Source organism: Saccharicrinis aurantiacus (assembly GCF_001660705.2).
Lineage (GTDB): Bacteria > Bacteroidota > Bacteroidia > Bacteroidales > Marinilabiliaceae > Saccharicrinis > Saccharicrinis aurantiacus.
Map to the genome: position 1 here is coordinate 1 of NZ_LYBV02000032.1, position 57671 is coordinate 57671.

Sequence of the window (57671 nt, forward strand, 5' to 3'; positions counted from 1 at the left end):
AGTACATAGGGTAAGTTTTTTGAGGCAAGAGTACTAAGATAGGAACTAAATAGCGCTTTGTCAATGTTTTAAGTGATGAAAGTTTTTTGAATTATTTTAAACAACAGAGAAAACACTTTAGTCGCCATAGTGAATAGCACAATATAACCTGTGCTAAAAGTGAAATTGAATACCTCTTCCTAGATATAATGTTACTCTATTAATTAGACGGCATGTATCTAACAATAGTGCTAAGCACCGACGAAAGCGGAAAAGTAAGTTTCATTAAAAAAAGCATTCAATATTATACTCTATATAATAACAACACCCTAAATACGGCTAAATAACCATTCATCGTGTCCCTTTTATCGCTTGTCTAGTTTTTTATTATACACAAATGCACCTATGAGTAGTGATAGTTTAGTAAAATCATATCATATATTACACAAACACGCTTACTTTTGAAAAAACACAACTAAATAAAACTACAATGAAAAAGTACCTGCACACAATTACACTACTACTTGTTATAGTAATATGCACTAACCTAAATGCTATAAAAAAAGAAAAACATAAAGCTTCGGCATTTAATATTAACAAATGGGAAGTAATTGATATTGCATTTAAATCAGGCGAAAGCCAAACACCATTTGAAACAGAATTTTCAGCAATTTTTACAGCTCCTGATGGCAGCAAACAAAATATCCCTGGGTTTTACAATGGCAACAACACCTATGTTATTCGTTTTTCTGGTAAACAAAGTGGACTTTACACCTACAAAACCACCTCATCGCATGCTAAACTCAATAACAAAAAAGGTAAACTATTAATTTCAGAGCAAGCCCACAAAAACCACCATGGCGGCATTATTACTCATCCTGATAAGCCACAACATTTCTTTTACGAAGATGGCACACCCTATTTTTTAATGGGATTTGAAATGGATTGGCTCTTTGCCCTCGATTATGGCAAGCCTAAATTAGATACTGCCCAAGTTTTTATTAAGCGCGTAGCTCAAAATGGCTTTAACCACCTGGTAACAAATTTATTTGCTTACGATATAAAGTGGGAGCGCGACGCTAAAATAAAACCCGAACACGATTTTGGAAGTCCTGATTTCTTCCCCTTTGCCGGAAACAACACCAACCCCGACTTCAGCACACTCAATATAGATTTCTTCAATCACTTTGATAAAGTGGTTGAGCTTTTAGACGACAATGAAATTGTGGCCCACTTAATGATTTACGTTTGGAACAAAAAAGTAAACTGGCCTGCCATGAACACGCCTGAAGACGATCGCTTTTTCGATTATGTAATAAAACGCTACCAAGCATTCCCCAATGTAGTTTGGGATATTTCAAAGGAAGCATTAGCCTACGGAAGATGCACGCCCGAATATGTAAGCGAACGCATAGAGCGCGCCCGAAATTTAGATGCCTTCAAGCGTTTACTCACCGTTCACAGCTATCGATTCTGCAAAGACAATCCCGACTTGGTTGATTTTATGGCCACCCAAAACTGGCAAACCGAATTATATCAATTTACCCAACGCGAAACGCAAAAGCACCCCAACAAACCCATGTTTAATATCGAACACGGCGGATACGAACGCGGCCCTTACCATGTTTTTGCCGGCAACTACGATTCTCCAGAATCGTGCCTGCACCGCAACTACATTTGTGCCTTTGGCGGAGCCTACTCAACCTATTATTGGCAAGGATGCTCGTGGAGTATTATAGTTACCAACACCGATGCACTGCCCGCTCACGAACAACCAATGATGCACTACTACAAGCACTTTACACAGTTATTTCAAAAATATCCTTTTCACACATTTACCCCCACAAACAAAGCGCAAAGTGGCTTTTGCCTCACCAATAACAATGGCACCTACCTCTACCTTTGCCCCTCGGCCAACAGCAGCTTAACCATTAAACTGCCTAAAACCGACAAAAAAATTACAACACAATGGTTTAATCCCTTAACAGGCGAATACACCGCTCCCGTACAAATAAAATGGGAAAGTTACAGATGGTGTTATGTTCCGAAAACCGGACAAGATTGGATTCTGATTGCTGAAGTAGAGCAATAATATATATAACCGGAGTTCGATATAAAATTACATGCTCACATCGCATATTAAAGTGTGAGCAGTTTAATTTTAATCGAACTCAGTTTAATAGGGCGTGCCCCAAGGGTCAGGCTATCCGCTATATCTTTGTTTCGCCATAATGGGCTCACAAAGGATGTCGCTCCTATCCTTCACGCCAAGAACCGACAGCAAAAAGTAAAACCAACACCTTTTCACCTCATCATTCCAAAATCATCTTAATGCCCGTATCTAAAATACCGCATTGATATTGCTTTACACTTCGCGATTACAACATTGTGGCAACACAACTTGAAATGGATGATAAAAAGTCATTTCATTTTTTAAATAGCCTTACGGTTTTGGCACAAGACCGTTTTACTTTTAAAATAGCCCTGCGGCTTTAACGCAAGAATGTTTTATTTTTAAAATAGTCCTGCAGTTTTGACGCAAGACTGTTTTATTTTCAAAATAGCCCTGCGGTTATGGCGCAAGACTGTTTTACTTTCTAAATAGCCCTGCGGTTTTGGCGCAAGGCTGTTTTACTTTTAAAATGACTCTGGGGTTTTGGCGCAGATATTAAAATACTAAAACTGTTTTAAGTTTAGCAATTCATAATCCTTTAAAATCAACTCAAGCTTAGCGGCAATATTTGCAACACCGCCTTCAATATCCGATTCAATATTAATAGGAATCACCGGATCGTGTAAAGATAAGCGCAACAGAAACCATCCTTTTTCATCATCGCCCGTACATTTCACACGAATGCCCTCAAAGTTATCGGCAACCATTTCCCAGCTAGGCAAAAGCTTGCTTTCTAATTCGGCAATTACTTTCTGACCGTATGCTGCAAATTCCTCAGTATTTATAGTAACTCTAATTTCTTTACCTTCTTTTGGCTGAGGCAAATCAGCAATTAATTGCGATAAACCTTTACCCTCTACTCTTAAATCGGCCAACTTCACTAATAGTTTGGCCACCAAAAAGGCACCATCATCTAAAAAGAAATTCTCCTTTAAAGCCGCATGGCCACTTGTTTCAATGGCCAACCAACTCTCTTGGCCCGCATCGTTTAAACGAATAGACTCGTTAATCACATTTTTATACCCACGCTTAAACCTGTGGTGCTGTCCTTTTAACTTATCATTAATAAACCAAGCCAAACCATCCGAAGTAATCGAATCTGTAACAATGGTTGATCCCGGGTGCTCATCCAATATCACTGCCGATATTAAAGCAATTAATTTATTTCTATTAATAGGTTCACCATCCTCATCAACAATGGCAGAACGATCCACATCTGTATCAAAAATAATTCCCAAGTCGGCCTTTTCCTTTTTAACTGCGTCGCAAATAGATTGCATTGCTTCGGCATCCTCAGGATTTGGAACATGGTTAGGGAAATTACCATCCGGATCTAAAAACTGACTTCCGGCAACATCAGCCCCCAAAGGCTTTAATACTTTATCGGCAAAAAAGCCACCAGCTCCGTTACCCGCATCCACAATAATTTTCAAACCTTTTAAAGGCTCTAGTTTATCAACACCTTCGGCAACATTACTTCTAATTGACTCCACAAGTCCATCGGCATAAATAGAAATGTAATCGAGTGTATCAACAACTGCGGCAGTAGATGAAGATTCAAAACTATCGGCCTCAGCTAAATTTAAAATTTCGGTAATATCGGCTTTATTTAAACCACCTTCGCCAGTAAAAAACTTTAAACCATTGCGGTTAAATGGCAAGTGACTGGCCGTAAGCATTACCCCAGCATCAATTGAATAAGCTTTATCAACGGTAGTCATAAACATGGCAGGTGTAGAAGCAATACCACAATCATAAACCTTTGCCCCTACAGATGTTAAGCCACTAATAAATGCGGCGCTTAAGCTTTCGCCCGTTAAACGCGAATCGCGCCCAACAGCAACAGTAATATCAGTAATGGTTTGATTTTGTTTAACCCACTGTGCAAACGCTTTTCCTAACTGAGTGGCCACCTCAACTGTAAGGTTTACCTTTTCTCCGGCAACGCCATCCATGGCTACCCCTCTAATATCGGAACCGTTCTGAAGTTTCTTCCAATTCACTTGATTCATGCTTGTATTTTTTAGTTTGTGCAAAAGTACATATAGTTTGTTAGTATTTGGCCAGTAGCCTGAACGACATCTTAGCCCAACCAAAAATTATTTCATTTTTTTTCATCTAATAAGCCCCTCCAAACCTGTATTATACACATTTATGTTACTATATGCATTTTTTGTAAGCTCTTGTTTCACAACACAATCCCCTATACTTTTGTTATAAATTAATAACACAACGAAAATGTATAAAGGATTATTTGCAATTGTTATTGCACTACTGATTTCAACGCAAGGTTATTCACAAAAAACAGCTATTATGAATGAGAATAATGGAAATGCCAAAACCTACCCAAAAACATTCTCGCATATCGGAATTACGGTTCCTGATTTAGACGAGGCAGTTAAATTCTACACCGAAGTAATGGGTTTTTATGTAATTATGGAACCTACCGAGGTTATTGAAGAAAATGAAACAGCCATAGGTCAAATGTGTATTGATGTATTTGGCGAAGGATGGGGAACTTTTAGAATTGCACACTTATCAACAGGTGATAAAATTGGTTTTGAGCTTTTTGAGTTTAAAGAAAGTAAAGAGTTAAAACCTACTTTTGAACCTTTCAGAACGGGTTTATTTCACTTTTCAGTTCAAGATCCGGATGTAGAAGGATTGGTTGAGAAGATTGTGGCTGCCGGAGGAAAACAACGTATGCCTATTCGCGAATATTATCCGGGCGAAAAGCCATTTAGAATGTGCTACGTAGAAGATCCGTTCGGTACGGTATTCGAAATTTACTCTCATTCATACGAATTACACTACTCACCAGGCGCATACAAGTGATGATCGGCTGCAAAATCTTGTCCCCATGTATTCAATTGCAATATGATGGGGACTAATGATTTTCCGGCATCGGTTAATTCGTATTCTACCTTTGGTGGTGTAACCGGATGAATAGTCCGCTTTACTAAAGCATCCTTCTCGAGCCCACGAATGGCGTATGTAAACATCCGATTAGAAATATCAGTGATGCTTTTCTGCAATTCTCCCGAACGCATAGCGCCATCCTTAAGGTGATAAATAATTAAACTCTTATACTTATCGCCAATAAGGTGCAAGGTAAAAGCCAAAGAACAATTAAATTCCTTGTCGTTATATTGTATTTTATCTTTACTCATAGCTGCCAAATATAATTATTTTCACTACTTTTTTTTCCATTACTCTGCTGCTTCAATAAGTTTTTCAAACATAATGCCTCCTCTGAACATGCTCTTTAGTGTTGGGTGAATTTCTTTACCCATATCGCTTAAACTGTACACTACCTTTGGTGGCACTTGCGGAAATACGGTTCTAATAATTAAACCATCTTCTTCCAATTCCTTAAGCTGCTTGGTAAGCATACGCTCACTAATATCGGTTAATAACTTAACCAACTCGCCATAACGTTTATCACCTTGGAATAGATGTAAAATAATAGTTGCTTTTCGTTTTCCCTTTATCACATTAATAAAGGTATCTATGGGACAATAACTTTTTTCCATTTTTTTCTATTCTCAAAACATGCATCAACTCTAAATTCGGAACAAAATGTTCGTATGCGCACCTAATGTAAGCTCTTGTTTTACAACACAAATAGCTCGACCTTTGCTCAAAATAAGAAATTTTATAACGCAATAATAAGGCCATGGAAGCAAATACAACATTTAAAGCGCTAAGAATAGAAGAAAACGACGCTACTTTTAGTTCAAGCATAAAAGACATTTCTTTTTCAGCTTTAGCTGAGGATGAAGTATTAATAAAAGTAAAGTACAGCTCTTTAAACTATAAGGATGCCCTTTCGGCCTCGGGTAATAAGGGTGTAACACGCAACTTTCCGCATACACCGGGTATTGATGCTGTAGGTACCGTAGCCGAAAGTTCTAATGCTGCCTTTAAAGCAGGCGACTCAGTAATTGTAACAAGCTACGACTTGGGTATGAATACCGATGGTGGTTTAGCTGAGTTTGTTAAAGTTCCGGCTGCTTGGGTAGTTGCTTTACCTGAGAATTTAAGCATGCAAGAAGCCATGATTTATGGTACTGCAGGTTTAACTGCCGGCATGTCGGTACAACGATTAATTAAAGAAGTAAAACCTGAAGCTGGTAAAATAGCTGTTTCTGGAGCTACTGGTGGTGTTGGTGCAGTTAGTGTGGCTATTTTAGCTAAACTAGGTTATACTGTAGTAGCCATTACTGGTAAAGAATCGGAAAAAGATTACCTAACACAACTTGGTGCTAGCGAAATAATGCTACGCAGCGATATAGAAGCTTTAGATAAAAAACCATTATTAAAACCTCTTTTCGCTGGTGCGATAGATACCGTTGGTGGAGTTATTTTAGAAAACATTATTAAAACCACTAAACCGCTTGGCGCAGTAACCTGCTGTGGAAATGTGGCTAGCATTAAATTAGACTTAACGGTATTTCCGTTTATTTTACGCGGAGTTAGTTTAATTGGTATCGACTCGCAAAACTACCCAATGGATGCACGAACAAAGGTTTGGGAAAATTTAGCAACAGCTTGGAAACCTGCCGAACTTAATGCAGCATGTGATGAAATTTCACTGGATGAAGTACAAGCTAAGCTTGATTTGATGCTTAAGGGACAAGTAAAAAGAAGAACTGTTGTGAAAATAGGATAATTGAACTCAAGTTCATAAAAAACATATTTCAATTCTGTAAGATAAAAGTCTCACTGGAAAATTATTCCGTGAGACTTTTTCGTTTATACCAAAGTTTTTAAAAGTTCTAAACCATCTGGCCAAGCACCATAACCTGCAGCATCGTTAACATGGCCGGCTTCACCAATTTCAACTATACTACTCCCCCATTGTTTGGCAAAAAACAAAGCACGTTCCTTTGCACACCACACATCGTTGGTACTATAAGCCACTATACTTTTAAATGGTAATGCGTTTAATGGTAAGGGTAAAAAGGTATGTACCCCAAAATCTTCGTGCGGATTTTCGATATCAGGCGGAGCAACTATTAAGGCACCTTTTATTGTTCGTTTGTATTTAGCTATCCAATGCGCCAAGGTAATGCCACCTAGACTATGCGTTATTAAAATGGTATTGGATAAATCCTCGTGCTGAAGCACCTCTTCTATTCGAGTAAGCCAGTCCTCAAGAACGGGTTTATCCCAACTATCTTGTTCTATTCTATGGCAATTATCTAGTTTTTGCTCAAAGTAAGTCTGCCAATGCTCAGGGCCAGAGTTCCCATATCCCGGGAGGGTGAAATATTTTATCATAGTAATTTGCTTTACATTGTCTTAGTTGATAAAATAAAGCAAAATAATTCATTTTTGTTTACTGTAAATGCCTCCTCTTTAAGTGAAAAAAACATAAAATGACTCGAGATCTACATTAAACTACACGAGATCAGGTTCAAGTTACTCGAACTCTACTATATTTTGATCGTGTACTATTAATATTTACTCGAGGACTTGTATATATTACTCGTGCACTATTTAAAACTACTCGTTCATAGATACATTATACTCGGGGACTAGTAAAATCGGAGGTTTTAGTAATTAGCTATCGATATATTTAGCTCTTCTTTTATCGTTACGCCAAAAAATGAATCTTCCATATTCTCGTATCTCTCTTACCTTATTTAAAAGTAAGGTATAGGTTTTATCACGCAGAAGTTTAGCCATATTTTCAGAACCTTTATCGCCATTGGCTAATGCCAACAGGTCTCTAAGCGAATGCGAAGTATATTTGGCTACATCAAGCTTCGATAAATCAAAGCCAATTGTAATTAAAGGCTCTGGGTACTTTTTGCCTAAGGTTCCTAACTCCAATAAATTTTGAATCATATCAATATGTCCGGAGCTTTTGCGCATAGGCTGAAGTGCTTTAGTAATATTAGGACTTTTACGATAAGCAAAAGTAAAAAAATGAAGCAGTTCACTTTTTAGTTCATAACCTAATGGCTTGGCAGCATTCCATTTCTCCTGAGCTTCTTTTTTTGTTCTAAATTCGCCCATCCATCTTGCCTGACAATAACGTAAAGCTCCTGTCAGGGAAGGCAGCTCATCGAGCAATATAAGATCTAAACCCACATTTTTAAGAGATTCCCTATCTTTATTGGCCTCAACAGCTAAGGTTTCACATTTTGCCGCAAACACATCAACAGCTTCGCGAAGCTTGATAAGTTCATTATTTTGTACCGATTTAATTCTCTCTTCCCATATTTCATAGTCACGCTGAAAACTCATATTTTATCCGGGTTTAAAATTAAATTGCGCGAATTCCGTTGGCCTGCTCTTTCGTATTTGACCAAGCGACGGTTTATTTGCGCAACATTTTAGATTAAAACTAATAAAAATAATTTCGAGGGCTTATAGTTTTTACATTAAAACAACGCCACTAAACTATTCCTTATCCATTTCAATGACCCAAATACCTCTTAGCTCGTTTTCTTTATAAGCTATGGCTTTATCATTGGGGTAAAGGCTTTTTATTTTAGATAAAACTTCTGGTTTTATATCGGAATTAATAGTTCCGTGGCATTGCATACACATTTGATTTGTTACTATTGGATAGTAACCCACATGTTTATTATCTGAAGATATTAATTGAGGTTTTACTTTGCTTCCATTGGCTATGGCACGCTGCATTGTGGCAATCACCTTTAACTCATCAGAATTCGCAGCATTATTGGAATTTCGATTTTTATCGGATACTCGTTTCACTGTCGCATTTAATGCGATGGACATACTATCGGTAATTGGTATGGCTTTTATCGAGCAGAAAGACAAAGCTCCTAAAGTTCCTTTTTGTTTAATGGCACCCAATAGGTTTTTACCCAAAACACCTTTGGTATTCATAGCTATTTGTTGTCCTTGCTCTAAAGGCGATAATGCATTACTCTTAATGTGATTATTCATTTCTTTGGGATATTGCTTTGTAAACCAATCGGGATTTTCAATATCTGAATGATATAAATAGTTGCTTATTTTTGAAATCTGCTCATCAGTAAAACTCATCTTAGGCATCAGATTATACGCTTTGATGGCTTCGGGCATTTTGGAATTTTGCTCGCTTGGATTATTTAAAAAGGCACTAATATTATAAGCAAACTCTTTGTAAGATATACCTTCCTCCGCATAATGCTTTTTAATAGATGCCATAGATGGTGCCACTTTATTTTGTATTCCTGCATTTGGACTGTGGCACGAGAAACAATTGTTTTTCATCAGGTGAAAACCTTCGGATAATTCTTTTTTACTTTCTGCAAGAGATGCACTATCAGCTTTATTTTTTTTAGAACTATTACAAGCTAAAAACAGAAAGGGTATAACTGCGATGAAATAAAGGAACTTACTTTTCATATAACTAAAGTTTACATATCAACATAAATCATATTCACTTTTGTCAGATACTAACAAGCAGACCTTAATATAAGGATTTACTAATAATAACTTAGTTCTAAAGAATTAGCATTTCATTAAGGAACGGAAACCCAGATGCACCCAATATTAAATAAGGATGTGAATACCTTTTTAATAATTAGTTTTACTTTTGTGAGCATTAACAATTAGTACTATCTGTAATGATTTCGCAATATCAGAACCATCCTTTAATAGAGAAGTTAAATAAAAGTTTAAAACAACAGCATTTATTTCTGTCGGGAGCCACAGGTTCATACAAAAGTATGCTACTTGCCATGATGCATAATCAGGGTGCACACTTAGCAATACTAAACGATAAAGAAGAAGCAGCATATGTATATAATGATTTGTGCCAATTAATAGGCGAAGATCAGGTGTACTTTTTACCTTCTACATACAAGCGCTCGCCAGAGTATGGTAACTTAGAATCGAGCAACATTATATTACGTACCGAGGCATTAAATTATTTAGCCAACACATCTAAGCCATCAATTGTGCTTACCTATCCCTTGGCGATGTTTGAGAAGGTGCCTACCAATTCTGCTTTGCAGGATTCTACTTTAAATATTAACACCAACGAGCAGTTGGATATTGCTTTTGTAACCGAAGTATTAACTGAGTATGCTTTTGAGCGAGTAGATTTCGTGTATGAGCCTGGACAGTATTCAGTGCGTGGTAGTATTATTGATATTTATTCTTTTGCAAACGAAGATCCATATCGCATCGACTTTTTTGGCGATGAAGTGGATAGCATCCGAACATTCGATTTAGAAAATCAGCTTTCAAAAACGAAATTAGAGTCGGTGGCTATTATTCCTAATATGAATAGCGAAGAACAACAAAAGGAGTTTATTTCGCTGTTTGAATTTATAAATAAGGAAACACGTGTTTGGGCTTACGATTTTAGTTTTGCTTTTGGCAAAGTGCAAGAGGCTTACAGCAAAGTAAAACACCGCAACGAGAGTCGTAACGAGGAAGAAGATATTCCTAGCTTGAGCCTTTTTGAAAGTAGCGAAAACTTAAATAAACAAATTAGTGGCAGACAAACCATTGAATTTGGCAAACGAAGCATTTTTAAAGATGCTGAAGAAATTGCGTTTAAAACTTCGCCACAGCCAAGCTTTAATAAAAACTTTGATTTACTAGAGGAGAATTTACTTGCCAACGAAAATTCAGGATACACCAATTATATATTATCGGATAACGAGAAACAACACGAACGCCTTAAGGCAATATTTGAAGATAAGGATAGTAATATAAAATATACGCCCATCAATAAAACATTGCACGAAGGGTTTATCGATCATGATTTAATGTTGTGCTATTACACCGATCATCAAATTTTTGAACGTTACCACAAATTCAGTCTTAGAACTGATAAGGCACGTATTGCAAAACAAGCGATTTCACTTAAGGAACTCAGCCAGCTTAATCCGGGTGATTACGTAGTTCATGTGGATCATGGCATTGGTAAGTTCGGAGGATTGGTTACGTCTACACAAAATGGAGCCAAGCAAGAAGCCATCCGATTAATATTTAAAGATAACGATGCCCTTTTGGTAAGTATTCACTCGCTACACCGTATTAGTAAATACAAAGGTAAGGATGGTGAACCACCACGTGTTAATAAACTGGGTACACCTGCATGGCAAAAGCTAAAGGACAAAACAAAGAAAAAGGTTAAGGATATTGCACGTGAGTTGATAACGCTTTATGCCCAGCGCAAAGAGGAACCAGGTTATCAATTTTCACCGGATACGTATATGCAAACTGAGTTGGAATCTTCATTTATATATGAGGATACTCCTGATCAGGAAAAATCCACTCGCCTTGTGAAAGAGGCTATGGAAAAAGAAACTCCAATGGATATGCTAGTTTGCGGTGATGTAGGTTTCGGAAAAACTGAAATTGCCATACGAGCAGCTTTTAAGGCTTTGGCCGATAATAAACAAGTAGCAGTTTTAGTGCCTACTACTATTTTAGCCATGCAGCATTACAATACTTTTAAGGAGCGATTGAAAGAATTCCCTGCGGAGATTGATTATGTGAGTAGATTACGCAAACCTAAGGAAATAAAAAATGCACTAAAAAGATTAGAAGACGGTGAGGTAAATATTTTAATTGGTACACATCGCCTTATAGGAAAAGATGTGAAGTTTAAAGATTTAGGCCTCCTAATTATTGACGAAGAGCAACGTTTTGGAGTTAGCATAAAAGAAAAATTGAAGAAGATTAAGGTGAATGTAGATACGCTTACTTTAACCGCTACGCCTATACCACGTACATTACAATTCTCGTTAATGGGCGCACGCGATTTATCTATTCTAAATACCCCTCCGCCTAACCGCCAACCCATATTAACTGAACTGCATACCATAAATGATGAAATTATTAAAGAGGCCATTAGCTATGAAATAGATAGAAATGGTCAGGTTTTCTTTATTCACAATAGAGTACAGAATATATTTGAGGTAGAAGCGATGGTAAATCGCATTATGCCGCAGGTAAAAACCATTGTTGCCCACGGCCAGATGGATGGCCCACAGCTTGAGAAGATAATGCTAGGGTTTATCAATGGCGATTATGATGTTTTAATTGCTACCACTATTATTGAATCGGGCTTAGATATTCCAAACGCCAACACCATTATAATAAATAATGCACATCACTTTGGACTAAGTGAATTACACCAGTTACGCGGACGTGTTGGTCGATCAAATAAAAAAGCTTTTTGTTATTTATTAGCGCCTCCACTAACGGGGGTTACACAAGAAGCGCGTAGAAGACTCAAAATTATTGAAGAATTCTCTGATTTAGGAAGTGGTTTTAATATCTCGATGCAAGATTTGGATATTCGCGGAGCAGGTAACTTACTCGGAGGTGAGCAAAGTGGTTTTATTGCTGATATAGGTTTTGAAACTTACCACCGTATACTTAATGAGGCTATACTTGAGCTAAAAGAAACCGAATTTAAAGAGGTGTACAAAAAAGAAATGGAAGCAGAAGACATCAACATGAAGTTTGTGAACGACTGCACCATTGAAACGGATGCTGCATTGCTTCTACCAAACGATTATGTAGAGAATGTAGCTGAACGTATGCAACTATACCGTAAGTTGGATGGACTAAAAAATGAAGAAGAACTAAAAAAATATAAATCAGAACTAATTGACCGATTTGGGCCGATACCTGATACTACTGAAGAATTAATACAAGTGGTACAAGTTAGATGGTTAGCTATTGATTTAGGCATTGAAAAAATCATTTTCAAACATGGTAAAATGATTATATACTTTGTTTCTAATCAAGAGTCTCCATATTATCAATCTAAAGTATTTACAAACATGCTTGGTTTTATTCAGGCCATGAAGCGACAGGTCAAATTACAAGAAAAAAGCAACAAGCTTAGTGTGGTATTTACTGATATTAAATCAATATCTGAAATAAAGGCCATATTTGAAGATATACATACCGGTGTACTAGCATAAAACAGAAAGGTCCAACTCAATAAGGCATATTATTAAGTTGGACCTTTTATTCTATAATTAAACCTATTGCTGAATAAATAAAATTTCTTGAAACTTTTTAACAGAACAAGTTTTAGGAAAGCCTGTAAAAGAAATACAGTCGTCATTCTTAAGCACTAATTTAATATCAAAACTCTCACAACTTTCAGTCTGAATTTTATCTATTTGCTCCTTAAATGAATCTACCTCCTTAATTATATCCGAAATTTCTGCTTCAACCTCTCTTTCTCCAAAAAGATTGCTTTTTAGACTATAACTTAACAATGTTGGTTTGTATTTCTCATCAATTCGGAAAACATACTTATCACCTTCGGCAATAACAGAATCCAGTGCTTTTTCCTTTTTTAAACAACTATTATCCAAAGAAATGTTATTCAATAATAATTGAACAGTTTCCTGATTATTAAACATCACTTTGGATCCCTTTATTTCACACCAAAAAGCATCACCATGAACCGTACGAAACTGGACTGTTTGAGGAGTCAATTTACTGCCCTTATTTAATAAATCTTCAATACCCTTTTCTAATACAGCGTAGCTTTCTTCACCGATAAAAGATTTAATACCTTGCCCCATTACATCCTCAATATAATGCGTTTTCAAAGTATCGAGAGCGGAGTTATTTATATATAGTATACGCCCATCTCTAATTAATATAATAGGCATGGGTGAATCTGAAATAAACTCCCTATAACCTTGTTCACGTTGCTTTTGCTCCTGATCCACTTTATATTTATAATAAGCCAAATCCACAGCAATACTTAACTCTTGCTTATTAATGGGCTTTACTAAGAAGCCATAAGAGTTAGAAACAACAGCTCGTTCTATCACATCGGTTGAAGTGTCACTTGAAACGTAAATAACAGGTACACCAATTTCTCGCTGCAAACGAGCAGAGGTTTGAATACCATCAAGCTCCCCTTCTAAATGTATATCCATTAATACAACATCAGGTTTCACCTTTTTAGAAATCTCGAGAGCCTCAATACCTGAAGCACATCTGCCAATCAACTCATGACCAAGTTCTTTAATAAACATGGTGAATATCGCTGTTATAAAACGATCATCCTCAACAATCAAAATTCTCCTCATAAAATATATGGCTATGTTTCAACTCTCTTATATATTTAAAAGCATGATTAAGAACATCTTTTATATCGAATTTAAAAATGCTATTTTTGGACGCTTTTAAAATTAATTATTCGTGAATTTAGTCATTGATCAGGGAAATACCTTCAATAAAATAGGGGTTTTTGATAAGGGTCAACTTGAATATTCTTATTCAAGCAAATCTCTTGATGAAAATACTCTTAAGCAGTTACAAGTAAACTACCCGATTAAAAATGTGATTATATCATCGGTACGTGATAAAGTAGAACAGAGTGCTATCTTTAATGGAAGTGAAAAAGTATTTGGCTCTTCAAATATTTTATTGCTTGATACCAACACTCCCGTACCCTTTAAAAATGAATATTTAAGTCCGCAAACACTCGGCAAAGATAGAATTGCAGCGCTCGCTGGAGCTTATAACTTATTTCCAGATAATCCGAAATTAATTATCGATGCTGGCACGGCAATAACGATTGACTATTTACGTTCTGATAATGTGTTTAATGGCGGAAATATATCTCCAGGATTACAAACACGTTTCAATTCATTAAAGCAGAATACAGGTAAATTACCACTATTGGAACTGAATAATAATTCGCCCTTTTTGGGTCAAAATACTCAAGAGGCAATTTGGTCAGGGGTACAAAACAGCCTTATTTTCGAAATAGAAGGCTACATAAACCACTTTAAAACACTGAATAGCAACACAAAAACTATTTTAACAGGTGGAGATGTAGATTTTTTTGCCAACAATCTAAAAAATCGCATCTTTGTAATTCCAAATTTGGTACTAACCGGATTAAATACAATACTAGATTATAATGCATAAATACAATAAATTAACACTCTTGCTAGTGTTATGCGTAACCATTTTAAGCACACTTTCAGTTTCGGCTCAGCAACGTACGTATTCTCCATTATCGAGATATGGTTATGGTGAGATGCAAAATATTTCCTATTCGGGATATGGAGCTATGGGGCACACCGGAATTGCATTCCAATCAGCATATGGAATTAACAACTTAAATCCAGCTGCTAATGCATCAATGGATTCACTTTCATTCTACTTTGATGCTGGTATGTCTTATTTTTGGCAAGGAATAAATAGTGGAAATGAAAAAGCGTACTATAGCAATACCGTATTTGATTACGTAGCACTAGGATTTTCAATTACCCCTAAAGCATCTGCAACAGCAGGGTTTAAGCCATTCTCAAGTGGTGGGTACAAATATCAAACCATTACAGAATACGACAATACCACTTCTGTTTCAAATTTAACTGGTGATGGAAACTTAACAGAACTCTATCTAGGTTTATCTTATAAAATTGGGTCTAATCTTTCGGTCGGGGCAAATGTAAATTACATTTTTGGTACACTTGAGAATATGTCTCAAGCTACATTCAGTGATGCCACAGCTCAAAAGTATGGTTCACACAGAAAGATGACTGTAGGAAGCGTAAATTTTGATTTTGGTGCACAGTATAAAATAAATATTGCTGATGATAAATCATTAATCATTGGAGCTACATATCAACCAAAACAAGGCCTTAGCGGTGAGAGAACCTTATACCAAGCAAGTGGAGAGACTTTTGGTGATGATTTTAACCTATTTAGCCCTACAGGAAGAATTGACACGATAACCTATAGTACTGGATCATACGACGGTGATGAATTTCAGATACCAGCCAAACTTGGTTTAGGATTATCATACAACATTGAAGAAAAACTAAAGTTAGGGTTTGATTACGAATTTGAACAATGGGAAGATATCAACTTTAGTGATGACTACTTAAGAAATACTCAAAGATACTCCGTTGGAGCCGAGTTTATTCCAAAAGATAGAGCCGTTAATAATTATCTATCGCGTATTAGATATAGAGCAGGTGGATTCTACAAAAACGAATACGTAAGTCTCTCAGGAGAAGACCTTAACAACTATGGCATAACTTTTGGACTAGGTTTACCACTAAGGAGATCTAAAACAATGATAAATCTTTCGTTTGAATACGGACAACGAAATTTATCTGGCGCAAGCGATTACACTGAAGATTATGGTCGTATTACTGTTAACTTTAGTTTACACGAATTTTGGTTCGCTAAACGCAAATTAGATTAATAAACAAATTAATATAACAATTAAGCATCATGCCAACATTATTTAAAAAATTATTATTCACAGGAGTGATAGCCCTTTTTTGTGCTTCATCATTTGCACAAAAAGGTGTTGAAGATGGTTCAAAGTTTGGACACGGAGAAGACAGTTTACGTTGTTTAAAGAACTATTCCTTATTTACTGAGTATGTAAAACAAAAAGCCTATTTGGATGCTCTTCCATCATGGCAAATTGTGTATAACGAATGTCCTTTAGCAGGTAAATCAGTATACTCTGACGGTATCAAAATTATAGAGTACCGCATTAACAAAGAAAAAGATAAAGCTAAAAAAGATGAGTTAATCTCAGAAATGATAGCTATTTATGACCAACGTATCAAATACTTTGGTAACGACAGAAAGTACAACGAAAGTTGGATTGTAGGTCGTAAAGCAACATCTTTATACAAGTACAAAAAATCTGATAGAGATTCTAGAGTACAAATACAAGAGTGGTTAAAACAATCGATTGATGCCAGAAAAACATCAAGTGAAATTACTGTTTTAGTTACTTATATGCAGAATACAGAAAGAATGTATGAAGCTGGTCAGGCTGGGCCTGAGGATATGGTTAATAGCTACATCTATGTAAATGACATTCTTGGTCAGATGATTGAGAAAACATCAAAAGAGAGCTCAAAAGAAAAAATTCGTTCTATTAAAGATAACGTAGAGAAGTTATTTGCCACAAGTGGAGCTGCAGACTGTGAAACAATTGAGAAAATTTTCGGTCCTCAATTAGCAGAGAACACAGAGAATTTAGACTGGCTTAAAATGGTGAACAAACTATTAGCTAGAGCTGATTGTGAAGACGCACAATTATTATATGATATCTCTGAGAACCTTCATGTAATTGAGCCTTCTTCTTCATCTGCTTATGGTTTAGCTCGCATGTACTTAAAAACACAAGATCTAGATAAAGCTGTTGAGTACTACAACGAAGCTATTTCACTAGAGGAAGATCCTGAACAAAAAGGTACTTTCCACTATCAGTTAGGTTTAATCATGTATAACAAAGGTAAATTAGCTGATGCTAGATCAAATGCTAGAAAAGCCATTGAATTAAGATCAGACTGGGGTGAGCCATATATCTTAATTGGTAACCTATATGCACAGTCAGCTAAAAACTTTGGTTCTAATGAATTTGAGCACAAAACTGCTTATTGGGCAGCTGTTGATCAGTTTGTTAAAGCAAAAAGTGTTGATTCTAATTCTGCAGCTAAAGCAAATGAGTTAATCAAGTTATACTCACAATACTTCCCAGGAACTGAAGAGATTTTCTTTAATGGTTTAACAGTAGGTTCGTCTTATAAACTTGGGGGATGGATTAATACATCAACAAAAGTAAGAGCTAAATAATTAACAATGAAGTTTAGTTATTCAGAACATAAAAACATAAATCAAATAATAAAAACAGCAAGTAGCTTAGTGCTACTTGCTGTTTTATTTTTAGCAGTAGCCTGTACTTCTAATAATCCAGAAGAACTAAAAGCTATAGAAGACCAAACTATATTACCTTCGCTAGAGGTTACTGACTTCGAAACATTTGTTACCGATTCAGGTAAGGTTCGATATCATATTATTACACCACTATTATTAAACTTTGATAAAAAAGACGACCCTTATACTGAGTACCCAAAGGGAGGACAAATTATCACCTTTAAAGAGGATGAAGTAATTGATGCCCAAATCAAGTGTAAATACGCAATTCATAAGGATAAAGACCAACTTTGGGATTTACGCAACAATGTAGAAGCTGTAAACCAAGATGGTGTTGTTTTCAACTCAGAACAACTTTATTGGGATGAAAAAGAGGAAAAGATTTACACCGATAAATTTATTAAAATCACCACTGAGGATGAAGTAATAACCGGATATGGTCTTACTGCAAACCAGAATATGAGCGAATACGAAATTACCAAAGTTAGTGGTATACTAGATATCAAAGAGTAATAAATAACCCAAACAACAATTACATTATAATATCATTTTTATAAATTTGTAATTCATCACACCCTATATTCCAATATGGACCAAATAACAGTCATTCTTGTAGTACTTGTATTTTCAGCCTTCTTTTCGGGCTGTGAAATGGCGTTTATTTCATCCAATAAATTATTGATTGAGCTTAATAAAAAGAAGTATCCACGCTTAAGTAAGATAATTGACCTCTTTCATAACAATTCCCCCACATTTATTTCAACTCTACTCATCGGTAACAATATTGCCTTAGTAATATACGGTTTGCAAATGGGTAGAATATTAGAGCCTATTATTGCAGGTTATGTTGATAGTGCACTAGGAATATTATTGACACAAACTTTAATATCAACCATAATCATACTGATAACAGCAGAGTTTCTGCCAAAAGTATTATTCAGAATCAACCCTATATTGGTTCTTAATATTGCGGCAATTCCTTTAATGCTGTTTTATATTATCCTCTACCCTATTTCAAAAATTACAGTTTCATTATCTGATTTTTTAATGAAAACTGTTCTGAAAACAGAACACGATCAGTCTCCTATTGTAATTGGACGCTTGGATTTAGATAACCTATTATCCGAACACCAAGATAAAGCCATTGATACAGAGCAGGGCTCAAGTGAAGTGAAATTACTCAAGAATGCCTTAGACTTTAGTAAGGTAAAAGTACGTGAGTGCATCATTCCGCGTACCGAGATCGAAGCCATTGAGGTAAACGATACCTTAGATGTACTACAAAATGCATTTATAGAAACCGGGTATTCAAAAATATTGGTTTACAAGGATTCCATCGATAATATTATTGGATACGTTCATGTATCGCAATTATTTAAGAAACCCCAAAAGCTAAAAAACATCGTTAGCTCAATCTCTATCGTACCTGAAACAATGACGGCAAATAAATTGCTCGAAGTTTTTACGAAACAACACAGAAGTATTGCACTTGTTGTGGATGAATTTGGAGGAACAGCAGGCATTGTGACTATGGAAGACATCCTAGAGGAGATATTTGGCGAAATTGATGATGAACATGATATTTCTGATTTAATTGAAAAGAAAATATCTGATACTGAGTATGTTTTTTCTGGTAGAACCGAGATTGATTACCTAAACGAAAAATATGCTCTTAATATTCCTGAATCTGAAAATTTTGAAACTTTAGCAGGATATATACTTCATCATAATGAATCTATACCAAAAAATGATGAAATTATTGAAATTAAGAACCTCAGATTCAAAATACAGATTGCATCAAACAATCGTATCGACCTAGTTAACACTCAGTTAATAAACCAACATTAAACATTTAACTTTTTTTCATCTTTTTTCTCAATAGCCCGTGTTATCAGGCTCGTGTTATCCTTTTTTTTGTATATTCGTACCCTATTTTTGAAGAGTATAAATAAACATAATTTAGAATGGCAACATTAGAAAGAATAAGGAACAAAGGTGGGATTCTTGTCGCATTTATGATTGGATTCGCCTTACTTGCTTTTATCTTAACTGACTTCTTCGCTGGTAAAGGCGGAAATCAACCACAAAGCATGGAAATTGGCGAAGTAAACAATTCAACAATATCTTACAATGCTTACCAAAGAGAATTAAGCCAAGCAGAGGATTTTAATAAACTACGTACAGGACAGTCTTCTGTAGACGAGAATACTCGTTACCAATTGCGCGAGCAAGCTTGGAACCAAATGGTTCAGGATATAGTAATGGGCGAAAAATACGAAAGTTTAGGTATTGATGTGACTACTGATGAAGTATTAGACTTAGCAACAGGAACTAACGTTCACCCTGCAATTAGTCAAATGTTTACTGACCCGCAAACTGGTGTATTTAATCAAGCTGCAGTAGTAAACTTTTTACGTAACAGAAAAGCAGATCCGAATGCGAACTTCTATTGGGAATACCTGAAAAAGGTAATCGTTAGCGAGAAGTTATTTGCTAAATATTCGAACCTTGTTAAAAAAGGATTATACATTACTGATGCTCAAATCAACAGCGAAGCAGCTGCTAAACAACGTTCAGTTGATTTTGACTTTGTAGCAATTAAGTATAATACAATTGCAGATAGTACGCTTAATATCAGCTCAAGCGATATTAAAACATACTACAATAAAAATAAAGAAGACTTTAAGCAAGACGCTGAAAGAGGTATTGAATATGTAACCTTCACTGTAAATCCTTCTCAAGAAGATAAGGATATGGCAGAAAAGTGGATTACAGATACTAAAACTGAATTTGCTGCTGAGAGTACTGACCCGGTTCAGTTTATTGCAATGAACTCGGATATTCCTTACACAGACATCAACTCGAAACTTGAAAATGTTGAGATTGTATTAAAAGACTTTGCTAAGGATGGTGAAAAAGGTGATGTTTACGGACCATACTTCGAAAACAATACGTATAAATTAAGCCGCATTGTTGACGTTAAAATGTTAGCTGATTCAGTTAAAGCACGTCATATCTTAATTCAAGAGCAAAACCCAACTGAAGCCAATAAAATTGCTGATAGTTTAATGACAATCATTAATAAAGGTGGCGATTTTGCAGCATTAGCTCGTAAGAACTCTAAGGATACGGGAAGTGCGGTAAACGGTGGCGACTTAAACTGGTTTACTGAAGGTCAGATGGTAAAACCTTTTAACGACGCTTGTTTTAACGGTAAAAAAGGTGATGTTGTTAAGGTTGAAACACAGTTTGGTGTTCATATCATCAACATTCAGGCTGTTGGTAAAAAAGTGAAGAAATACAACATTGCTACCTTAGGTAGAGAAGTAAAGTATAGCTCTAAAACATACCAACAAGTATATTCAGAGGCCAATAAATTTGCTGCAAACAACAATACAGCAGATAAATTTACTGCTGCCATTAAAGAGCAAAACTTAACACCTCGTTTTGCAACACTTAAAGCAAATGATAAAGATGTTAGCGGATTAGAAAACTCAAGACCATTAATCCAATGGGCTTTTGAAGCTTCTGTTAACGATATGTCTCCAACTATTTATGAATTCGGTAACCAATTTGTTATTGCTGCGGTTACAGAAGCTAAAGAAGACGGTTATGCCTCAGTAAGCGACGAAGATGTTGTGAGAAACATTAAGCGTATTGTTGCTAAGGATAAAAAAGCAGAAAAGATAATTGCTAAATTCAATAAAGAAGCTGCTTCAAGCCAAAGCTTGTCGTCTGTAGCACAAAAAATGAATAGCAATGTACAATCAGCAAGCAACATCAACTTTGGTTCATTCCAAGTTCCTGGTGCTGGTGTTGAGCCTGCTTTAGTTGCTTTAGCAAGCGTTAGTGAAGTAAATGCTATATCTTCGGCAGTTCAAGGAAACGACGCAGTATATATTGTTAAAGTTACTTCTGAAACAATTGCTGAAAACCCAGATGTAAGCACTACTAAATTACAGTTAACTCAAGGTAATGGATACAAAGTGGATTACCAGTTAATGCAATCATTAGTTGATGAAGCTAAAATTACTGACGAAAGAGCTAAGTTCTTTTAATCATAAGTAATTAAAATATATTAAGAAAGGCTATCCAATTTGGATAGCCTTTCTTGCTTTACAACGCAACAGTTTGTTGCAAAAAAACCAGATCTATAGAACCGGTTCTCCCATTTTAATCAAGTATTTCTTTTATTGAACCTTTGTGTATTCAACGTTTTTCATTTCTTTCTTCACCTTTACGCTGGCCTGATAACTGATCTTATTACTTTTGATCATTTCCTTTTTAAAGTCCTCTTCTAAGTGAGCACTATCACTTGATATACTGTTCCCAAACGACACTTATGAGTTTGTGTTTAATAATGACATGGATCGTCCAAATTATTTAAGATGTAAATGTAATTCTCCTATCAATAAATATAGCAGGCATTACTAATGAATGCGCTTATTGGCTCATTTCTAATCTGTTTAATAACATAGTAAAATGATATAGTTTAACCGCTAGTTGGCATATTGTTTGAGGATTTAAAGTCAGCTTTGATCTACAAATTAATACTTATGAAAGGAACTCGTATTTTTAAAATACTATTTACCCTGCTGGTTATTGGTATTCTGGTAACCCATTGGTCGGTAAAATCGAAAAGTCAGGATCATTTTAAAGATACCCGGGTACACACCTTTACTAGGTACATAGAAGATGACATTTATGAGCTGGTAAGAATTATAAAATCAAAGAAACTTTTACTGGCAAGCATTGGCGATGGGCATTTATATTCGAGTGATGATATTGTGAGCTGCAATGCCGATTTTAAACATGTGATATCAGTTCTTCTGAAAAACAACGAACACATTAGCTCCATCAAATTATATTGCGATAACAACAAGCAAACTACATTTTATAAAAAAAACGATAAAGTTTATACTGCCACCGAAGCCATCGATTATGCGGCACAACGCACATTACATCTCCAAAATTTTGGCAGCAAGCACAGGGCCATGATAAGCAAAGGAGAATCTGCTCTTTTATGGGATAAACCACATATCAATAGTTTCGATAAATACTTAAACTTTAATGCTTGGTATTTTAAAGATCATTATCACATGGTGGTAAAATCAGATATTAGCTCCATTAACTCAGCATACCTATTCAATAGCAAAAATGACTATTACCGCTTTTTAGTAGACTCGGCAGGAAATCCCATATCGAAACACAAATTAGGCTTTAATACTGGAGGCTTAAACAGGAGTCTTATTCCTATAAAAATGCTTCCTACTGATACCTTTAAGCTCGATAGTGGCATTGAAAAACCAACGTTTAAGAATACCTATAAAACCATTCACCGAAAGGAAGGCGATTATGCCATTAAACTTGTAAAATTGAATAAATCGAACTTAGACTCATTGTACCTATTGTTTATGATTCCGTATGATCATCTTGAGATGCACAGTAGTTATGCTCGAGTGTTGGGAATATTGGAATGGATACTGCCGCTATTATTACTTTTAATTACTGTTTTTTATTTTGTAACACATAAAACCATCCGTAATAACAGAGTAACAAAGGTGCTTGAAAAGGGAACCTCTAGCCTTTCGAAAACATTCAATACTAACAAAGCTAGTGGTGGAATGCTAAATGCAGCATCAGGCAACATTAACGAGGCAACTTTTTCGCATACCAAACAAAAGGTATATGCCATGATTGCCGATAAACTGTATTTACAAAATCAGTTATCGCTTGAAAAGTGTGCGGCTGAACTAAAAATTGACAAGCAAATACTCTCTCAATTCATACAATTTACTTACAACAGCTCGTACAGAAATTTTATTAATGAATTGCGCATCAAGGAAGCTTTAAAAATTATGCAGCGCAATCCTGATTTTGTAGATAAATACTCATTTGAGCACTTGGGTGAGATGGTGGGTTTCAACTCGAGAACTTCATTTTATCGGGCATTTAAACATCATGCAGGCTGTGCTCCTACCGAATATTTTAAAAACGAAACCGAATTGACTTAGTTCTTCTTCTCAAATTCTTTACGTTTGCGCAATGCCCATCCATAAAAACCGCCAGGAGCAAATACAAAAGTAGGTATTGTAGATATAAAGGGCTCTGGAGTTCCCTTTATAGAATGCATACCATAAGTGAGGATGGAGGTTAATAATGTAGGCACTAGCGTAGCCAATAATAAGGCTTGCTTTCTATTGGTGAATCGCAGCACAAGGTTCTCAGCCATTTTTGTCATTACTCCTCCAATAAAAAAGGTATAAAGGGCTTGCTTTCCGGCAGCAATACTCGCCAATTCCCAACCATGATTATAATTAATCATAAAAACTATACCTCCTAGAAAGAAGGCACCAATGGTTCCCATCTTTACATCAAAGAATGAATTCTTGCCTAATTTATTCGCCATATACTGAGCTTAACAAATAATGAACCATAATATTCTTAAATCTCCGTTTCACTTTTTATAAAAATGCGAGTTGAAGTTGCAAATTATACAATCTCCTTCTGAAAACTGAATAATTCATCCATTTATTTCTGAAAATTAAAAGCCATACCTAATTGCATTTGAAAGCGTGTAAGCATATGCATTTATTCATTTTTAGAGTGTTTCAAATTTTCTGCAACTGTTTCACTTTAGCAAATGGGAATTAACAAACTGAAAATGGGATTCTACAAACAACTGGAATTCATAGCTTAGCCATACATCATTCGTAAACTATTAACAATAAAACATACAACTATGAAAACAATAAAGTTTGATGCCATGGCTAGCATCGTAGTATTTTTAGTGGCGCTTCCGCTTTGTTTAGGAATTGCACTAGCATCTGGTGCACCACTAATCTCCGGATTAATTACCGGTATAATTGGTGGTATTGTAGTAGGATGGCTTAGCGACTCAAAAGTAAGCGTTAGTGGTCCGGCCGCAGGATTAACTGTAATTGTATTTAGTGCCATTGCCACAATTGGTTCGTTTCAGGCATTTTTGGTGGCCGTAGTATTATCAGGTGTAATACAATTAATACTAGGTTATCTAAAGGCTGGAGTTATTGGTCACTTCTTTCCATCGTCGGTAATTATGGCAATGTTAACGGCAATTGGTATTACTATTATTATTTCTCAAATACCACATGCCATTGGCTACGATATTGTAGAACAGATGCGGGAACATGGCCTAGTAGCCTTGGCACATAGTTTCGAACATGCCATAATTGGGGCTACAATAGTGAGCATTATTTCTTTGGTTATATTATTAGTGTGGGATACGCCAAAATTTAAAAATCATAAGGTACTGAAACTAATACCGGCTCCTTTGGTGGTTGTGTTTGTAGGGGTATTGTGTAATTTGGTATTTAAGAAATGGTTCCCTGCTTTTTATATAGATACCACGCACCTGGTTGCTTTGCCCGAGTTTACTTCAGCTGCCTCCGTATGGAACGAGATGAACTGGCCCGACTTTAAAGGCCTTTTAAATACCAATGTGTATATAGCTGCAATTACAATTGCCATTATTGGAAGTTTAGAATCGCTTTTAAGTTTGGAGGCGGCCGATAAATTAGATCCTGCCAAACGAATTTCATCACCAAACCAGGAGTTGAAAGCACAGGGTATTGGTAATATAATAGCTGGTTTACTCGGTGGTATTCCTTTAACTGCAGTAATAGTGCGTAGCTCAGCAAATATAAACGCTGGGGCTAAATCAAAAAAATCAGCCATCTTACATGGTGTGCTTCTTCTTATTGCTGTACTATTCTGTGGTTCCGTTCTTAATTATATTCCTCTAGCTGCTTTAGCTGCCATACTTATTCATGTAGGTTTAAAACTTAATAAAATCTCGACCTACAAAAAGGTTATTGCAGGCGGGGCCGATCAATATATCCCCTTCTTCACAACCATCGCGGTAGTATTGGCTACCGATTTACTTAAAGGAATTATAGTGGGAATAACGGTAGGATTCATTTTCATGATAAAATCAAACTTTCGTTCTGCCATTCTCAAGGCCAATGTGAATAACAACTATTTAATTAAAATGACGAACAACATGTACTTTTTTAATAAAGCGCAACTCCGTAAAGCTTTACAGAAAATACCTGCTAACTCAAACGTATTAATTGATGGTACACACATCGACTTTATTGATCATGATGTTGAAGAAATTATTGAAGATTACATTGCAATGGCAGCTGATAATAACATTACCGTTACCCTAAAAAAGTCAACTACAGCAAACATCTCCCTTTTTAAACTAGATGCGAGTGCCTAAAAAACGGCGCACTAGAAAACAATCACTTTAAACTTTGAAACAATGAAATCATACGAACAAATATTTTTAGCTAACAGAGAGTGGTCACAGTCGAAACTAATAAAAGACCCCAATTACTTTAAACGATTATCTCTTAACCAAAGTCCACAATATTTGTGGATAGGTTGTAGCGATAGTAGAGTTCCGGCAAACGAAGTAACAGGTACCGGTGCAGGCGAATTATTTGTACACCGAAATATTGCCAACCAAGTATTTAGTACCGATAAAAACTTTATGAGCGTACTAAAATATGCGGTCGACTATCTAAAGGTTGAACACATTGTTATATGTGGGCATTATGGTTGTGGTGGTGTAAAAGCTGCCATGTCCGATTTGCAAGATGAACATATTACCCCCTGGATAAATGGAATTAAAAAAACTGCAGAGTGTAATAAAGATACCCTTAACCAGATAAAAGACGAAACAACCAAGATTAACAGCATGATTGAGATTAATGTAATTGAGCAGGTGGATCGCTTATATAATAATCCCATTGTTAGGGCAGCTTGGGCACGAGGGCATCATTTACATATTCATGGATGGATCTTCGACCTTGAAACAGGAGAGTTAAGCACTTTAAAAGAAGTGAACCCCGACCAACTACCCCTTGATATTTATAACAATCAGGAAACATTAGTCAATTAGTTTGTAATAATAACCTGAGCTCTTCAAATACGGCTGAGCTCAGGTTAATAGTATGGCCTCTATTATTACTCCAGGCTATTATATAATATCAGAAGCATTTACTCACCAATAGCAATTACCATGATTTGATAACAGTACTAACACATTACCAAAAAACTACATCATGAAAATCTACCATCTATTTACAACTATATGCATTCTATTTATAGGAAGTATTGAATGCTCAGCAAATACCGATTCTTTATCTACCAATAAATATGCTGAAACAACATTTCATTATGCACACCACAAACCAGTTATACTAAAATGTGAACAAGGAGATGCTTTTGAATTGAGTATTAGAAAATACAGAACAAAGCATGCTTTTAGAATTATCCCTTGCGGATTTAAGTACATCAACTTTAACAAATTAAGCTTTGTATTTTCTGATGGACAAGCAGTTACCATAGAAAACAAAACCCCTACAAATGGGATAACTTGCTATTTTGGTGATATTTGGGAGAATGAAGAGTTATGGCATTGGCTAGAGAATAAAGATTTAAAATCCCTTGTAATAAATGATGTGAATGAAATCTACTTGAAAGATAAATCCTTAATAAAATCGATACTAAGCACCTTAGAAGACAAACGCTTATAAAACACTAAACCTTATACCTCCAAGCATCAATATTGTATTTTTTGATACGAGTACCAAGCTTACGTTCTGTTATCTTAAGAATTTCAGCTGCTTTTGATATGTTTCCTTTGGTTGAAGTTAAACCTTCAAGGATTAATTGTTTTTCCAAACGCTCTAATACTCCTTGCATACCATCTTGCGAGCCTGTTGCAGTAGAATCAGCAGTTTGCAATGTTGGAGGTAAGTTATAACTATGCACAACATTGTCTTTTGATAAGATACAAGCACGCTCAATTACATTTTCTAGTTCTCTTACATTTCCGGGCCAGCCATAAACCATCAACATATTAATGGCCGAGGTGGTAATACGCGTAATGTTGGCTCTATTTTTATTATTAAACTTACTTATAAAATGATCTGCCAATAACGGTATATCATTTCTTCTTTCACGAAGCGCAGGCACAAATATCGGAAATACATTTATTCGGTAAAAGAAGTCCTCGCGGAACAAACCATCCTCAATAGATTGTTCAAGATGCTTGTTGGTAGCACATACAATTCTAACATCAACCTTTATTGTTTCAGAACCTCCCAATCGTTCAAATTCACGCTCTTGTAAAATTCTTAATAACTTCACTTGCGTTTGAAGCGGAAGATCACCAATTTCATCTAAAAATATGGTTCCTCCATCAGCCAACTCAAACCTACCAACCCTTCTTTGATCTGCTCCTGTAAATGCACCTTTCTCATGCCCAAACAATTCACTCTCAATTAAAGAATCTGGCAGAGCTGAACAGTTTACCTTAACCATTTTTTTATTAGCTCTCTCACTCCTATTATGAATAGCCTCAGCAACCAACTCCTTCCCAATTCCACTTTCACCTCGGATCATTACAGTACTATTGGTTTTAGCCACCATTTCAACAAGTGAAAATACATCTTGCATCTTAGTACTATTACCTACCATGTTTGATGAAAAATTACCTCGATCAATTTCTGATTGTAACTCTTTATTTTTTTGCTTCAGTTCTTCAAGCTCTTCAAGTTTAACTTGTCGAGTTTCAACCGTTTTTGCAATTAATGAACCGATAATTGAAAGTAAATGAATATCTTCTTCATAAGTAATGTGTGGGTTAAAAGGACGAACAACACTTAAAGCACCTGAGGTTTTATTAAGTACCATAATGGGTACACATATAAAGGTTAACTCTCGACCGGCCTTACGCACTTCGGAACGGGTTTTATTTAAAAATAAATTGGATTTTGATATTTCCTGTATCACAATTGGTTGTCCCAGTTCAACAACTTTACCAATTACACCTTCTCCTAATCGGTATTTTCCTCGTGATTGTTGCTGATGACTAAGACCATAAGCAGCCTCTATTCCAATATGTGAATTGTTTCTATTGTAGATTGTTAAAAAGCTTCGCTCCGCATCTAAGTACTCCACGAGCATTTTAAGAATAGGACTTAAATCGTTCTTTAATTCTTTACTGGTAATTAAGCGTTGACCAATTTCAAACAGCAAGGTCATTTCTTTTAATCCATAACATTGCTCGCTTCCTTTCTTACATTTAGTATGCATTCGCTTCAGTAGATTACAGTTTATAACTTAGGTTTGATCAAATATAACAATTCCTAAGACCAACAAACAAACACGATGCAAGAATTAACACTATTTATAACTAATCAAAACAAAACCCCCTCAAAATAGTTCATTATTCACACAAAATTAACTTAATATAAATATACCCCCATCATATTAAGCCCGCACAAATAAAATAACCCAACTTAAACCAATAACAATTTATAAGCACTATAATATAATTCCTTTATTAACTACAGGGTAAATTTTGATAAAAAAATAATTATCAATAACTTAACAATAAATTAGTCTACATATACAATAGTAAAACCCTTAAATTTATTTCTTATGATTCACTTTTCTGATATTGAGATTAACAAGTTTCAACTAAACTCTCTATTAAATCAACACGAAAAAAAAGGATTTAAGTTTTTATTACGAAACGAAATTTGTTGTTCTTCTTGTAAGAATAAAGATTTGCAAATTATTAACAAACATACTTTGTATTTAGATCGGTTTAATGATTTAAAAATTAGTGGTGAGTGTAGTAATTGCGGATCGAGTATAAATTACATAATACCATTTGGCCATAGCGAAACCTTTTTCAGAAAAGCAATACAATTCAGACACAAGCATCTTGAAACAGTAGACAACTAAGTCTATTTAAATAAATCAATAAAAGCATAAAGGCTCGAAGTACCCCCTTCGAGCTTTTTTTATTAGTTTTGCTCCATGAAAAATAAAGAATACCTATTGAGTGTTATTATACTACTTACATTCTCAATAGCTTGTACAAGTCCAAACTCAATGAATCAAATTAAAACAGGCGATATACTTTTTAGAGGTAATACTCAACAAGGTCTTTCCGACGCAATTAATAAAGTAACTCAAACCCCAAAAAAAACGAACTATTCACACATGGGAATCTGTTATGTTTCAGCTGACACCATTTGGGTTTTTCACGCTGCTCCTGAAAAAGGAGTATGTAAAGAAGAGATTAATTTATTTTTATCGCCGAACAACGAAGCTGAATACACTACCGATTTGTATCGTCTGAAACCCAATTTAGCACAGTCAGCTATTAAAGCTAGCCATAAAGCTAAAGAATATATAGGCCTACCTTATAACTACTCCTATATTATTGAAGATACTGGCATGTACTGCTCTGAGTACATCTATGAACTATTTAAAGAAGATAGTGTTTTCACCTTAGATCCAATGACTTTTAAAGATGCACATAGCAATACTTTCAATAAAACTTGGATACAACATTATCAAAATTTAGGCATTGAAATTCCTGAAGGCGAGCTAGGATGTAACCCAAATGGAATGGCGGCTAGCGAAAATTTAATATACATAACGAATATTCAGTAAGAACATAATGGAATATAGAAGGTTTGGCAAAACAGAAAAAATGCTGAGTGCCATAACTATGGGAGGAATGCGCTTTAAGCATTGCTGGGAAGATCCGTATGATGAAATACCGTCAGATACGCAAGAACATTGCAACCAATTGGTTCAGCTAGCGCTTGACTATGGTATCAATCATTTTGAAACTGCGCGCGGCTATAAAAAAAGTGAAACTGTATTTGGTCGTACATTAAACGAACACCTTAAGGTAAAAAGAGATCGTTACTTTTTAATGACAAAAGGTGCTCCGGTTACTGCGGAAGATATGCGTATTAAAGTTGAAGAACAATTAACTACGCTAAAAACGGATTACCTAGATTTTTATGCCTGGCACGGCATTAATAACTTTGATATACTTAAAGAATCGTGCAAAACAGGTGGCGCAATTGAAGAGCTTCATAAGCTTAAGGAAGAAGGTATTGTTAAACACATCGGTTTTAGTACACATGCTCCATTAGAAGTTATTATTAAAACAATTGAAACCGATTTATTTGAATTTGTAAATCTTCATTATTATTACTTTAATCAACGAAATGAGGCCGCAATATCTATGGCTGAATTAAAGGATATGGGCGTTTTTATAATTTCCCCAAACGATAAGGGTGGACAATTATTTAATGCTCCTCAAAAAGTGAGGAATGCCATACCGCATGCTACCCCAATACAATGGAATGCACGTTTTTGCCTACAGAACCCTTCTGTTCATACTTTATCTTTTGGTATGACAGAACCTGAGCATTATGCAGAAATGAATAAAATTTTTCCAACTCATATACCATTATCTGGCAATGACTTGCAAAGTAAATTTAAGTTGGATAAAATGATAGGCGACGATCCCTACGCGGCCTATGGTGGATTTAATTTAGGTAATGATCGTTCTAATATCGACATACCAGAGATTTTAAGATGGCGTAAACTATGGAAGTGCTACGATATGCTTGATTTTGCAAGGTATAGATACAAAGAGCTGAACAATGAAAATCATTGGGTAAGAGGAGTTCTTGCAACACCATCAAATATTAACAAAATAAATTGGGATAAAGTTCCTCAAGATATTCCTCTAAAAGAAATGTTAACTGAAGCGCATGAAGCTTTTTACAAAAATCCATCTGTAGTAAAAAGTATCAACCCTAAAGACCTCACTTTCGTTAAGAACAAGAATACAAATTAAAAAAAACGCCTTCTAACAATAAATGTTAGAAGGCGCATATATACTTTTAGCTTAATCAAATACTAAAGCTCTGCTGTATGATAAACATTTACAACGTCATCATCTTCCTCAAATTTACCTAGCATTTTCTCAAACTTAACTGTTTCTTCTTCAGAAAGCTTTTTAGTTGTTGTTGGAATTCTTTCGAACTCTGCACTCACTAATTCAAATTCATTTTCCTCTAAAAATGCTTGGATAGAACCGAAGCTACCAAAATCACCATAAATAATGATATTTCCTTCTTCTTCGAAAATTTCATTAGCCCCTGCATCAATCATTTCGAGCTCTAATTCCTCAAGGTCTAATCCTTCCTTTGATTTTACCTTAAAGTGACAATTATGCTCAAACATATAATCCACACTACCTGTTGTACCTAACGAACCGCCAGCTTTACTAAAGTAACTACGAACGGCACCAACGGTACGAGTATTATTATTGGTTGTGGTTTCAACTAATACTGCCACTCCGAATGGACCATAACCTTCAAAAACAACTTCTTTCCAATCCTCTTGATCTTTTTCTGTGGCCTTTTTTATAGCACGCTCAACATTATCCTTAGGCATATTAGCTGCCTTGGCATTTTGGATAAGTACTCTTAAACGTGGGTTAGCTTTTGGATCAGGACCGCTCTCTTTAACAGCAGTGGTTATTTCACGGCCAATTTTAGTGAAAGTTTTGGCCATTGTTCCCCAACGTTTTAGTTTCGTTGCCTTACGATATTCAAATGCGCGTCCCATATTTATATTTTAATATTCTGATTTTATAATTTGACTGACAAAGCTATAATTCCTATCATAAAAAATCAAACAATGCGATAAGTTTTATACTAAATATAAACAATAAGTTGTGTTGGGGTATAATTATCTATCTAATCAGATTGATTTAAACAAGTATGCCAAGCATCATTCTTTAGAAATATTGATAATAATATATTTAGCTTTTATAAGCTAAGGTAATATTCATTGAATTTTAAACTAATTACAACTCTGGTAAAACTATATTACTTCGAGTTAATACATGAATAAAACAAATTATATGCAACAAGTAACCGACACTATCTTACTAATCAGACCTGCTAATTTTGGATACAATACTGAGACAGCAAGCTCAAATGCCTTCCAGAATAACGTAGAACTATCACCTAACCAAATTAAGGATAAATCATTATTAGAGTTCGATAAAGTAGTTAAACAATTAAGAGAAAACTTTATTAATGTAATCGTATTTGATGATACAATATCCCCAATCAAACCTGATGCTATATTTCCTAATAATTGGGCAAGCTATCATCATGATGGAAAAGTTTTATTATACCCAATGGCTGCTACTAACAGACGCCTTGAGCGAAGAACAGATATTATTAATTATCTCTCTAAAGAATTTGAAATAAGTGAAACAATAGACTTATCTCATCACGAAAAAAAAGGTAAATATCTTGAATCTACCGGAAGTATAATATTCGATCATGTAAATAAAATAGCTTACGCTTGCTTATCTGAGCGTACCAATAAGGAACTCTTGTTAGAAGTGTGTGATCTATTAAAATATAAACCAATACATTTTAACGCACTGGATGATAAAAATAAGGCTATATATCATACCAATGTAATGATGTGTATAACCGAAAATACAGCAATTGTATGCTTAGAGAGCATAAAAGATGCATCAGAAAAAAAGATAGTTACAGACTCATTAACCCGTTCTGGTCACCAAATTATAGATATATCATTAAAACAAGTAAAGGCTTTAGCGGGAAATATGTTAGGCGTTATCAACAAAATGGGCGATCGCATATTAGTTATGTCGAAAACCGCACATGAAAGTCTCAATACTGATCAGATAAACAATATATCAGAACATTCTAAAATACTACCATTAGATGTTAGTACAATTGAGAAGATAGGAGGAGGAAGCATAAGATGCATGATAGCTGAAATCTTTTTACAAAAGAAACCGTAGCATCATATTTTTAATATAAAGATTCTAATTCTGATCAAACAGAAAAACAAGAGCATAAAAAAGGCTGTCCAAAATGGACAGCCTTTATATTTTAGATTTAAATCTAATTATTGAATAATAGACTTAAATGTAGCATCTTCGATGAATTTACCGAACTCCATGTCTTTAGCAGCAGCAGCTTTTAAAGAATCATCAAGCTTAACAGCTTTACGTAAGCTATCAAATAATAAATCGTTATCAGCAGTGCGAGCACCAACGATAGCTTTTAAATAATATTTGAAACCTACTTCATGAGTATTTGCGTTTAATGTTGATAAAGCAGCATCATATTTAGTAGCTAATATTTTAGCTAAAGCAGCGTTACAAGATGTTGAGTTTCCGAAATAACGCATAGCAGCATCATAATCACCTTTGTGAATTGAAACGATTCCTAAGTTCTCATCTAACTCAGGTCCAGCTCCAGCAGCAGCTCCAAAAAACTCTTCAGCTTTAGCTAAATCACCTTCACGTAAAGCAATTACACCCAAATTATTGTTAATAATAGGATTGTTAGCGCTGATTTCATTAGCTTTTGTTAAAGAAGCTTTAGCTTCAGCTAATTTATCTTGCTTCACTAAGATGTAAGCTACATCGTTGTGACCTCTCCAAGATTTAGGGAATACTTCGTTTACACTTTTGTAAATAGATAATTGCTCATCTAAATCTTCAGTTAAAGTAGCAGCATATAATAATTCTTCAACATTTAACTCTGAAGGATTAGAAGCAGCTAATTCTTTAATTTCTTCGTCAGACTTACCAATTACTTCAACATCTACAGAAATCTGTGAACGACGTAATTTTGGTAAAACTTCATCAGCAATTGCTTTATAAGCCTCTGCCATATTTTTGATTTCTTTTTCACGTACTTCAGGATCTGAGTACATAGAAAGAACTCTTAAGATTAACTCTTTATCTTGAATACTTGACTTCTCCATCATTTCTTGGAAACCTTCCCAATCTTCAGGAGTATTTTTTGTAGTTACAAAACCTTCTTCAGAAACATCAACTTTTGATCTCTTTAATTCTCTAGTTAAATAAGAAGCAGAAGCTTTTTGTCTTTTCTCAGAAAGAGATGTATTTAAATCTGTAGGACCATCAGGAGATGCATAAGCAGAAACTTTAGCTCCTTTGAAATTAATATTTTCAGCAGCTTTTGATTCTTTTACAAATGCTTTTAAAGCAGCAACCTCATCTTTTCTTAATTCAGTACCTCTCAATGAAGCTTGTTGAATAAGGAAGTAAACGTATGCCTCTTTAGACTCGTTAATTACTCTTTGGAAATTATCTTTTCCTAAAGCAACAGCAGCACCTTTATCTTTTACTAACTCAGCTGTAGCAATTACACCATCAGCAATTTTGTAATCATCAAACTCAGCAACTTTACTTCCTTTTGTAGCCTTGATACGAACTACTAACTCAGACACTTTCATGTTTTCGTTGTAAGGAACTGTTCCTGTGTAAGAATATTGTCCACCGTTAGCATAAGAAATAACCTGATTGTTACCTTCTACGCTCTCACCCTGTACTGTTTTTGATGGGAAAACTGTTTCGCCACCATCATACTTAAGTACTGGCGTTAACTCAATAACAGCTTTCTTATCCATGTACTTTTCTGGAACTTTTACACTGATAGCTACATCTACGTTACCTGCATGTGCCTCCAATACTTCAGGAGTAACAGTATATTGTACGTCTGACGCTCCACCTTTCATCTTATTTAACCCAGCACAGCTAGCTAATAACGCTACTAAGGCTAATGAAGCAAAAATGTTGATACTTGATCTTTTCATAATAATTTAACCTAATTATATGTTTCCAATTAACTTTCTAAAATAATTGCACCCTCCATTTTTAGAGAGGTGCTACAAATTTAGTAATGTTTTTAATAAAAAAAAGAGTACTATTAATTAAATGCAAATATACACATCATAGGCAAATAACATAAATTTCACCTTGATTATGCTAAAAAAAGAATTTAGTTATTTATTTAAAATATATCCTTCATATCACAATGACTAAAAAGACAGACAATTTTTTATACAAAAAGTATTACAATCAAAAAAATTTCTTAAAAAAAGATACATCAGATATAATCTCAATATTTATAACTGAAGGATAGTAATATTAACCAAGTTAGTAAATTCATTGATTCAATAACTTACTAGATTTATGTTGTAAAACAGGTTCAAAACCAATAATAAGTAAAACTCCTAGACTTAGAATATTAGTCCATTTTTTTTCATCTGCTTTTCAACGCTTTTACCCCAGAACCAACCTGATAATGTACCTAATAGCCATCCCATAACAACACCTGTTTTCATTAACTGTGGTTCGATAAGTCCTAAGAGAAACCCTAAAAATAATCCCACTACCATCAATACAACAGTTTTATAAGATAAAACTAAACCCTTAGGGCGAATGCCATGAGTAGATTTAAGGTGTTGCATTGTTTCGTCTACAACGTTCTCAAATTCTACCAAATGATCATTCCCATCATCAAAGAATTCTTCAAATGCAATTGTAGATTCTTGTAGCTTACTCCAATAATTTCTACAATCAGGACATGAGTCCTTTTTCGCCTCAAGCAATTCACCAAGGCGCGGTAACATTTCGAAATTTGCTAAACGAGACTGAATTCGTGGCATTTTTTCCACTTTTTGATCAAGCTCATTTATCCAATCCTCACATGACTTTAATTCATTCATAATAATATATTATAATCTAAATGTAGAAATTTAGACAAAAAAAAAGGCCTCGAAAGGCCTTTTAATTATAGTAATAGTTTTATAAACTAGTTTTTCGGCTTACGCTCTGGACGAGGCAAAAGCACTTTACGAGATAATTTTAATTTACCAGAACGTTGATCAACTTCAATTAACTTCACTTCTACTTCTTCGCCTTCTTTAAGTGCATCTTCAACTTTCTCAAGTCTTTTCCACTCAATTTCAGAGATGTGTAATAAACCATCCTTACCTGGCATAATCTCAACGAATGCACCAAAAGGAACGATAGATTTTACTTTACCTTTGTAAACCTCTCCTACTTCAGGAACAGCAACAATACCTTTAATTTTTGCTAATGCAGCATTAATTGAATCCGCATTATCAGCAGAAATACTTACTTGTCCGAAATCACCATCTTCTTCGATAGTAACTGTAGACTCTGTAGTAGCTTGAATTTCTTGAATAATTTTTCCACCTGGTCCGATTACTGCACCGATCATATCTTTCGGAATAGTAATTTTCTCCATACGTGGAGCATGAGGCTTAAGATCGGCACGTGGCTCAGTCATTGTTTCCTCAATCTTATCCATAATATGTAAACGACCTTCGCGCGCTTGTAATAAAGCTTGCTCTAACACTTCGTAAGGTAAACCATCTACTTTAATATCCATTTGCGTAGCAGTAATACCATCGCGAGTACCTGTTACTTTAAAGTCCATATCACCTAAGTGATCCTCATCTCCTAAGATATCAGAAAGAACTGCAAATTTTTCAGAATCGGTAATTAATCCCATTGCAATACCAGTAACTGGCTTTTTAATAGGTACACCAGCATCCATTAAAGCTAATGTTCCTGCACAAACTGTTGCCATTGATGACGAACCGTTTGATTCAAGAATATCAGACATAATACGAACTGTATATGGATAATCTTCAGGTAACATATCTTTTAGTGCTCTAAAAGCAAGATTACCGTGACCAATCTCACGACGGCTAGTACCACGTGAAGCACGTGCATCACCAGTTGAGAATGGAGGAAAGTTATAGTGTAATAAGAATCTTTCAGTTGTTCTGTTTAATACATCATCAACTAATTTTTCATCTAATTTAGTACCTAAAGTAACTGTTGCTAATGCTTGAGTTTCTCCACGTGTAAAGATAGATGAACCATGAGGACCTGGAAGGTAATCAACCTCAGACCAAATAGGACGAATCTCGTCAGTTTTACGACCATCTAAACGTACTCTTTCATCAAGAACACAACGGCGAACTGCTTCTTTTTCAACATCGTGGTAATATTTACCAATTAAACCTGAAGGAATTTCATCTTCCTCAGTATAATTAGCTGCAACATACTCTTCTTTAATAGCGGCAAATTTCTCTGCACGCTCATGCTTTGGAAGACCTGCTTTTGCTACTTCGTATACTTTATCGTAAGTAGCTGCTTTGATATGATCAAATAATTCTTGATCATTCTCTTCGTGACAATACTCACGTTTAGTAGTAGCACCAACAGCTTCTGCTAATTCTATTTGAGCTTGACACTGAACTTTAATTGCATCGTGAGCGAATTTCATAGCTTCAAGCATTTCTGCTTCAGAAACTTCTTCCATTTCACCCTCTACCATTAAAATATTTTCCATTGTTGCACCAACAACAACTTCCATATCAGCAGCAGCTAATTGTGTACGTGTTGGATTAAGAATTAATTCTCCTTCAACGCGAGCTACTCTACATTCAGAGATTGGCCCGTTAAACGGAATGTCTGAAACTGCTAATGCAGCAGAAGCAGCTAAACCAGCTAAAGCATCAGGTAAATCTTCTTTATCTCCAGAAATTAAATTAATGGTAACAAATGTATCTGCGTGATAATCCTCTGGAAATAGAGGACGTAATGCTCTATCGACTAAACGACAAACCAATATTTCATTATCAGAAGGACGAGCCTCCCTTTTCATAAATCCACCTGGGAAACGACCTACGGCCGAAAATTTCTCTCTGTACTCTACAGATAAAGGCATAAAATCTGTACCCGGTGTAGCATCTTTAGCAGAAACTACTGTGGCTAGCAAATAAGTATTGCCCATTTTAACAACTACCGAACCGTCAGCCTGTTTTGCTAACTTCCCTGTTTCGATAGTAATTGATCTTCCATCGCCAAGATCAATAACTTTTTCAATTGGAGTAATCATATCTCTTTTCTTTTTCTCTTATTGTCGCCCAAATATATAGATTATATTCTTAATCAGCGATTTATTTTATGTGAAATACCTTGGTCCATAAAAAAAGGCAACCCACAATGGATTGCCTTTTTAATTTTTGAAGTTGGATTACTTACGAATACCTAATTCTTTAATTAAAGAACGGTATTTTTCAATGTCTTTGCTCTTGATATAATCAAGAAGACTTCTACGCTTACCAACTAATTTTTTCAAAGCGTGCTCTGTGCTATAATCTTTTCTATTAACCTTTAAATGTTCGGTTAAATGCGAGATACGGTAGGTAAATAGTGCCACCTGGCCTTCAGAAGAACCAGTATCAGTATTAGACTTTCCGTATTTTTCGAAGATTTCTTGCTTCTTTTCTGCTGTTAAATACATAACGCTGTTTATTTATATGATAAAAATTGCGGTGCAAAGATAATTATAATTTGATTCTCTGCAACCTATAGCTTAATTTATTTTTAATCAAGTAATTATTCAGCATCACTGTGTTTGACTAATGCTTATTTCCCTTGCTCTTCAGCCATTTTATTCATCTCTTGATTGTAAATTTCTTCAAATTTCTTTTTGTCGTAATCAACTTGAAGTTTAGCATCATTAGAGATTCTGTTATTCATGCTATTCATCAAGTCTTCTTTATCAACTTCAATGGCAACAAATGATCTGTATTTTCCATCTGGCAATACACTTGATTTTTCGCAAGCAACAACAATATTGCTAATTGTTTCATCAGCAACCTCACGAGTTAAGTTCTCAAATTTTTGCTCAAATTCTGATGCAGACCCCATTTCACGCTCATTCACGTAACGATCTGTAACCGATTTTGTATTCGATTGAATTAAAGTTACCAAACGTTGTTTGGCTAATAACAATGCTTTTTCTTTTGAAAGAGTTAAATCACTACTTGTTGCCATTGAGAATGAACGGAAAGTATTTTTATCTGACCTACCATCTTTTTCACAAGGTAAATCTTCTAAAACTTGACCAACCTCGCTATTAGTTGCTACTTTCTCTTTCGACTTACAGCTGTATACTCCAAATGATACTACTAGAGCTATGGCGCTCAACTTTAATACTTTTGATAATTTCATAACTATTCGTTTTTGGTTTTTTATACTAATACTCTTAACCTAAGCAACAAAAAATAAGCCATTAAACTTAGGATAATGAATACAATTAAAACTTATACTTGAGATTCTTGCAATATTTTTTTAAATTTTTCAACCTGCTCGTGTGTACCTAAAATAAAGAGCTTATCTTCTTTTGATATCTTTATTTGAGGAGAAGGATTAAAAATATAAGTACCTTCTGGTGTTTTTAAGCCCACCAAATTAGCACCTGTTTTCTTTCTAAGGTTCAACTCATGAATATTCATTTTAGTATTCTCTTCAGAAATATGATCGCACGAAATCTCGGTTAAACGCACATCCATACTTCGTTGTAAAAGAATATTCTCCACAAACTCCACTACATCGGGCTGAGTAACAAGCTTAGCCATACGCTGCCCTCCTATTCTATCCGGCATAATAACGTTAGTAGCACCAGCATGTCTCAACTTTAAGTCAGACCTAAATTCGCTTGCTCTGCTAATAATTTTAAGCTTCGGATTCATCTCACGGGCTGTTAAAACTACAAAAATATTATCAGCATCATTGGGCAAAGCTGTAATTAATGCCTTTGCTTTTCTAATTTGAGCCATTTCAAGCACCTCTTCAGAACTTGCATCACCCTGTACGTATAGTAGTTTCGGATCTTCTAGAATACGCGCCACAACATGATCGCGTTTTTCTAAAATAACAAACTTCTCACCATGTTCTTTTAATTCAACACAGGCCTGAAATCCGTTACGCCCATAACCACAAACCACCACATGGTTTTCGAGTTTTACAATTTGTTTTTTCACTTGATACTGTTTATATGATTGTTGCAATGCTCCTTCTACCACCAAACGGGTAACAGAAGTAATTACATAACCGAAAATTCCGAAACTAAAGATAATGAGAAGAACTGTAAATAACTTACCGCCATCTGACAAAGGAACAACTTCTCTGAAACCCACTGTAGAAATTGTAATCATCGTCATGTAAAGTGCATCGATAAAACGTGCACCTTCAATAAGCATAAAACCAATAGCTCCAACAACAACTATTAATAGCAAGGCACTTACGCCATATACAATGGCTCTAAAATTATCTAAGTAGGGTACTCCTTTATTCACAGTTACTATTTAATGGCTAATACTTGATGACCTATTCTGCAGTGCAAGCACTTTTTAAGTTTACAATAATTATTAAACAAATATATTAAAGCCTGAGAATCTCCGGCACTTTTAACAGGTATTTCATTACACTTCCATTGATTAATTATTGAATTTCGTTCAGGTTTCATTTCAGAAAGCCATTTTAAGGCCTTTTGTTCATAGCTTACATTGCCATTCTTTTTACCAAATGTAAAAATATAAGGTATTATTGTATTGATGATGATATTTGAAATTGAAGTTTTTCCTAATCGTTTCTGAGTATCTTTAGATTCTTTACTAAAGGTATAATGCTTATCCCAGTAAACTGAGGCATCTACATTTAATAGTTTCTCAATATTTCTAATTTCTTGCTCCTCGGTTAAATTGCCAAAAACGCCTTTTAACTTATGCATCAAATTGGCTAACTGAGATAATCTAATGGTCGGGAAATTACTCGGGCGCAATCTTAAAAATTTCCAAAGAAAAGAATCTATCGGCTTTAAGCCGTGCTTTTGTTTTAAGAACTGGTAATCTGTCTGAAGCCGGGCGTAGTAATTATCACCAGCTGGCTCACTTAACATTCCGGCCTGACCGAATAGTAAAGCCTCTAATAAATCAATATCGTTACTATACTTTAAAAGGACTGATAGCGGAATAGATTGAGCCAATAGCTCAAAGGCAGTGCCATTTACACCCAATCCGAAACTTCGAAATAAGAGACGATAAAAAACCTCATCCCAATTATTGGTTGTATTATTTAACAAATGCTCTATGGAGTTTACTTTATGCTCTAAACGTTCAACTAACATTCGTTGTACCCATAAAGATATTTCAAAGGAGTTAATCTGGTGCAAATGAGAGACACATGCTATATCGTGTACACTTGATGTTAAACTTAAATATTCATCATATAAATCTTCTGAATATTTTATCACCAAACATGGAATTACCTCACCTTTCTGGCTTATTGCATCCTGATCAAACTGAGTAACAACATGCAAAATAACATTATTGTAGGCCTTATCTGTTTGATGATTATGAACAAGCCAATCTGAACTTTTTATATGAATTTCAACATTGCCAGCCCAAAGCGTATTATCAACCTTAACTTTTGCGTTAAAGAAATCGGCACCAGCATTTGTATTTAGTTCACCAGGATTTATAAGCTCTATTGTTTTACCACAAACAGTAAGGAGGTTATCGAGCTTGAATAATTTATGCTTCCATATATATTGTATGAATTCTTCATTTATCATGGAGTGTAAGTCTTAGGTTTATACTGACCATTAAGATACACAACAATATATACAAACAAAAAAAGCTCCCATAAATGGAAGCTTTTTAAATATGATAAGAATTGTTTTATCTACAATAAACCTTTGGCTTTTAAAAGATCAGCCATTTCTAACTGAACCTCTTTGGCTGCCTCGCCTGCTTTTACAGCAAAGTCTTCTTGGTTGCTAGCATAAATAATACCACGCGAAGAGTTTACTAATAAACCACACTTGCTATTTAATCCGTTTTCGGCCACTTCTTTTAAGCTTCCGCCTTGAGCACCAACTCCAGGTACTAATAAAAAGTGATTTGGGATTATATTTCTAATTTCTTGAAGTTTTTCGGCTTTTGTAGCACCAACAACATACATCAAGTTTTCTTCGGTACCCCACTCTGATGACTTTTTAATTACTTTTTCAAATAATCTTTCATCCCCTTCGGTTACATATTGAAAATCAGCAGCTCCTTTATTCGATGTTAAAGCCAATAAAATAACCCACTTATCAAGGTAAGTCATAAAAGGCTTCACTGAATCCTCGCCCATATAAGGCGCAACAGTTACTGAATCGAAATCCATTGTATCGAAGAATGCTTTGGCATACATATTAGAAGTATTTCCAATATCGCCACGTTTAGCATCTGCAATAACAAAAATCTCAGGATAGTTATTTTTAATATACTTCACAGTTTTATCTAAACTGTTCCATCCTTCAACACCCATACTTTCGTAGAATGCTAAGTTTGGCTTGTAAGCAACAGTGAATTCCTGAGTAGCATCAATAATTTCTTTATTGAATGCGAAAATAGGATCTGTTGTTTCTTTAAGATGTTGAGGAATTTTAGCGATATCAGTATCTAAACCAACGCATAAAAAACTTTTCTTCTTCTTTATATTTTCAAATAACTCTTGAGAATTCATTACTTCTAATTTAGCATCTAGCAACAGCTAGATTTATTACTAACTAATTTTTAATACTCTACCGAACCTTATTCAAGTTCACTAGCCTTTAAGCGCTCTGCATTTTCCTCTACAATTAAGCGATCGATGATACCTTGAATATCACCATCCATAACTGCAGGAAGATTATACATTGTAAAGTTTACGCGGTGATCGGTAACTCTACCTTGTGGATAATTGTAAGTACGAATCTTAGCTGAACGGTCACCAGTAGAAACCATTGTTTTACGCTTAGATGAAATAGCATCGAGGTACTTTTGGTACTCTAAATTGTATAAACGAGTACGTAACTCGATCATTGCTTTATCTAAGTTTTTAAGCTGCGATTTCTGATCCTGACAAGTAACCACAATACCAGAAGGAATGTGCGTTAAACGGATGGCCGAATAAGTAGTATTTACCGACTGACCACCAGGCCCTGATGAACAATAAGTATCCTTACGAATATCCTCTGTTCTTAAATCGATATCGAACTCTTCAGCCTCTGGTAATACAGCAACCGAAATAGCTGAAGTATGTACACGACCTTGTGTTTCTGTTTGCGGTACACGTTGTACACGGTGCACACCCGATTCGTATTTTAAGATACCATAAACGCCGTTTCCGGTAACATTAAATACAACCTCTTTAAAACCACCAGAGGTACCTTCACTTGAGTTAGTCACAGATACTTTCCAACCTTGCTTTTCGCAATACTTGGTATACATGCGGAACATTTCACCAGCAAAAATACTAGCCTCATCGCCACCTGCACCTGCGCGTAATTCAACCACACAGTTTTTATCATCTTCGGGATCGGCAGGAATTAATAGCAACTTGATGTCTTCTTCCATTTGCGGAAGTTTAGCCTCAAGCTCGTCTAATTCCATTTTAGCCATCTCCTTCATTTCAGCATCGTCCTCTTCCTTAAGAATAGTTCTAGCCTCATCGATGTTTTCGAGCGTAGTTTTATACTCATCGTGAGCAGTTACTACACGCTCTAATTCTTTATATTCTTTATTGAGCTTGATATACCTTTTAGTATCAGCAATCACCTCTGGGTCTGTAATTTGTTCCGATACTTCTTGGAACTTGATTACTACGCCACCCAACATTTCTAATAATTTATTCTCGCCCATTTTATTTTTGTTTTAAATATTCAATTATCAAGTTATTCTTCACACAATAGTGTTATTTGTTTACCAGATAATTGTAGCTAATATTTAAACTTACCGAATTCACTTTCGATAGTTAATTCAGTTTTTTCGCTTGCCTCAACTCTACCCACAATTTGTGCATCGATATTGAAAGACTCGCTTATTTTAATAATGTCTTCTGCAATTTCTTGAGGAACATAAATCTCCATACGGTGTCCCATATTGAACACTTTATACATTTCGTCCCAAGCTGTACCCGATTGTTCTTGAATTGTTTTAAACAATGGAGGAACTGGGAATAAGTTATCTTTTATAACATGTACATTCTCTACAAAGTGAAGCACTTTTGTTTGTGCGCCACCAGAACAATGCACCATTCCGCTGATTTGAGAACGATGTGCATCTAAAATTTTCTTAATTACCGGAGCATAAGTACGTGTTGCAGATAAAACTAATTTACCGGCATCAATATCTACGCCTTCAACAGCATCCGTTAATTTTAATCCGCCCGAGTAAACCAAATCAGAAGGAACTGAAGGATCGAAACTCTCAGGGTATTTATCGGCTAAATATTTAGCAAATACATCGTGACGAGCAGAAGTTAATCCGTTACTTCCCATACCGCCGTTGTACTCTTTTTCGTAGCTAGCCGTACCTGAAGATGAAAGACCAACAATTACATCTCCCGCTTTAATGTTATGATTTGAGATTACCTCATCGCGCTTCATACGGCAAGTAACCGTTGAATCAACAATAATGGTACGCACTAAATCACCCACATCAGCAGTTTCGCCGCCTGTTCCATGAATAGAAATACCCATTTCGCGTAGCTCAGCCAGTAACTCCTCAGTACCATTAATAATAGCTGAAATTACCTCACCTGGCACTAAATTTTTATTTCTACCGATGGTTGATGAAACTAAGATACTGTCGGTAGCACCAACACATAATAAATCATCAAGGTTCATGATAAGGGCATCTTGAGCAATACCTTTCCAAACAGAAATATCTCCTGTTTCTTTCCAATATAAATAGGCCAAAGAAGATTTTGTACCAGCACCATCAGCGTGCATGATATTACAATATGCTTCATCACCGCCCAAAATATCAGGTATAATTTTACAAAATGCTTTTGGATATAAGCCTTTATCAATGTTTTTTATTGCGTTATGAACATCCTCTTTAGATGCCGAAACGCCTCTCTGATTGTATCTTGAATCTGAACTCACAAATTTTTCTTTAAGAAATTCGGAGGACAAAAGTAATACAAATTACTTAGAAAAATGAAGTTTATGGTTTAAAAGCTTTCGTAAAACCATTCTTAAACAAGCATAGCATGAGTAAAAAATCAATGGTAAACACTCAAAAATGATTTCAATTGATTTTAAGCTGTTTTGGCGTGGCAAAGTGCCAAAGCTCATTTAAGACTTAGGCAGTGAATGGCAGTTTGCCAAAGCTTATTTAAAACCTAGGCACGTAATGGCAAAGCGCCAAAGCTAATTTAAGACTTAAGCAGCGAATGGCATTTTGCCAAAGCTCAACCAAAACTTAAGTAGCCAATGGCAAGATGCCAACGCTCGAAAAAAACCTAGGCAAGCTTTGGCAACACGTAAACGACTTCAACAATAAGCATAAATTTAAACGGTACCTTATCAAAGGTAAAAATCTACAATGTCAAAGATATATAGATTTACCCCAACCTTAGTTTACCTTCTGAAGGGGCTTTTCCATTACTATATTGTATTCGAAGCTTTTATCATTCACTTCTCCACTGGTAGAAAACTTCACCTTTTTATTAAGATATCCTTCCGCTGCAACTAAGAACACATAATCGGTATTTGGTTTTAGTTTTACCTTAAACTTCCCATCCGATGGTGATTTTACTTTCATAGTAGTACCATCACTTCCAATCAATCGCAGATAAGAACCTGTTACTATTTCCTCGTTATTATTGGTAATTAAACCGGTAAGATAAAAGTTTAATTTAGGTAAAACGAAACTATATATATTATCAATCCCTTTTGTACTGCCTCGCGAAGACGAAAATAATCCTACTTCATCCTTCCCTTGAAATACGATGCCAAAATCATCGCCAATACTATTTATTGGTTCACCCATATTGGTAACATCCCAGTTACCCTCTTCATTTAATTCTGCTTTAAATAAATCTAAACCACCGAATCCAATATGTGTATCTGAACTAAAGTACAAAATGCCATCCTTACGGATAAAAGGAAACATTTCGTTACCCGGAGTATTTATTGCCGATCCCATATTTATAGGTTCACCCCATTGTCCTTCTCCTGCTTTTTCAGCTTTCCAAATATCCTTACCTCCATAACCACCTTCCATATCGCTAACAAAGTATAAGGTTTCTCCATCAGCAGAAAGAGCAGGATGTGCAATTACAGTACTATCGAGCAAAGTACTATCCAAGGCCAGACTTGCGTTAATTGGTTCGCCCCACTGCCCTCCTTGTCGCTTACACGAAACAACCTCGGCCCCTGTGGGTTTTTCATTGTCGAATTTACACCTGGTAAAAAACAGCTCTTTGCCATCGTGAGAAACAAATGGAGAACCATCGTCGAATTTAGGATTATTGATGGGCTCCTCAAATGGAGCCGGATCTTCCCACGCCCCTTTGGCATTCTTCTTAGAATAAAAGATACTTGAGGTACCCTGACCGGTAATTCTATTTTTACGCTTACTTTTTCCCTCTACACGCATAGAGGCGAAAACCACGTAATCAAACTCTGTACCTGCATAAGTAGGAGAATAATCGCTGTATTTACTGTTTAAATCTTTTTCCTTAGCTATAATGTATCGATTGGGTTGTGGTTCTTTTTGCAGCATCATGCACGATGCTAAACCACGTTGTGCTCTAATATCAGCAGGCACCTTCTCTAAATATTCTTCATACTCAGGTATTGCCTTATCAAGCTTACCGGCTTTACGGTAACTTTCGGCCATGTAAAATTGAGCCTCACGTTCTGGGTACTCGTAACGAACCGCTTTTGAGTAGGCTGATGCGGCCTTCAAAGGTTTATTGGTTATACGATAACTCTCGCCCATATACCAGGCATATTCACCTTTATAGTATCTGTTTTTCTCTTTTGCATAAGCTTTTTTGTATAACTCAGCAGCACGAGTATATTCACCAATAGAAAACGACTTTTTGGCTTGAGTAAGTTTCTTACTTCCAGAACATGCACCTACTAGCACAGCAATAATCAGAAAGAATATATTTATATAACGCATTAAAGTAAATCTAAGATCTTAAATGACTTGTAAAAATAGATAAAATTACCTCAATAAAAACGTAAGATTCAAGTCTAATATTGTACGCGAGCAATAAAACACAAATTATAGTGCTATCCCATACTAGAAACCAACACATATTATACTCCGCTCACTAATAAATAAACTTTAAAACATAAAAAAAGGGTCGCAAATTGCGACCCTTATATCTGAAGTATTCTGAATACTATAAGTTGAATAAAATCTCACGATATTTTGGCAATGGCCACATTTCATCGTCAACGATTAATTCTAATTTATCAACATGATAACGAATTTGATCTAAGAAAGGACGAACTTTTTCATCGTAAGCATAAGCTTTATCTAAACCTTCTTCGATTTTATTACACTCTTTACGAGCTTCGATCATTTCTCCTCTCATCTTCTTAATTGCAGAAGTATGTGAAGAAATAGCTTTAATTAACTCTAAACGACTTCCTGCAAGAGCTTCAAACTCATCAGCAGGGAAAAGATCTTTAAGACCTTGTACATTCTGAATTAACTTAGTTTGATAAGCTACTGCAGTTGGTACAATATGGTTGATTGCTAAATCACCTAATACACGCGCTTCAATTTGAATTTTGTAAGTAAACTTCTCTAATTCAACTTCAACACGAGCCTCAAGCTCTTTCTCACTCATAATACCACCGTCAACTAATACTTTTTTAGATGGAGCATCAAGGTAAGTACTTAATGATTGTGGTACACTTGTAATGTTAGTTAAACCTCTTTTTTCAGCTTCAACTTTCCACTCATCAGAGTAACCATCACCATTAAAACGAATTGGTTCGAAAGCAATAATCATCTTCTTAAGAACTTGGAAGATAGCTTCGTCTTTCTTAACACCTGACTCAATAATAGCGTCAACAGCTACTTTAAACTCTTTTAATTCAGCTGCAACAGCTGCACTTAACATTGTTGTAGATACAGCTGCATTAGAAGCAGAACCTACAGCACGGAACTCAAAACGGTTTCCTGTAAATGCAAACGGTGAAGTACGGTTACGGTCTGTATTATCTAAGATAATTTCAGGAATACGTCCGATACCTAATTTAAGAGCTGTTTTCTCATCCGGAGTCATTTTGTGATCTGGTACCTCAGCTACAATTTTATCTAACATTGCAGAAACTTCTGTTCCTAAGAATGCAGAGATAATTGCTGGAGGAGCCTCGTTAGCACCTAAACGGTGGCTATTAGAAGCTGTTAATATAGATGCACGTAATAAATCTTGGTTTTTATATACAGCCATTAATGTGTTAACCACAAAAGTTAAGAACTGTAAGTTTCCTTTAGGATTTTTACCAGGAGCTAATAAAACTACACCTGTATCAGTACCTAAAGACCAGTTGTTATGCTTTCCAGAACCGTTGATTCCTGCATATGGCTTCTCGTGGAATAAAACACGGAATTTATGGTGACGCGCAACACGCTTCATCACATCCATGATTAACTGGTTATGGTCATTACCTAAGTTAGCCTCTTCGTAAATTGGAGCAAGCTCGAATTGTGAAGGAGCCACCTCGTTATGACGAGTTTTAATAGGCATACCTAACTTATGCGCTTCAACTTCTAACTCAATCATGAATTTAGATACACGCTCTGGAATAGAACCAAAGTAGTGGTCATCTAATTGTTGGTCTTTAGAAGAAGAGTGTCCCATTAAAGTACGACCTGTTAAAGCGATATCAGGACGAGCTTGATAAAGAGCCTCATCAATTAAGAAATACTCTTGCTCCCAACCCATGTTGGTATGTACTTTTGTTACATTTTTATCAAAATATTGACAAACTGCAGTTGCAGCCTCATCAACAGCAGCTAGTGCTTTTAATAAAGGAGTTTTATAATCTAATGCCTCACCTGTATATGAAATAAATACAGTAGGAATACATAATGTAGTACCTACGATAAATGCTGGTGAAGAAGTATCCCAAGCTGTATAACCACGAGCTTCGAATGTTTGACGAATACCACCATTAGGGAAAGAAGAAGCATCAGGCTCTTGCTGTGCTAATAATTTTCCTGAAAAGTTTTCGATGATAGAACCATCATCACCATAATCGATAAAACCATCATGCTTTTCAGCAGTTCCATCAGTTAATGGTTGAAACCAGTGAGTATAGTGTGTTGCACCATTTTCAATAGCCCAAGCTTTCATACCTGAAGCAATACCATCGGCTTGCTTACGGTCAATTGTACCACCTTTTTGGCTTGCAGATTGAACTGCTTGGAAAGCATCTCCTGAAAGGTACTTTCTCATTGTATCCTTGTTGAATACATTTTGCCCGTAATAATCAGTTACCTTATTTGATGGTAACGTTACTTCTTTAGCTGATCTAGAAAGAAGCTCTGATAATGCTTGAAATCTTAATGTTGCCATAATCCTTTATAATAATTAAGTTTTTCTTCGAGTTAGCGAAGCAAAAATATATAATTTCAATTTAAAACCTCGAAAAAATGCTTTTTTTTTCAAAAAAGTGAGGACTTTAACAAAAATAAAGACATTTTTAAGCCAAATACACCCTATTTATTAACACTTCCTTAATTATTTTTTAATTTCAATCGGATCTAAGTACAAAAAAACACGGAGCCCAAAATATTTTAACACTTTCAAAGCTCATTTACTTACAAATTGTAAGTAAAGTGAACTTTTATTTGTTTATTCTAGCTGTATAAAACAAAAAATAGGCTGAATAAAGAATTATTCAGCCTACTTATTAACAAAATATAAGTTTTACTTAGATAAGTCTGCAAACTCTTTATAAAAGTATGGAATAGCTTCGATACCTGTATAAAATTGCTCTAAAGGATAATTCTCATTTGGAGAGTGAATAGCATCCGACTCTAAACCAAAGCCCATTAAAACAGTTTTTACACCTAATATTTTTTCAAACTCAGATATAATTGGAATTGATCCTCCACTACGAACAGGAACTGGCTTGCGACTGTATACCTTTTCATAGGCTCGCTCTGCTGCCTGATAGGCCGGCAAGTCAATAGGACAAACATAACCTTGACCTCCGTGTAAGGATGTTACTTTTACTTTTACACAATCAGGCGCAATGCTTTCGAAATGCTTCTTAAACAACTCAGCTATTTTTTCATGATCTTGATTTGGCACTAAACGTGATGAAATTTTAGCGTAAGCTTTTGATGGTAGCACAGTTTTTGCACCTTCGCCAGTATAGCCACCCCATATACCACAAACATCAAATGATGGACGAATTCCGGTATGCTCGCTTGGTGTATACCCAGCTTCACCCAATAAGGCATCTACCCCAATAGCGCTTTTATACACTTCTGGATCGAATGGTGCTTGTGCCATTTTTTTACGTTCGGCATCTGAAACCTCAATCACATCATCGTAAAAACCAGGTATAGTTATATGACCATTCTCGTCGGTCATTTGAGCAATTAACTTAGTAAGTTCGTTAATTGGATTCGCAACTGCTCCTCCAAATAAACCAGAGTGCAAATCTCTATTAGGACCTGTTACTTCAACCTCCCAATAAGCCAAGCCACGCAGACCGGTGGTAATTGATGGAATACCTGGCGCTATCATAGAGGTATCTGAAACCAAAATCACATCACTCTTCAACATTTCTTTATGTGCCTCGCAAAAAGCAGGTAAATTCACAGAACCCACTTCCTCCTCACCTTCGATAAGGAATTTTACATTGCAAGGCAGCTGATTGGTTTTAACCATAAACTCAAAAGCCTTTGCATGCATAAAACTTTGTCCTTTATCATCATCCGCACCACGAGCTATTATTTTACCATCTTTAATAATCGGTTCAAACGGATCGCTTTCCCATAAATCAATCGGATCAACAGGCATCACATCCATATGAGCATAAACCAAAACTGTTGGTAATTTCTCATCAATTATTTTTTCGCCATAGGTAATTGGATTACCTGGCGTTTCAAAAATCTTTGCTTTATCAGCACCACCCTCTAATAGAATTTTCTTCCATTGCTCAGCACATTTGTACATATCAGGCTTATGACTTTCGATACTACTAATAGATGGAATTCGAATTAATTCAAATAACTCATCTAAAAATCGTTGCTTATTATCGCTTATGTATGTTTTTAACCCTTCCATAATAATTGTATTTTTTACCTTATCCATGCATTGTTATATCATAATAATAAGGTAACGATTAAATTTAGTGCAATGTAGAGAAGCAAAAGAGCTGAAAGAATGAGCATTGTCAAGTATCTATAAAAATAGATCGCCAGAATTTAGATAATAGGCATTAAAAATTCGCCGCAACATGAATTATCACAAAATTAGGCACGACTATTTATAATTAATCACAAAATTTCGTTGCGTATCTCTACCTGGAGATTTCTTTTCATTAAAAGGACTAGTGCGTTTTAAATAATCAATGATATCAAAAACATTATCGGCATTAGCCATTTTACTATGCATTAAATAGCTGCCCGCAACCGTTCCAGTTCTGCCCACACCACCAACACAATGGAAATAAACGGGCTTGTTTTCAACTAAACTGCCATCTATTATTTCGGCAATCTCACGCATGGTTTCAATAGTAGGTGTTGAGGCATCTTCAACTGGCTTTCTGTACATTTTAGCCTCTGATGAATTAAAGTGTGCATCGTACCTAAAGTTAGGCGATCCATCTTTTTGTGTTTCATCTTCTTCAGTCAGGTTTACAAAGGTTTTTATACCAAGTGCTAATAAAGCATCTAATTCTTCTTGTGTTTTAGGATATTTACCTGCCAATAATTTACCGGGTATAATCCAATAACTATGCTCAAAAGGCAATACATTACTCATACCATCACATTTTAAAATTTTACTCTGATAAAGATATACCAAACAAAAAAAGGAATGATTAAATCATTCCTTTTTCTTTTAAATATTCTTCTGAAGCTTCCATTTCTTTATAGAACTCTTCTCCGTATTTTCTGATAAGAGGTTCTTTCAGGAATCGATATACCGAAACTCCCTTCTTCTCTCCCAACTCGATAGCATCTTTGCAAATTGGCCAAACATCATAATTTAATGCTTCGCCTTGCGATAACTTTTTAGTACGAATTGGATATAGATGACAAGAAATTGGTTTACGGAAATTTACCTTACCTTCTTTCCAGGCCATCTCTATAGCACAATGTATTCCACCTTTCTCATCAAAGTAAGTATACACGCACTCTTTACCATTTACTATAGGCGTTACCAATTCATCTTCAAAGTCGATTACCGAAGTACCTTCTTCTTCAATTACCTGAATTGATTCTTCAGAAAGTAAATCTTTAATTTTAGGATAAATTTCTTCAATAATATCAGCTTCCTCTTTTTCAAGTGGCGCACCTGAATCACCTTCAACACAGCAAATGCCATGACACTTGGCTATATTACAGATGAACTTCTTTTCGAATAGGTCGAGGCTTAATATTTTATCTTCGATTTGAATCATGTGAAATAAGTATAAAGGTTATAGTATAAAGACAAAAGACTGATCTGCAACACAAAGAAGCAAATCAGTCTTAATACTTATGTCTTGATACTTATGTCTTATTTTAAAGTAATTAAAGACTTACCTGTCATGTCAGCAGGTTGCTCAACTCCCATTAATTGTAGGATTGATGGAGCAACATCAGCTAATACACCATCAGCAACTTCACCTTGACGCTCAGTAACCCAAACAAATGGTACTGGGTTTAAAGAGTGAGCTGTATTTGGCGAGCCATCAGCATTAACAGCATTATCAGCATTACCATGATCGGCAATAATAATAGCTTCGTAACCATTTGCTTTGGCAGCTTCAATAACTCCTTCTAAACACTCATCAACAGCAGCAACTGCTTTTTCGATTGCTTCATAAACTCCTGTATGACCAACCATATCAGTATTGGCAAAGTTTAATGTGATGTAGTCAAATTTATTAGCATTTAACTCAGCAACAACTTTATCTTTTACCTCGTAAGCACTCATCTCAGGCTGTAAATCGTAAGTAGCTACTTTTGGAGAGTTTACTAAGATACGCTCTTCGCCTTCGAACTCAGCCTCGCGACCTCCTGAGAAGAAGAATGTAACGTGTGCATATTTTTCAGTTTCGGCAATACGTAATTGCTTTAAACCTGCAGTTGCAACAACTTCACCAATTGTATTTTGCACATTTTCTTTATCAAAAAGAATGTGCATTCCTTCGAATTTAGCATCGTAAGGAGTCATTGTACAATAGTGTAAAGGAATAGTTTTCATTCCTTCTTCTGGCATATCTTGTTGAGTTAAAACTTGCGTTAACTCTTTTGCTCTATCATTACGGTAGTTGAAGAATACAATTACATCACCTTCTTCGATTTTAGCAACTGGATTTCCATCAGCATCAACTTTTACAATTGGCTTGATGAACTCATCAGTTACATCAGCATCGTAAGAAGCTTGAATTGCAGCAGTCATATCTGTAGTTGACTCTTCACCAACACCAGCTACCATTGCATCGTAAGCAACTTTAATACGCTCCCATCGCTTATCGCGATCCATTGCGTAATAACGACCTGTAGCACTTGCTACTTGACCTACTGATTTAGCCATGTGAGCCTCTAACTCAGTCATGAAACCTTTACCACTTTTCGGGTCAGTATCTCTACCATCCATAAAAGCATGCACAAAAACATCAGTTAAACCAGTGTCTTTAGCTACATCTAATAAAGCGTGAATGTGTGCTTGACTACTATGAACACCACCTTGAGACATTAATCCTAAAAGGTGAACTTTTTTGTTGTTTTCTTTAGCGTAAGCATATGCTTTTTTAAGCTCTGGGTTTTCAGCAAGAGATCCGTCTTCACAAGCTTTGTTAATTTTAACTAAGTCTTGAAAAACAACTCTACCAGCACCAATATTAAGGTGACCTACTTCAGAATTTCCCATTTGCCCATCAGGCAAACCAACAAATTCGCCAGAAGCTTGCAGTTGAGAGGTTGGATATTTTTCAACTAATTTATTCCAATAAGGAGGATTTACAGTTGAGATTACGTCAGATTTTGATTTGTTTCCAAATCCCCATCCATCAAGAATAACAAGAATCGTTTTCTTATCCATGATAATTATATTTTATTATATGTATTAACTATTTTGAATAATTCTAAATTGTGCGCAAAATTATCTAATTATAAGCTAAAAACAAATTATATAGACAGCTACTTATTGTATCAGCGCCTCTTTTAATAATTTATAACTTTAGTTTTACATACATCTATTTAAAAAATGGGTTTAATAATAAATATTAAGCACAAAAGTTTTACGTTGATTTAAAGGATAAGTAGGAGCAATTATTAATTTTGTGAACCGATAAGTATAATGTAAAAAACATAATATTTCGTATGGCGAGTAAGTCAAGAAAAAGTAAAGCAAAACAACCAAGCCTAATCGACAAGCTAAAGGTGAAGCTAAGTGATTTTAGAGTTCGTATTATTAGCGGATTGTTCTTAATAGGCTTTTCTATATTTTTATTTGTTGCATTTATATCCTTCATTTTTACAGGAGGTGCTGATCACAGTAAATTTAACATCGATTTTTTTGAGTTTATTAGTAATTCAGATATCAATGTTGAGAACTGGACTGGTAAAATTGGCGCCTATTTTGCTGATTTATTTATCAACACAGGGACAGGCATTAGTGCCATTTCAATAATTGCAGTATTAATTGTTTTGGCATTCCGTTTATTTAGAATACGAATTACATCGCTAAAGAAAACCGTACTCAATAGTTTTTTTATTACAGCGTGGCTATCTACTTTTTTAGGTTATCTGTTTATCTCATCAGTTAACGATAGATATTTACTACTAGGTGGTGAGATGGGCTATTTCACTAGCAAATGGATTGTATCTGCCTTGGGCAATGTGGGTATAATTTTAGTTCTTTGCTTTACTCTTACTACTTATTTAGCCTTTACCTTTGAAGGATTTATTCCGGCGGTTAAAAAGCTATTCGCAAAGAAAGAACCCATCCCAAATACGGTATCAAATGCTAACACAAGTGTTGATAATGTACAAAACGAAGAAACTGTAATTACGGAAGAACCAATAGCAGAAGAAGAGATAACTACTACTGATAGTAAGGAAGAGACTGTTGCTGAAGAGGAGGAATCGTTTACCATTACAAAACCCATTGAAGAAGAAACTATAGAAGCGACTACTCCTGTTGAAAAAGAAACTGAACTTACGTTTGATATTTCTGAAAACAAAGGAAGTGATTCTGAATCAGAAGATACATTTACAGTTGAACAAGGTGTAGAAGAAGAGGTATTGGAAAGTAATGAAAACACTCCTTTGGGAGACTATGACCCAACCTTAGATTTATCGAATTACCAATTACCTCCACTCGACTTACTCGAAGAACACCATTTAGGAAATCAACAAGTAAGCGAAGAAGAGTTAAATGCTAATAAAGACAATATTGTAAATACACTTATTGATTACAAAATTGAAATTAAAAGCATTAAAGCCACAGTAGGGCCAACCATTACTCTATATGAAATAGTTCCTGCTCCAGGTGTTCGTATCTCAAAAATTAAGAATCTTGAAGATGATATTGCTTTATCCTTAGCCGCATTGGGTATTCGTATTATTGCCCCAATACCAGGTAGAGGTACTATTGGTATTGAAGTGCCAAATTCGGTACCTGAAGTGGTATCGATGAAAACAATATTAAGCGCTAAAAAATACCAGACATCAAAATATGAATTACCAGTAGCCTTAGGTAAAACCATTTCGAACGAAACCTATGTAATTGATTTAGCAAAGGCTCCGCACATGCTTGTGGCCGGTGCTACAGGTCAGGGTAAATCGGTTGGTTTAAATGCCATTATTACATCTCTCCTTTACAAGAAACACCCATCGCAATTAAAGTTTGTTTTGGTAGATCCTAAAAAAGTAGAGCTAAACATCTATAGTAAAATAGAACGTCATTTCTTGGCAAAAATGCCTAGTGAAGATGATGATGCCATTATTACCGATGTACAAAAAGTGGTTAACACCTTAAACTCGTTAACCATTGAAATGGATACGCGTTACGATTTACTTAAAAAAGCACATGCTCGTAACATAAAAGAATACAACCATAAGTTTGTTAAACGTAACTTAAATCCTGAAAACGGACATCGTTTCTTACCGTATATAGTGGTTATTATTGATGAGTTTGCCGACTTAATTATGACGGCTGGTAAGGAAGTAGAAATGCCAATTGCCCGTATTGCACAACTTGCACGTGCCGTGGGTATACATATGATAGTTGCTACTCAGCGCCCATCAACAAATATTATTACGGGGGTTATTAAAGCTAACTTCCCAACTAGGGTGGCATTTAAAGTAGCTTCGATGATTGACTCGCGAACTATTTTAGATTCCCCGGGTGCCAACCAACTTATCGGACGTGGTGATATGCTTATTTCTCAGGGAAGTGACTTGGTTCGTGTACAGTGCGCCTTTGTTGACACACCAGAAGTGGAACAAATTAACGACTTTATTGGATCGCAGAAAGGATACGCCAGTGCATTTGAACTGCCCGAGTATGTTGGTGAATCAGCAGATAGCGGCCCAGGCGAGGTAGACATGAGTAACCGAGATGCCATTTTTGAGGAAGCTGCTAAAATTGTAGTGGCCAATCAATCGGGTTCAACCTCTCTTATTCAACGTCGTTTTTCTATTGGTTACAACAGAGCAGGTAGGGTTATTGACCAACTTGAAGCTGCTGGAGTTGTGGGCGAATTTAAGGGAAGTAAAGCACGCGAAGTTAAAATACAAGATGAAGCTGAGTTACAAAGACTATTGGATAGCTTGTAATGATGGTATCATTTTTGAAACACTAAAGAGTAAACTCATTAATTATAGATTAAAAAAACGCATGAAGAAACTACTATTTATACTAGCCATACTACCCACTTTGGTAATGGCGCAAGATGCTGAAAAAGCAAAAGGAATACTTGATAAAGTTACTAACAAAACAAAAACGTATACTACCATTCAAGCTGATTTTTCGTTTGGAATGGAAAACAAGCAAGAAGAAATAAGTGAAGAGTACGACGGTATCATATTTATTAAAGGAGAAAAATACAAAGCTTCATTAATGGATGTGGACACTTATTTTGATGGCAAAACATTATGGACGCATATGATGGATGCGGAAGAAGTAAATGTAGATGAACCCGATCCGGAAGATGAAGAAACTTTAAATCCTGCTACTATTTTTACGATTTATCAAAGCGGTTTTAAGTTC

General features: G+C 35.4%; 46 protein-coding genes (1 of these 46 running past the window's edge). 20 read left to right on the top strand and 26 right to left on the bottom strand.

The features are described from left to right. Positions 1-469: 469 nt before the first annotated feature. Complete coding sequence (locus A8B35_RS15355) at positions 470-2071, top strand: apiosidase-like domain-containing protein (protein ID WP_068473760.1); 1602 nt, start codon at positions 470-472, stop codon at positions 2069-2071. A gap of 584 nt (positions 2072-2655) precedes the next feature. Here the strand turns inward: A8B35_RS15355 and A8B35_RS15360 are convergent. Then, complete coding sequence (locus tag A8B35_RS15360; protein ID WP_068473763.1) at positions 2656-4164, bottom strand: phosphohexomutase domain-containing protein; 1509 nt, start codon at positions 4162-4164, stop codon at positions 2656-2658. 226 nt (positions 4165-4390) lie between these two features. On the opposite strand from A8B35_RS15360, the gene A8B35_RS15365 reads away from it, so the two are divergent. Continuing rightward, complete coding sequence (locus A8B35_RS15365) at positions 4391-4987, top strand: lactoylglutathione lyase family protein (protein WP_222844168.1); 597 nt, start codon at positions 4391-4393, stop codon at positions 4985-4987. Here the strand turns inward: A8B35_RS15365 and A8B35_RS15370 are convergent. Beyond that, positions 4963-5322, bottom strand: a complete 360-nt coding sequence (locus A8B35_RS15370) for a winged helix-turn-helix transcriptional regulator (RefSeq protein ID WP_068473766.1) — start codon at positions 5320-5322, stop codon at positions 4963-4965. The genes A8B35_RS15365 and A8B35_RS15370 overlap by 25 nt on opposite strands. A 39-nt stretch (positions 5323-5361) precedes the next feature. Further along, on the bottom strand, positions 5362-5685 hold the full coding sequence (locus tag A8B35_RS15375; RefSeq protein ID WP_068473768.1) for a winged helix-turn-helix transcriptional regulator: 324 nt from the start codon (positions 5683-5685) through the stop codon (positions 5362-5364). 143 nt (positions 5686-5828) lie between these two features. On the opposite strand from A8B35_RS15375, the gene A8B35_RS15380 reads away from it, so the two are divergent. Continuing rightward, positions 5829-6824: a YhdH/YhfP family quinone oxidoreductase gene (locus A8B35_RS15380; RefSeq protein WP_068473771.1), complete on the top strand. Its 996-nt coding sequence runs from the start codon at positions 5829-5831 to the stop codon at positions 6822-6824. Positions 6825-6907: 83 nt separating this feature from the next. On the opposite strand, the gene A8B35_RS15385 is transcribed toward A8B35_RS15380, so the two are convergent. The 3 genes from A8B35_RS15385 to A8B35_RS15395 form a co-directional block, all read right to left on the bottom strand. Continuing rightward, positions 6908-7435, bottom strand: a complete 528-nt coding sequence (locus A8B35_RS15385) for an RBBP9/YdeN family alpha/beta hydrolase (RefSeq protein ID WP_068473774.1) — start codon at positions 7433-7435, stop codon at positions 6908-6910. 282 nt (positions 7436-7717) lie between these two features. After that, positions 7718-8407 carry a hypothetical protein gene (locus tag A8B35_RS15390; protein ID WP_068473778.1) on the bottom strand — a complete coding sequence of 230 codons (690 nt, stop codon included), beginning with the start codon at positions 8405-8407 and terminating at the stop codon, positions 7718-7720. 156 nt (positions 8408-8563) lie between these two features. After that, positions 8564-9523 (bottom strand): c-type heme family protein, encoded by a 960-nt coding sequence (locus tag A8B35_RS15395; RefSeq protein ID WP_068473779.1) that lies wholly within the window; start codon positions 9521-9523, stop codon positions 8564-8566. Positions 9524-9744: 221 nt separating this feature from the next. Here A8B35_RS15395 and mfd point away from each other — a divergent pair, with 221 nt between their 5' ends. Continuing rightward, positions 9745-13071, top strand: coding sequence for a transcription-repair coupling factor (gene mfd / locus A8B35_RS15400; protein ID WP_068473782.1), 3327 nt, complete (start codon positions 9745-9747; stop codon positions 13069-13071). A 63-nt stretch (positions 13072-13134) separates the two neighbouring features. On the opposite strand, the gene A8B35_RS15405 is transcribed toward mfd, so the two are convergent. Then, the gene (locus A8B35_RS15405; RefSeq protein WP_068473785.1) at positions 13135-14202 is read right to left on the bottom strand and encodes a response regulator; all 1068 of its coding nucleotides are present in this window, start codon (positions 14200-14202) and stop codon (positions 13135-13137) included. A gap of 112 nt (positions 14203-14314) precedes the next feature. Here A8B35_RS15405 and A8B35_RS15410 point away from each other — a divergent pair, with 112 nt between their 5' ends. From A8B35_RS15410 to A8B35_RS15440, 7 genes are all read left to right on the top strand, one after another. After that, on the top strand, positions 14315-15049 hold the full coding sequence (locus tag A8B35_RS15410; RefSeq protein ID WP_068473788.1) for a type III pantothenate kinase: 735 nt from the start codon (positions 14315-14317) through the stop codon (positions 15047-15049). Next, entirely contained in the window at positions 15042-16337 is a 1296-nt protein-coding gene (locus tag A8B35_RS15415; protein ID WP_068473791.1) for an OmpP1/FadL family transporter, read from the top strand. Before A8B35_RS15410 ends, A8B35_RS15415 begins: the two co-directional genes overlap by 8 nt. A gap of 29 nt (positions 16338-16366) precedes the next feature. After that, on the top strand, positions 16367-17731 hold the full coding sequence (locus A8B35_RS15420; protein WP_068473794.1) for a tetratricopeptide repeat protein: 1365 nt from the start codon (positions 16367-16369) through the stop codon (positions 17729-17731). 6 nt (positions 17732-17737) lie between these two features. Then, positions 17738-18325 (top strand): LPS export ABC transporter periplasmic protein LptC, encoded by a 588-nt coding sequence (gene lptC / locus A8B35_RS15425; RefSeq protein WP_068473798.1) that lies wholly within the window; start codon positions 17738-17740, stop codon positions 18323-18325. Positions 18326-18400: 75 nt separating this feature from the next. Next, positions 18401-19660 (top strand): hemolysin family protein, encoded by a 1260-nt coding sequence (locus A8B35_RS15430; RefSeq protein ID WP_068473801.1) that lies wholly within the window; start codon positions 18401-18403, stop codon positions 19658-19660. Between the two features lie 116 nt (positions 19661-19776). After that, the gene (locus tag A8B35_RS15435) at positions 19777-21870 is read left to right on the top strand and encodes a peptidylprolyl isomerase (RefSeq protein WP_068473804.1); all 2094 of its coding nucleotides are present in this window, start codon (positions 19777-19779) and stop codon (positions 21868-21870) included. A gap of 498 nt (positions 21871-22368) precedes the next feature. After that, positions 22369-23826, top strand: coding sequence for a helix-turn-helix domain-containing protein (locus A8B35_RS15440; RefSeq protein ID WP_068473807.1), 1458 nt, complete (start codon positions 22369-22371; stop codon positions 23824-23826). Here the strand turns inward: A8B35_RS15440 and A8B35_RS15445 are convergent. Further along, a complete protein-coding gene (locus A8B35_RS15445; RefSeq protein ID WP_068473810.1) occupies positions 23823-24221 on the bottom strand; it encodes a hypothetical protein in 399 nt (132 codons plus the stop codon). The two genes, A8B35_RS15440 and A8B35_RS15445, sit on opposite strands and share 4 nt — an antisense overlap. A gap of 333 nt (positions 24222-24554) precedes the next feature. Between A8B35_RS15445 and A8B35_RS15450 the strand changes: the two genes are divergently transcribed. The 3 genes from A8B35_RS15450 to A8B35_RS15460 all read left to right on the top strand — a co-directional run bounded on the left by A8B35_RS15450 (position 24555) and on the right by A8B35_RS15460 (position 27396). Next, positions 24555-26075 carry a SulP family inorganic anion transporter gene (locus A8B35_RS15450; protein ID WP_068473813.1) on the top strand — a complete coding sequence of 507 codons (1521 nt, stop codon included), beginning with the start codon at positions 24555-24557 and terminating at the stop codon, positions 26073-26075. A 42-nt stretch (positions 26076-26117) separates the two neighbouring features. Then, positions 26118-26759, top strand: a complete 642-nt coding sequence (locus tag A8B35_RS15455) for a carbonic anhydrase (RefSeq protein ID WP_068473816.1) — start codon at positions 26118-26120, stop codon at positions 26757-26759. Between the two features lie 163 nt (positions 26760-26922). Beyond that, positions 26923-27396 carry a hypothetical protein gene (locus A8B35_RS15460; protein WP_068473818.1) on the top strand — a complete coding sequence of 158 codons (474 nt, stop codon included), beginning with the start codon at positions 26923-26925 and terminating at the stop codon, positions 27394-27396. A gap of 4 nt (positions 27397-27400) precedes the next feature. On the opposite strand, the gene A8B35_RS15465 is transcribed toward A8B35_RS15460, so the two are convergent. After that, entirely contained in the window at positions 27401-28960 is a 1560-nt protein-coding gene (locus A8B35_RS15465; protein WP_068473822.1) for a sigma-54 interaction domain-containing protein, read from the bottom strand. 348 nt (positions 28961-29308) lie between these two features. On the opposite strand from A8B35_RS15465, the gene A8B35_RS15470 reads away from it, so the two are divergent. The 3 genes from A8B35_RS15470 to A8B35_RS15480 all read left to right on the top strand — a co-directional run bounded on the left by A8B35_RS15470 (position 29309) and on the right by A8B35_RS15480 (position 31541). Then, the gene (locus tag A8B35_RS15470) at positions 29309-29617 is read left to right on the top strand and encodes a hypothetical protein (protein ID WP_068473824.1); all 309 of its coding nucleotides are present in this window, start codon (positions 29309-29311) and stop codon (positions 29615-29617) included. A gap of 75 nt (positions 29618-29692) precedes the next feature. Beyond that, positions 29693-30334 carry a YiiX/YebB-like N1pC/P60 family cysteine hydrolase gene (locus A8B35_RS15475; protein WP_068473828.1) on the top strand — a complete coding sequence of 214 codons (642 nt, stop codon included), beginning with the start codon at positions 29693-29695 and terminating at the stop codon, positions 30332-30334. A gap of 7 nt (positions 30335-30341) precedes the next feature. After that, positions 30342-31541 carry an aldo/keto reductase gene (locus A8B35_RS15480; protein ID WP_068473830.1) on the top strand — a complete coding sequence of 400 codons (1200 nt, stop codon included), beginning with the start codon at positions 30342-30344 and terminating at the stop codon, positions 31539-31541. 62 nt (positions 31542-31603) lie between these two features. Here the strand turns inward: A8B35_RS15480 and A8B35_RS15485 are convergent, their stop codons facing one another. Then, positions 31604-32317, bottom strand: coding sequence for a YebC/PmpR family DNA-binding transcriptional regulator (locus A8B35_RS15485; protein WP_068473833.1), 714 nt, complete (start codon positions 32315-32317; stop codon positions 31604-31606). Between the two features lie 298 nt (positions 32318-32615). Here A8B35_RS15485 and ctlX point away from each other — a divergent pair, with 298 nt between their 5' ends. After that, the gene (ctlX, locus tag A8B35_RS15490; RefSeq protein WP_068474144.1) at positions 32616-33539 is read left to right on the top strand and encodes a citrulline utilization hydrolase CtlX; all 924 of its coding nucleotides are present in this window, start codon (positions 32616-32618) and stop codon (positions 33537-33539) included. A gap of 107 nt (positions 33540-33646) precedes the next feature. Here ctlX and A8B35_RS15495 read toward each other — a convergent pair whose 3' ends face one another. From A8B35_RS15495 to gpmI, 16 genes are all read right to left on the bottom strand, one after another. Beyond that, positions 33647-35368 carry a tetratricopeptide repeat protein gene (locus tag A8B35_RS15495; protein ID WP_068473836.1) on the bottom strand — a complete coding sequence of 574 codons (1722 nt, stop codon included), beginning with the start codon at positions 35366-35368 and terminating at the stop codon, positions 33647-33649. A gap of 426 nt (positions 35369-35794) precedes the next feature. Then, positions 35795-36283, bottom strand: coding sequence for a hypothetical protein (locus A8B35_RS15500; protein WP_068473838.1), 489 nt, complete (start codon positions 36281-36283; stop codon positions 35795-35797). A gap of 86 nt (positions 36284-36369) precedes the next feature. Beyond that, entirely contained in the window at positions 36370-38493 is a 2124-nt protein-coding gene (gene pnp / locus A8B35_RS15505; protein WP_068473841.1) for a polyribonucleotide nucleotidyltransferase, read from the bottom strand. A gap of 138 nt (positions 38494-38631) precedes the next feature. Next, complete coding sequence (rpsO, locus tag A8B35_RS15510) at positions 38632-38901, bottom strand: 30S ribosomal protein S15 (RefSeq protein WP_068473844.1); 270 nt, start codon at positions 38899-38901, stop codon at positions 38632-38634. Positions 38902-39026: 125 nt separating this feature from the next. Further along, positions 39027-39614, bottom strand: coding sequence for a hypothetical protein (locus A8B35_RS15515; protein WP_068473847.1), 588 nt, complete (start codon positions 39612-39614; stop codon positions 39027-39029). 92 nt (positions 39615-39706) lie between these two features. Beyond that, positions 39707-40741 (bottom strand): potassium channel family protein, encoded by a 1035-nt coding sequence (locus A8B35_RS15520; protein ID WP_068473850.1) that lies wholly within the window; start codon positions 40739-40741, stop codon positions 39707-39709. A gap of 5 nt (positions 40742-40746) precedes the next feature. Beyond that, on the bottom strand, positions 40747-42018 hold the full coding sequence (locus tag A8B35_RS15525) for a DUF2851 family protein (protein ID WP_068473853.1): 1272 nt from the start codon (positions 42016-42018) through the stop codon (positions 40747-40749). Between the two features lie 110 nt (positions 42019-42128). Continuing rightward, entirely contained in the window at positions 42129-42956 is an 828-nt protein-coding gene (pyrF, locus tag A8B35_RS15530; RefSeq protein WP_068473856.1) for an orotidine-5'-phosphate decarboxylase, read from the bottom strand. A gap of 68 nt (positions 42957-43024) precedes the next feature. Then, positions 43025-44113, bottom strand: a complete 1089-nt coding sequence (prfA, locus tag A8B35_RS15535; RefSeq protein WP_068473859.1) for a peptide chain release factor 1 — start codon at positions 44111-44113, stop codon at positions 43025-43027. 77 nt (positions 44114-44190) lie between these two features. Next, the gene (locus A8B35_RS15540) at positions 44191-45360 is read right to left on the bottom strand and encodes an AIR synthase related protein (protein ID WP_068473862.1); all 1170 of its coding nucleotides are present in this window, start codon (positions 45358-45360) and stop codon (positions 44191-44193) included. A gap of 472 nt (positions 45361-45832) precedes the next feature. Beyond that, positions 45833-47389, bottom strand: a complete 1557-nt coding sequence (locus A8B35_RS15545) for a tetratricopeptide repeat protein (protein ID WP_068473865.1) — start codon at positions 47387-47389, stop codon at positions 45833-45835. 226 nt (positions 47390-47615) lie between these two features. Continuing rightward, entirely contained in the window at positions 47616-49805 is a 2190-nt protein-coding gene (locus tag A8B35_RS15550) for a glutamine synthetase III family protein (RefSeq protein ID WP_068473868.1), read from the bottom strand. A gap of 354 nt (positions 49806-50159) precedes the next feature. After that, a complete protein-coding gene (locus A8B35_RS15555) occupies positions 50160-51557 on the bottom strand; it encodes a dipeptidase (RefSeq protein ID WP_245820801.1) in 1398 nt (465 codons plus the stop codon). A 171-nt stretch (positions 51558-51728) separates the two neighbouring features. Continuing rightward, on the bottom strand, positions 51729-52229 hold the full coding sequence (locus A8B35_RS15560; RefSeq protein WP_068473870.1) for a protein-tyrosine phosphatase family protein: 501 nt from the start codon (positions 52227-52229) through the stop codon (positions 51729-51731). Positions 52230-52287: 58 nt separating this feature from the next. Continuing rightward, a complete protein-coding gene (locus A8B35_RS15565; protein ID WP_068473873.1) occupies positions 52288-52869 on the bottom strand; it encodes a DUF3109 family protein in 582 nt (193 codons plus the stop codon). A gap of 98 nt (positions 52870-52967) precedes the next feature. Continuing rightward, positions 52968-54497 carry a 2,3-bisphosphoglycerate-independent phosphoglycerate mutase gene (gene gpmI, locus A8B35_RS15570; protein ID WP_068473875.1) on the bottom strand — a complete coding sequence of 510 codons (1530 nt, stop codon included), beginning with the start codon at positions 54495-54497 and terminating at the stop codon, positions 52968-52970. Positions 54498-54778: 281 nt separating this feature from the next. On the opposite strand from gpmI, the gene A8B35_RS15575 reads away from it, so the two are divergent. Both A8B35_RS15575 and A8B35_RS15580 read left to right on the top strand, forming a co-directional pair. Continuing rightward, positions 54779-57238: a DNA translocase FtsK gene (locus A8B35_RS15575; protein ID WP_068473878.1), complete on the top strand. Its 2460-nt coding sequence runs from the start codon at positions 54779-54781 to the stop codon at positions 57236-57238. Next, positions 57201-57671, top strand: the 5' portion of a protein-coding gene (locus A8B35_RS15580; protein WP_245820802.1) for a LolA family protein. Its footprint extends 267 nt past the window's final position; the window shows 471 of its 738 coding nt (coding positions 1-471); the start codon lies at positions 57201-57203; the stop codon falls past the right edge of the window. Before A8B35_RS15575 ends, A8B35_RS15580 begins: the two co-directional genes overlap by 38 nt.

What these genes read in the sequence shown, in the direction of transcription:
- A8B35_RS15355 (WP_068473760.1), top strand. Translation starts at nt 470, where the DNA reads ATGAAAAAGTACCTGCACACAATTACACTACTACTTGTTATAGTAATA.
- A8B35_RS15360 (WP_068473763.1), bottom strand. Translation starts at nt 4,164, where the DNA reads ATGAATCAAGTGAATTGGAAGAAACTTCAGAACGGTTCCGATATTAGA.
- A8B35_RS15365 (WP_222844168.1), top strand. Translation starts at nt 4,391, where the DNA reads ATGTATAAAGGATTATTTGCAATTGTTATTGCACTACTGATTTCAACG.
- A8B35_RS15370 (WP_068473766.1), bottom strand. Translation starts at nt 5,322, where the DNA reads ATGAGTAAAGATAAAATACAATATAACGACAAGGAATTTAATTGTTCT.
- A8B35_RS15375 (WP_068473768.1), bottom strand. Translation starts at nt 5,685, where the DNA reads ATGGAAAAAAGTTATTGTCCCATAGATACCTTTATTAATGTGATAAAG.
- A8B35_RS15380 (WP_068473771.1), top strand. Translation starts at nt 5,829, where the DNA reads ATGGAAGCAAATACAACATTTAAAGCGCTAAGAATAGAAGAAAACGAC.
- A8B35_RS15385 (WP_068473774.1), bottom strand. Translation starts at nt 7,435, where the DNA reads ATGATAAAATATTTCACCCTCCCGGGATATGGGAACTCTGGCCCTGAG.
- A8B35_RS15390 (WP_068473778.1), bottom strand. Translation starts at nt 8,407, where the DNA reads ATGAGTTTTCAGCGTGACTATGAAATATGGGAAGAGAGAATTAAATCG.
- A8B35_RS15395 (WP_068473779.1), bottom strand. Translation starts at nt 9,523, where the DNA reads ATGAAAAGTAAGTTCCTTTATTTCATCGCAGTTATACCCTTTCTGTTT.
- mfd (WP_068473782.1), top strand. Translation starts at nt 9,745, where the DNA reads ATGATTTCGCAATATCAGAACCATCCTTTAATAGAGAAGTTAAATAAA.
- A8B35_RS15405 (WP_068473785.1), bottom strand. Translation starts at nt 14,202, where the DNA reads ATGAGGAGAATTTTGATTGTTGAGGATGATCGTTTTATAACAGCGATA.
- A8B35_RS15415 (WP_068473791.1), top strand. Translation starts at nt 15,042, where the DNA reads ATGCATAAATACAATAAATTAACACTCTTGCTAGTGTTATGCGTAACC.
- A8B35_RS15420 (WP_068473794.1), top strand. Translation starts at nt 16,367, where the DNA reads ATGCCAACATTATTTAAAAAATTATTATTCACAGGAGTGATAGCCCTT.
- lptC (WP_068473798.1), top strand. Translation starts at nt 17,738, where the DNA reads ATGAAGTTTAGTTATTCAGAACATAAAAACATAAATCAAATAATAAAA.
- A8B35_RS15430 (WP_068473801.1), top strand. Translation starts at nt 18,401, where the DNA reads ATGGACCAAATAACAGTCATTCTTGTAGTACTTGTATTTTCAGCCTTC.
- A8B35_RS15435 (WP_068473804.1), top strand. Translation starts at nt 19,777, where the DNA reads ATGGCAACATTAGAAAGAATAAGGAACAAAGGTGGGATTCTTGTCGCA.
- A8B35_RS15440 (WP_068473807.1), top strand. Translation starts at nt 22,369, where the DNA reads ATGAAAGGAACTCGTATTTTTAAAATACTATTTACCCTGCTGGTTATT.
- A8B35_RS15445 (WP_068473810.1), bottom strand. Translation starts at nt 24,221, where the DNA reads ATGGCGAATAAATTAGGCAAGAATTCATTCTTTGATGTAAAGATGGGA.
- A8B35_RS15450 (WP_068473813.1), top strand. Translation starts at nt 24,555, where the DNA reads ATGAAAACAATAAAGTTTGATGCCATGGCTAGCATCGTAGTATTTTTA.
- A8B35_RS15455 (WP_068473816.1), top strand. Translation starts at nt 26,118, where the DNA reads ATGAAATCATACGAACAAATATTTTTAGCTAACAGAGAGTGGTCACAG.
- A8B35_RS15460 (WP_068473818.1), top strand. Translation starts at nt 26,923, where the DNA reads ATGAAAATCTACCATCTATTTACAACTATATGCATTCTATTTATAGGA.
- A8B35_RS15465 (WP_068473822.1), bottom strand. Translation starts at nt 28,960, where the DNA reads ATGCATACTAAATGTAAGAAAGGAAGCGAGCAATGTTATGGATTAAAA.
- A8B35_RS15470 (WP_068473824.1), top strand. Translation starts at nt 29,309, where the DNA reads ATGATTCACTTTTCTGATATTGAGATTAACAAGTTTCAACTAAACTCT.
- A8B35_RS15475 (WP_068473828.1), top strand. Translation starts at nt 29,693, where the DNA reads ATGAAAAATAAAGAATACCTATTGAGTGTTATTATACTACTTACATTC.
- A8B35_RS15480 (WP_068473830.1), top strand. Translation starts at nt 30,342, where the DNA reads ATGGAATATAGAAGGTTTGGCAAAACAGAAAAAATGCTGAGTGCCATA.
- A8B35_RS15485 (WP_068473833.1), bottom strand. Translation starts at nt 32,317, where the DNA reads ATGGGACGCGCATTTGAATATCGTAAGGCAACGAAACTAAAACGTTGG.
- ctlX (WP_068474144.1), top strand. Translation starts at nt 32,616, where the DNA reads ATGCAACAAGTAACCGACACTATCTTACTAATCAGACCTGCTAATTTT.
- A8B35_RS15495 (WP_068473836.1), bottom strand. Translation starts at nt 35,368, where the DNA reads ATGAAAAGATCAAGTATCAACATTTTTGCTTCATTAGCCTTAGTAGCG.
- A8B35_RS15500 (WP_068473838.1), bottom strand. Translation starts at nt 36,283, where the DNA reads ATGAATGAATTAAAGTCATGTGAGGATTGGATAAATGAGCTTGATCAA.
- pnp (WP_068473841.1), bottom strand. Translation starts at nt 38,493, where the DNA reads ATGATTACTCCAATTGAAAAAGTTATTGATCTTGGCGATGGAAGATCA.
- rpsO (WP_068473844.1), bottom strand. Translation starts at nt 38,901, where the DNA reads ATGTATTTAACAGCAGAAAAGAAGCAAGAAATCTTCGAAAAATACGGA.
- A8B35_RS15515 (WP_068473847.1), bottom strand. Translation starts at nt 39,614, where the DNA reads ATGAAATTATCAAAAGTATTAAAGTTGAGCGCCATAGCTCTAGTAGTA.
- A8B35_RS15525 (WP_068473853.1), bottom strand. Translation starts at nt 42,018, where the DNA reads ATGATAAATGAAGAATTCATACAATATATATGGAAGCATAAATTATTC.
- pyrF (WP_068473856.1), bottom strand. Translation starts at nt 42,956, where the DNA reads ATGAATTCTCAAGAGTTATTTGAAAATATAAAGAAGAAGAAAAGTTTT.
- prfA (WP_068473859.1), bottom strand. Translation starts at nt 44,113, where the DNA reads ATGGGCGAGAATAAATTATTAGAAATGTTGGGTGGCGTAGTAATCAAG.
- A8B35_RS15545 (WP_068473865.1), bottom strand. Translation starts at nt 47,389, where the DNA reads ATGCGTTATATAAATATATTCTTTCTGATTATTGCTGTGCTAGTAGGT.
- A8B35_RS15550 (WP_068473868.1), bottom strand. Translation starts at nt 49,805, where the DNA reads ATGGCAACATTAAGATTTCAAGCATTATCAGAGCTTCTTTCTAGATCA.
- A8B35_RS15555 (WP_245820801.1), bottom strand. Translation starts at nt 51,557, where the DNA reads ATGGATAAGGTAAAAAATACAATTATTATGGAAGGGTTAAAAACATAC.
- A8B35_RS15560 (WP_068473870.1), bottom strand. Translation starts at nt 52,229, where the DNA reads ATGAGTAATGTATTGCCTTTTGAGCATAGTTATTGGATTATACCCGGT.
- A8B35_RS15565 (WP_068473873.1), bottom strand. Translation starts at nt 52,869, where the DNA reads ATGATTCAAATCGAAGATAAAATATTAAGCCTCGACCTATTCGAAAAG.
- gpmI (WP_068473875.1), bottom strand. Translation starts at nt 54,497, where the DNA reads ATGGATAAGAAAACGATTCTTGTTATTCTTGATGGATGGGGATTTGGA.
- A8B35_RS15575 (WP_068473878.1), top strand. Translation starts at nt 54,779, where the DNA reads ATGGCGAGTAAGTCAAGAAAAAGTAAAGCAAAACAACCAAGCCTAATC.